56 protein-coding genes, 2 tRNA genes and 1 pseudogene (2 of these 59 running past the window's edge) are annotated in these 55,998 nt (G+C 60.3%); 37 read left to right on the forward strand and 22 right to left on the reverse strand.

Annotation, left to right across the window (positions count from 1 at the left end):
- Together TK06_RS19075 and TK06_RS19080 are read right to left on the reverse strand one after the other, a co-directional pair.
- On the reverse strand, nt 1-3,617 hold the 5' portion of the coding sequence (locus tag TK06_RS19075) for a DUF2339 domain-containing protein (protein ID WP_063323350.1). The gene continues 7 nt to the left of window position 1, outside the view; the window shows 3,617 of its 3,624 coding nt (coding positions 1-3,617); its start codon is at nt 3,615-3,617; the stop codon falls past the left edge of the window.
- A gap of 290 nt (nt 3,618-3,907) precedes the next feature.
- Nucleotides 3,908-6,358 carry a glycogen/starch/alpha-glucan phosphorylase gene (locus tag TK06_RS19080; RefSeq protein WP_063323351.1) on the reverse strand — a complete coding sequence of 817 codons (2,451 nt, stop codon included), beginning with the start codon at nt 6,356-6,358 and terminating at the stop codon, nt 3,908-3,910.
- A gap of 106 nt (nt 6,359-6,464) precedes the next feature.
- Here TK06_RS19080 and TK06_RS32590 point away from each other — a divergent pair, with 106 nt between their 5' ends.
- Nucleotides 6,465-6,605, forward strand: coding sequence for a hypothetical protein (locus TK06_RS32590; RefSeq protein ID WP_155767778.1), 141 nt, complete (start codon nt 6,465-6,467; stop codon nt 6,603-6,605).
- Nucleotides 6,606-6,611: 6 nt separating this feature from the next.
- Nucleotides 6,612-7,049 (forward strand): YkgJ family cysteine cluster protein, encoded by a 438-nt coding sequence (locus tag TK06_RS19085; RefSeq protein ID WP_003196865.1) that lies wholly within the window; start codon nt 6,612-6,614, stop codon nt 7,047-7,049.
- A 151-nt stretch (nt 7,050-7,200) separates the two neighbouring features.
- Here TK06_RS19085 and typA read toward each other — a convergent pair whose 3' ends face one another.
- Together typA and thiI are read right to left on the reverse strand one after the other, a co-directional pair.
- Nucleotides 7,201-9,021 carry a translational GTPase TypA gene (gene typA / locus TK06_RS19090; protein WP_047226918.1) on the reverse strand — a complete coding sequence of 607 codons (1,821 nt, stop codon included), beginning with the start codon at nt 9,019-9,021 and terminating at the stop codon, nt 7,201-7,203.
- Between the two features lie 138 nt (nt 9,022-9,159).
- On the reverse strand, nt 9,160-10,614 hold the full coding sequence (thiI, locus tag TK06_RS19095) for a tRNA uracil 4-sulfurtransferase ThiI (protein ID WP_063323352.1): 1,455 nt from the start codon (nt 10,612-10,614) through the stop codon (nt 9,160-9,162).
- Nucleotides 10,615-10,942: 328 nt separating this feature from the next.
- On the opposite strand from thiI, the gene glnA reads away from it, so the two are divergent.
- From glnA to ntrC, 6 genes are all read left to right on the forward strand, one after another.
- Entirely contained in the window at nt 10,943-12,349 is a 1,407-nt protein-coding gene (gene glnA, locus TK06_RS19100) for a type I glutamate--ammonia ligase (RefSeq protein ID WP_003196860.1), read from the forward strand.
- A gap of 121 nt (nt 12,350-12,470) precedes the next feature.
- Complete coding sequence (locus TK06_RS19105) at nt 12,471-13,034, forward strand: chorismate mutase (RefSeq protein ID WP_063323353.1); 564 nt, start codon at nt 12,471-12,473, stop codon at nt 13,032-13,034.
- A gap of 103 nt (nt 13,035-13,137) precedes the next feature.
- On the forward strand, nt 13,138-13,656 hold the full coding sequence (locus TK06_RS19110; protein ID WP_063323354.1) for a DUF4124 domain-containing protein: 519 nt from the start codon (nt 13,138-13,140) through the stop codon (nt 13,654-13,656).
- The gene (locus TK06_RS19115) at nt 13,653-14,276 is read left to right on the forward strand and encodes a DUF4124 domain-containing protein (RefSeq protein WP_063323355.1); all 624 of its coding nucleotides are present in this window, start codon (nt 13,653-13,655) and stop codon (nt 14,274-14,276) included. Before TK06_RS19110 ends, TK06_RS19115 begins: the two co-directional genes overlap by 4 nt.
- Nucleotides 14,277-14,530: 254 nt before the next feature.
- The gene (gene glnL, locus TK06_RS19120; RefSeq protein WP_053117539.1) at nt 14,531-15,616 is read left to right on the forward strand and encodes a nitrogen regulation protein NR(II); all 1,086 of its coding nucleotides are present in this window, start codon (nt 14,531-14,533) and stop codon (nt 15,614-15,616) included.
- Nucleotides 15,613-17,049 (forward strand): nitrogen regulation protein NR(I), encoded by a 1,437-nt coding sequence (gene ntrC / locus TK06_RS19125; protein ID WP_013692071.1) that lies wholly within the window; start codon nt 15,613-15,615, stop codon nt 17,047-17,049. The genes glnL and ntrC overlap by 4 nt, the downstream gene beginning before the upstream one ends.
- A 491-nt stretch (nt 17,050-17,540) precedes the next feature.
- Here ntrC and TK06_RS19130 read toward each other — a convergent pair whose 3' ends face one another.
- On the reverse strand, nt 17,541-17,981 hold the full coding sequence (locus tag TK06_RS19130; RefSeq protein ID WP_086936680.1) for a hypothetical protein: 441 nt from the start codon (nt 17,979-17,981) through the stop codon (nt 17,541-17,543).
- Between TK06_RS19130 and trmL the strand changes: the two genes are divergently transcribed.
- Nucleotides 17,980-18,435 carry a tRNA (uridine(34)/cytosine(34)/5-carboxymethylaminomethyluridine(34)-2'-O)-methyltransferase TrmL gene (gene trmL / locus TK06_RS19135; RefSeq protein ID WP_063323357.1) on the forward strand — a complete coding sequence of 152 codons (456 nt, stop codon included), beginning with the start codon at nt 17,980-17,982 and terminating at the stop codon, nt 18,433-18,435. The genes TK06_RS19130 and trmL overlap by 2 nt on opposite strands.
- Nucleotides 18,436-18,553: 118 nt before the next feature.
- Here trmL and secB read toward each other — a convergent pair whose 3' ends face one another.
- From secB to TK06_RS19150, 3 genes are read right to left on the reverse strand one after another with little or no spacing between them, the layout of a single operon-like run.
- A complete protein-coding gene (gene secB / locus TK06_RS19140; RefSeq protein WP_063323358.1) occupies nt 18,554-19,036 on the reverse strand; it encodes a protein-export chaperone SecB in 483 nt (160 codons plus the stop codon).
- Nucleotides 19,037-19,075: 39 nt separating this feature from the next.
- Nucleotides 19,076-19,330: a glutaredoxin 3 gene (grxC, locus tag TK06_RS19145; protein WP_063323359.1), complete on the reverse strand. Its 255-nt coding sequence runs from the start codon at nt 19,328-19,330 to the stop codon at nt 19,076-19,078.
- Nucleotide 19,331: 1 nt separating this feature from the next.
- Nucleotides 19,332-19,745, reverse strand: a complete 414-nt coding sequence (locus TK06_RS19150) for a rhodanese-like domain-containing protein (protein WP_063323360.1) — start codon at nt 19,743-19,745, stop codon at nt 19,332-19,334.
- Nucleotides 19,746-19,897: 152 nt separating this feature from the next.
- On the opposite strand from TK06_RS19150, the gene gpmI reads away from it, so the two are divergent.
- The 4 genes from gpmI to TK06_RS19170 all read left to right on the forward strand — a co-directional run bounded on the left by gpmI (nt 19,898) and on the right by TK06_RS19170 (nt 25,168).
- Nucleotides 19,898-21,427, forward strand: coding sequence for a 2,3-bisphosphoglycerate-independent phosphoglycerate mutase (gene gpmI, locus TK06_RS19155; RefSeq protein WP_063323361.1), 1,530 nt, complete (start codon nt 19,898-19,900; stop codon nt 21,425-21,427).
- Between the two features lie 318 nt (nt 21,428-21,745).
- Nucleotides 21,746-23,038, forward strand: coding sequence for a murein hydrolase activator EnvC family protein (locus TK06_RS19160; RefSeq protein ID WP_063323362.1), 1,293 nt, complete (start codon nt 21,746-21,748; stop codon nt 23,036-23,038).
- Between the two features lie 32 nt (nt 23,039-23,070).
- Entirely contained in the window at nt 23,071-24,387 is a 1,317-nt protein-coding gene (locus TK06_RS19165) for a S41 family peptidase (RefSeq protein ID WP_063323363.1), read from the forward strand.
- Nucleotide 24,388: 1 nt separating this feature from the next.
- A complete protein-coding gene (locus TK06_RS19170) occupies nt 24,389-25,168 on the forward strand; it encodes a divergent polysaccharide deacetylase family protein (protein WP_063323364.1) in 780 nt (259 codons plus the stop codon).
- 78 nt (nt 25,169-25,246) lie between these two features.
- Here the strand turns inward: TK06_RS19170 and TK06_RS19175 are convergent, their stop codons facing one another.
- From TK06_RS19175 to TK06_RS19205, 7 genes are all read right to left on the reverse strand, one after another.
- Complete coding sequence (locus tag TK06_RS19175; RefSeq protein WP_063323365.1) at nt 25,247-25,993, reverse strand: substrate-binding periplasmic protein; 747 nt, start codon at nt 25,991-25,993, stop codon at nt 25,247-25,249.
- A gap of 63 nt (nt 25,994-26,056) precedes the next feature.
- Entirely contained in the window at nt 26,057-26,827 is a 771-nt protein-coding gene (gene hisF / locus TK06_RS19180; protein ID WP_003196830.1) for an imidazole glycerol phosphate synthase subunit HisF, read from the reverse strand.
- 9 nt (nt 26,828-26,836) lie between these two features.
- Nucleotides 26,837-27,574 (reverse strand): 1-(5-phosphoribosyl)-5-[(5-phosphoribosylamino)methylideneamino]imidazole-4-carboxamide isomerase, encoded by a 738-nt coding sequence (gene hisA, locus TK06_RS19185; RefSeq protein ID WP_063323366.1) that lies wholly within the window; start codon nt 27,572-27,574, stop codon nt 26,837-26,839.
- 42 nt (nt 27,575-27,616) lie between these two features.
- On the reverse strand, nt 27,617-27,871 hold the full coding sequence (locus TK06_RS19190; protein ID WP_003186749.1) for a DUF2164 domain-containing protein: 255 nt from the start codon (nt 27,869-27,871) through the stop codon (nt 27,617-27,619).
- The gene (gene hisH, locus TK06_RS19195) at nt 27,871-28,509 is read right to left on the reverse strand and encodes an imidazole glycerol phosphate synthase subunit HisH (RefSeq protein WP_018606318.1); all 639 of its coding nucleotides are present in this window, start codon (nt 28,507-28,509) and stop codon (nt 27,871-27,873) included. The genes TK06_RS19190 and hisH overlap by 1 nt, the downstream gene beginning before the upstream one ends.
- Nucleotides 28,509-29,102, reverse strand: coding sequence for an imidazoleglycerol-phosphate dehydratase HisB (gene hisB / locus TK06_RS19200; protein WP_003186751.1), 594 nt, complete (start codon nt 29,100-29,102; stop codon nt 28,509-28,511). The genes hisH and hisB overlap by 1 nt, the downstream gene beginning before the upstream one ends.
- Nucleotides 29,103-29,383: 281 nt before the next feature.
- Nucleotides 29,384-31,045 (reverse strand): OFA family MFS transporter, encoded by a 1,662-nt coding sequence (locus TK06_RS19205; RefSeq protein ID WP_063323367.1) that lies wholly within the window; start codon nt 31,043-31,045, stop codon nt 29,384-29,386.
- Nucleotides 31,046-31,306: 261 nt separating this feature from the next.
- On the opposite strand from TK06_RS19205, the gene panM reads away from it, so the two are divergent.
- The 11 genes from panM to TK06_RS19260 all read left to right on the forward strand — a co-directional run bounded on the left by panM (nt 31,307) and on the right by TK06_RS19260 (nt 41,329).
- Nucleotides 31,307-31,705, forward strand: coding sequence for an aspartate 1-decarboxylase autocleavage activator PanM (panM, locus tag TK06_RS19210; protein ID WP_063323368.1), 399 nt, complete (start codon nt 31,307-31,309; stop codon nt 31,703-31,705).
- A gap of 270 nt (nt 31,706-31,975) precedes the next feature.
- Nucleotides 31,976-34,207 (forward strand): AsmA family protein, encoded by a 2,232-nt coding sequence (locus tag TK06_RS19215; protein WP_063323369.1) that lies wholly within the window; start codon nt 31,976-31,978, stop codon nt 34,205-34,207.
- Nucleotides 34,204-35,271 carry an A/G-specific adenine glycosylase gene (gene mutY, locus TK06_RS19220; protein ID WP_063323370.1) on the forward strand — a complete coding sequence of 356 codons (1,068 nt, stop codon included), beginning with the start codon at nt 34,204-34,206 and terminating at the stop codon, nt 35,269-35,271. Before TK06_RS19215 ends, mutY begins: the two co-directional genes overlap by 4 nt.
- Nucleotides 35,268-35,540 carry an oxidative damage protection protein gene (locus tag TK06_RS19225; RefSeq protein ID WP_003196814.1) on the forward strand — a complete coding sequence of 91 codons (273 nt, stop codon included), beginning with the start codon at nt 35,268-35,270 and terminating at the stop codon, nt 35,538-35,540. The genes mutY and TK06_RS19225 overlap by 4 nt, the downstream gene beginning before the upstream one ends.
- Nucleotides 35,541-35,642: 102 nt before the next feature.
- A tRNA-Phe gene (locus TK06_RS19230) sits at nt 35,643-35,718 on the forward strand.
- A gap of 116 nt (nt 35,719-35,834) precedes the next feature.
- Nucleotides 35,835-36,164 carry a DHCW motif cupin fold protein gene (locus tag TK06_RS19235; protein ID WP_063323371.1) on the forward strand — a complete coding sequence of 110 codons (330 nt, stop codon included), beginning with the start codon at nt 35,835-35,837 and terminating at the stop codon, nt 36,162-36,164.
- Between the two features lie 61 nt (nt 36,165-36,225).
- Entirely contained in the window at nt 36,226-36,633 is a 408-nt protein-coding gene (locus tag TK06_RS19240) for a hypothetical protein (protein ID WP_063323372.1), read from the forward strand.
- Nucleotides 36,634-36,856: 223 nt separating this feature from the next.
- Complete coding sequence (locus tag TK06_RS19245; protein WP_063323373.1) at nt 36,857-37,906, forward strand: PDDEXK nuclease domain-containing protein; 1,050 nt, start codon at nt 36,857-36,859, stop codon at nt 37,904-37,906.
- Between the two features lie 99 nt (nt 37,907-38,005).
- Nucleotides 38,006-38,611, forward strand: a complete 606-nt coding sequence (locus TK06_RS19250) for a biliverdin-producing heme oxygenase (RefSeq protein WP_063323374.1) — start codon at nt 38,006-38,008, stop codon at nt 38,609-38,611.
- The gene (locus tag TK06_RS19255; RefSeq protein WP_063323375.1) at nt 38,608-40,842 is read left to right on the forward strand and encodes an ATP-binding protein; all 2,235 of its coding nucleotides are present in this window, start codon (nt 38,608-38,610) and stop codon (nt 40,840-40,842) included. The genes TK06_RS19250 and TK06_RS19255 overlap by 4 nt, the downstream gene beginning before the upstream one ends.
- 40 nt (nt 40,843-40,882) lie before the next feature.
- The gene (locus TK06_RS19260; RefSeq protein WP_063323376.1) at nt 40,883-41,329 is read left to right on the forward strand and encodes a hypothetical protein; all 447 of its coding nucleotides are present in this window, start codon (nt 40,883-40,885) and stop codon (nt 41,327-41,329) included.
- Nucleotides 41,330-41,337: 8 nt separating this feature from the next.
- Here TK06_RS19260 and TK06_RS19265 read toward each other — a convergent pair whose 3' ends face one another.
- Complete coding sequence (locus tag TK06_RS19265) at nt 41,338-41,787, reverse strand: carboxypeptidase-like regulatory domain-containing protein (protein WP_063323377.1); 450 nt, start codon at nt 41,785-41,787, stop codon at nt 41,338-41,340.
- Nucleotides 41,788-42,183: 396 nt separating this feature from the next.
- Here TK06_RS19265 and TK06_RS19270 point away from each other — a divergent pair, with 396 nt between their 5' ends.
- The 8 genes from TK06_RS19270 (at nt 42,184) to TK06_RS19305 (ending at nt 48,964) form a co-directional block, all read left to right on the forward strand.
- Nucleotides 42,184-42,957, forward strand: coding sequence for an ABC transporter ATP-binding protein (locus TK06_RS19270; RefSeq protein ID WP_014336086.1), 774 nt, complete (start codon nt 42,184-42,186; stop codon nt 42,955-42,957).
- A gap of 13 nt (nt 42,958-42,970) precedes the next feature.
- Nucleotides 42,971-43,726, forward strand: coding sequence for an ABC transporter substrate-binding protein (locus tag TK06_RS19275; RefSeq protein WP_063323378.1), 756 nt, complete (start codon nt 42,971-42,973; stop codon nt 43,724-43,726).
- A gap of 78 nt (nt 43,727-43,804) precedes the next feature.
- Nucleotides 43,805-44,500 carry an ABC transporter permease gene (locus TK06_RS19280; protein ID WP_063323379.1) on the forward strand — a complete coding sequence of 232 codons (696 nt, stop codon included), beginning with the start codon at nt 43,805-43,807 and terminating at the stop codon, nt 44,498-44,500.
- Entirely contained in the window at nt 44,497-45,186 is a 690-nt protein-coding gene (locus TK06_RS19285) for an ABC transporter permease (RefSeq protein WP_063323380.1), read from the forward strand. Before TK06_RS19280 ends, TK06_RS19285 begins: the two co-directional genes overlap by 4 nt.
- On the forward strand, nt 45,167-46,420 hold the full coding sequence (locus tag TK06_RS19290; protein ID WP_063323381.1) for a methyltransferase: 1,254 nt from the start codon (nt 45,167-45,169) through the stop codon (nt 46,418-46,420). The genes TK06_RS19285 and TK06_RS19290 overlap by 20 nt, the downstream gene beginning before the upstream one ends.
- A gap of 310 nt (nt 46,421-46,730) precedes the next feature.
- On the forward strand, nt 46,731-47,555 hold the full coding sequence (locus tag TK06_RS19295; protein WP_063323382.1) for an FkbM family methyltransferase: 825 nt from the start codon (nt 46,731-46,733) through the stop codon (nt 47,553-47,555).
- Between the two features lie 75 nt (nt 47,556-47,630).
- Nucleotides 47,631-47,706: transfer RNA gene (locus TK06_RS19300), tRNA-Thr, on the forward strand.
- A gap of 268 nt (nt 47,707-47,974) precedes the next feature.
- A complete protein-coding gene (locus TK06_RS19305; protein WP_063323383.1) occupies nt 47,975-48,964 on the forward strand; it encodes an Abi family protein in 990 nt (329 codons plus the stop codon).
- 38 nt (nt 48,965-49,002) lie between these two features.
- Here the strand turns inward: TK06_RS19305 and TK06_RS19310 are convergent, their stop codons facing one another.
- A complete protein-coding gene (locus TK06_RS19310; RefSeq protein ID WP_238992557.1) occupies nt 49,003-49,431 on the reverse strand; it encodes a hypothetical protein in 429 nt (142 codons plus the stop codon).
- 61 nt (nt 49,432-49,492) lie between these two features.
- On the opposite strand from TK06_RS19310, the gene TK06_RS19315 reads away from it, so the two are divergent.
- Both TK06_RS19315 and TK06_RS19320 read left to right on the forward strand, forming a co-directional pair.
- Nucleotides 49,493-49,843 (forward strand): hypothetical protein, encoded by a 351-nt coding sequence (locus TK06_RS19315; RefSeq protein WP_063323384.1) that lies wholly within the window; start codon nt 49,493-49,495, stop codon nt 49,841-49,843.
- Nucleotides 49,840-50,898, forward strand: coding sequence for a hypothetical protein (locus TK06_RS19320; RefSeq protein ID WP_063323385.1), 1,059 nt, complete (start codon nt 49,840-49,842; stop codon nt 50,896-50,898). The genes TK06_RS19315 and TK06_RS19320 overlap by 4 nt, the downstream gene beginning before the upstream one ends.
- Nucleotides 50,899-51,010: 112 nt before the next feature.
- On the opposite strand, the gene TK06_RS33085 is transcribed toward TK06_RS19320, so the two are convergent.
- Nucleotides 51,011-51,217, reverse strand: coding sequence for a CopG family transcriptional regulator (locus TK06_RS33085; RefSeq protein WP_409077399.1), 207 nt, complete (start codon nt 51,215-51,217; stop codon nt 51,011-51,013).
- On the opposite strand from TK06_RS33085, the pseudogene TK06_RS31040 reads away from it, so the two are divergent.
- Both TK06_RS31040 and TK06_RS19330 read left to right on the forward strand, forming a co-directional pair.
- Nucleotides 51,161-51,310, forward strand: a pseudogene (locus TK06_RS31040) (DUF3077 domain-containing protein); the annotation flags it as partial. The gene TK06_RS33085 and the pseudogene TK06_RS31040 overlap by 57 nt on opposite strands.
- 264 nt (nt 51,311-51,574) lie before the next feature.
- Nucleotides 51,575-53,182, forward strand: a complete 1,608-nt coding sequence (locus tag TK06_RS19330; RefSeq protein WP_063323387.1) for a methyl-accepting chemotaxis protein — start codon at nt 51,575-51,577, stop codon at nt 53,180-53,182.
- A 54-nt stretch (nt 53,183-53,236) separates the two neighbouring features.
- On the opposite strand, the gene TK06_RS19335 is transcribed toward TK06_RS19330, so the two are convergent.
- Both TK06_RS19335 and TK06_RS19340 read right to left on the reverse strand, forming a co-directional pair.
- Nucleotides 53,237-53,914 (reverse strand): RES family NAD+ phosphorylase, encoded by a 678-nt coding sequence (locus TK06_RS19335; protein ID WP_063323388.1) that lies wholly within the window; start codon nt 53,912-53,914, stop codon nt 53,237-53,239.
- Nucleotides 53,914-54,324, reverse strand: coding sequence for an MbcA/ParS/Xre antitoxin family protein (locus tag TK06_RS19340; RefSeq protein WP_003196771.1), 411 nt, complete (start codon nt 54,322-54,324; stop codon nt 53,914-53,916). Before TK06_RS19340 ends, TK06_RS19335 begins: the two co-directional genes overlap by 1 nt.
- 345 nt (nt 54,325-54,669) lie before the next feature.
- Between TK06_RS19340 and TK06_RS19345 the strand changes: the two genes are divergently transcribed.
- Nucleotides 54,670-55,596, forward strand: coding sequence for a LysR family transcriptional regulator (locus TK06_RS19345; protein WP_063323389.1), 927 nt, complete (start codon nt 54,670-54,672; stop codon nt 55,594-55,596).
- Here the strand turns inward: TK06_RS19345 and TK06_RS19350 are convergent.
- Both TK06_RS19350 and TK06_RS19355 read right to left on the reverse strand, forming a co-directional pair.
- A complete protein-coding gene (locus TK06_RS19350; protein WP_063323390.1) occupies nt 55,513-55,830 on the reverse strand; it encodes an AzlD domain-containing protein in 318 nt (105 codons plus the stop codon). The two genes, TK06_RS19345 and TK06_RS19350, sit on opposite strands and share 84 nt — an antisense overlap.
- Nucleotides 55,809-55,998, reverse strand: partial view of an AzlC family ABC transporter permease gene (locus TK06_RS19355; RefSeq protein ID WP_003196767.1) — the 3' portion only. 524 nt of this gene lie beyond the right edge of the window; 190 of the gene's 714 nt are visible here — the last part of the coding sequence; its start codon lies beyond the right edge, outside the window; its stop codon occupies nt 55,809-55,811. The genes TK06_RS19350 and TK06_RS19355 overlap by 22 nt, the downstream gene beginning before the upstream one ends.

The raw sequence follows: 55,998 nt of genomic DNA on the forward strand, positions 1-55,998 counted from the left end.
GACACTCCCTCACTGACAGGCATAGGCGGCTCATCCTGGGCGACCGTCTCCGGGCGCTTGGGTGGCAGCGGCGCAAAATAGCCCACTACCAGCAGCAACACGCCTACACCGATAAACGAAACAATCCGCGCCAGACCGCCACGGTTACTCAATTCGACAAAGAACAGCTTGGCCACGACCACGGCGATCAACGCAGCACCGATCAGCCACACTTCACGGCGATGGCGCAGATGCCCACCGATCATCAGCCCCAGGGCGATCAGGGTCCAGACAATGGACAACCCGGCCTGCACGAACATCGACTCGAGCAGCGCGTCCAGCGCGTATGGCACCCCCATCCACTGGTGGGCCGTGCGCATCACCAGGGCGGTGAAGAACGCGAACAGCGACACACCGGCGATCAACTGGGCGATGTGCCCGACGCGATTCCAGCCATTCGTCGATTGTTCCACGGCGTTGCGAGCCCACACATAGATACCGAACAAGGCGAACAGCAGGCCCAGCTCCAAGGGGTTGAGCAACGGCACATAAGGCAGTGGCTCTGAGTTGCCATCGCTGAAGGTGTTGGTCAGCCAGAACCAACCGAGCATCAACAGCGCCATGGGTGCCGCCGCGTAGACCCGATATTCCCGTGGTTGTGCCGAAACCGGCCATGGCAGGGTACGCGGCGTGGCCATCAGCACCAGGTAAAGGCCTGGCAGGATCGCCCAGCCCAGCCAGCGCCAAGCGTTGTACTGCTCGGACAGCAATAGCAGACCGTAACGCAACTCCAGCATCAACACCGCCATCAGCAACCAGCAACCGAGCACATGGGCCGTACTGCGCGCCGGGGCCGGCAGCATCGGTGCCAGGCGCTTGAGCGAGAGGAAGTGCACGGCAAATACCGCCAGCCAGGCCAGCCAGCCGAAATTCGCGGCCGGATGATAGTGGCTGTGCCACGTCGCCACCAGCACGCAGCCCGCCGCCGGAATCAGCAAGGTGCACAGCAGCCCCAGCGCCGGCCATTTCAACCGCAGCGACAAAAGGCTCCACACCACCACGCTGATGGCCGCGACCAACAACAGCAAGCTGCCTTGCAGGTTCTCCGGGGCAAAACGCAGCACTTCGCTGACCCACGCCAGCGCCCACCAACCCGCGCCCCAGATCAGCAACAGCTCGGACAGGCGCTGCAAGCTCAAGGCGTCCAGCTCCTGCGCCGCGTGCGCCCGTTGCAGGCGCCATGCGCCCACCAGCGCTGCCAGCCCCAGGACCAGCGGCGTCCAGAACCCGCTATGGGCCAGCGGTCGCAGTCCCTCGGCGTTGAGCGGCCCCAACAGTGCTGGCCCCGCCATCAGGAACGACGCACCGCCGAGCAGTTGCAGCAGCAGACCGAAGACAAAGCTCACGCGCTGCTTCAGGTACAGGCTCAGCCAGATGATCAACAGCCCGCTGGCCGCCCACACACCACTCGCGGTTTGCCAGGGCAGGACGAACAGCACCGCGAGGTTGATCAGCACCAGCCCCGCCAGCAGCACCACCGACAAGCCGCGCAGCAACCGGACATCGTTGCGCACCATATCGTCGCGCGCCGCCAGCAACATGCCGCCGATCAACGCCAGACCGATCAGAGAAGCACTGAGCAAACCGCTCCAGCCCGCGCTGAACACCGCCGCCGAATCGCCCTCGGCACCTTGCAAGCGCAACAGGAACAGGGCTCCGCCGAGCAATTGCACCGCGAACGCCGTGAACAGGAAACTGCGCGATTGCAGGCGCAGGCCGACAAACAACGTCGCCAATCCGGCCAAGGCCCAGGCGATGGCCGTGCCGTGAGTGAAGAAGAACAACGGTGCCAGCAGATAGAGGAAACTCAAGCCCAGCACTGCCAGCACCGGCAGGCCTTGGCGCTCCCAAGCCGCCGTGTGTTCAGGGGCTGCCTTGCGCAGTTGGTAGAACGTGAACAACAAAGCGCCGCCGAGCATCAACGCCCCCAACGGTGAGCCGTCGAGCAGGCTGCTTTCGCCAGATCGCAATTCGCTGAGGAAGGCCAGCGCCGAACCCAATTGCAGCAACAAAGCAAAGGCTCGTGCGAAAGGTCGTTGCTGACGCAGGCCCAGCCAGAAGATCCCCGCACCCTCCACGGCCCACGCAGCGGCGGTCCAGCGGGCGTCGAGCCCCAAGGGAATCGCCAGGCTGGAAAAAATCACCCCCAGGGCCAGGCAGGTTTCCGCCAGCAACAAGGCGCGGCCGCCCATCAATAGCCGCGCCAGGCCCATGTAGATCATGCCCAGGGCCAGGGCGCTGAAGGCAGCGGCGAACTCCAGGTGCTGCACCAACGGGAACTGCAAGCCGAAGCCCACCAGCGGCGGGGCGAACAGCATGGTGCCGTCGACGTAATCGCCCTTGCGCGCCGACCAGCGCAACAACGCGTCGCGGCTGCCCTCTTCGGGGGCGTCGTTCATTTCCAGCAGCTTGCGCCGGGTGAACAGCAAGCCAATCACCAGGTAGATAAGGAAGAACAGAATCAGGAACGGCTCGGTACTCCAGAGCAGTTCCGGTGTGTAGGAACGCATGCCCCAGGCGAAACCGATACCGAAGGTGCCGACAAAGCCGATCAGGTTGAGCAGGCGCCAGGCCTTGAACCAGGCAATCGCGAGGATGCCGGCATTGAGCAGGATGAAATAGCTGAACAGGGCAACGTGGTTGCCACTGCCGGTGGAAGTCAGGATCGGCGCGGCAAACCCGCCCAGCGCCGCAGCCGCGGCCAGGCCCAGGGCGTTCTGGGTAATCGCCAGGATTGCCGAGAACACCGTCACCGCGACCAGCAAGCCCAGGGCCGCCTTGGAGTCGAGCAACGGATGCAGGCGCATGGCCGCGAACACCGTCAGGTACAGCACCGCGATGCCAGTCCCCTGGAGCATAAGCGCATAGTTACTGTTGCGTTGGCGCAACCACCAGCCCAGGCCCAACAGGCCCAACGCACTGGCCGCGACGCCGGCGTAACGCAACTCGATCGGCACCACCATGCCTTCGGTGGCATAGCGCAGCAAAAACGCCAGGCCGAGGAACAACAGCACCACGCCGACCCGCAGTACCGTGTTGCCGCCGAACAGCCAGTTGCGCGCGCCGATGATGGCGCGGTCGAACAGATTCGGACCACGCGGGGCCGCCGGCTCCGCAATCACTGGTTCCAGAGGCAAAGGGGCAAAATCACGCTCGGCACGTCGACTGGACGTCTCTGGTGCGGGCTTCCAAATGTCATCGGGCAACGGCTGGCTGGCCTGGGTGACCATAGCGGGTGCGGGTTCGAGGTCTGACGGTAGTTCCCAGACGAGCTCCGGTTCGGTGCGCGTCGCGGGCTTCGCGGCCTGGGGCGCGACAACCTCGGGCACAGGGGCCGGATCACTCGGTTCGGCCACCTTGCCGCGTTCGAGTACCGCCAGGCGTGCCTCCAACGTGAGCAAGCTCTGCTGGGCCTCTTGCAACAAGATCTGTTGCTTGGCCGCCTGGACACCCAGGCGCCCCAATCGAAACGCCTGGGCGATGCCAAGCCCCACCAAGGCGCCTATCAGCGCATCGGCGAACGACTCGTCCACCACCCAGCCGATTGCCAGGCCCAACAGCGTCAAGATCCATTGCATGGTCGATATCCCTAAGCGGCCCGTTGCGGGCGTAACCGGGGTGATGCGGTGCCTGGATCAGTCTAGTGGAAACCCCCAAACCCTGTGGGAGCGAGCTTGCTCGCGATAGCGACATGACAGACACCTCAAGGTTGACTGATACACCGCTATCGCGAGCAAGCTCGCTCCCACATTGGATTGTTGGCACTTCCAGTGCTGAGCCCGGCTACATAGCCCGGCGAAACTGGCGCCTAGTATATCGACGAAGCCCAACCGCCGTTGGGCTTCGCTCACATTTCTGACAGCAAATGCTACTCCAGGGCTTTCCAGATGTCGGTGGCGTACTCACGAATGGTCCGGTCCGATGAAAACCAGCCCATGCGCGCGGTGTTGAGCACCGCCGAACGCCACCATTGCTTGGAGTCGTGCCAACGCTCTTCGACCTTGGCCTGGGCGTTCCAGTACGAGTCGAAGTCGGCGCAGACCAGGAAGCGGTCGTAATCGATCAATGAGTCCACGAGCCCGGCGTAGCGCATCGGATCATCCGGCGAAAACACTCCGCCGCGAATCGCCTGCAGCACGTCGTTGAGCCGATGGGACGCGGCGATGTCCGGCGCGGCGCTGAACTCACCGTTTTGCTTGCGGGCCTCCACCTGCTCGGCGGTCAGGCCGAAGATGAACATGTGCTCACCGCCGACGCGCTCATGCATCTCCACGTTGGCGCCGTCCATGGTACCGATGGTCAGTGCGCCGTTGAGGCCGAACTTCATGTTGCTGGTGCCCGACGCTTCGAAACCGGCCGTGGAGATCTGCTCCGACAGGTCCGCCGCCGGAATGATGCTTTCGGCCAGGCTGACGTTGTAGTTGGGCAGGAACACCACTTTGAGCAAGCCGCGCACGGTCGGGTCGTTGTTGACCACCCGGGCGATGTCGTTGGTCAGCTTGATGATCAGCTTGGCCTGGTGGTAACTGGCAGCGGCCTTGCCGGCGAAGATCTTCACCCGCGGCACCCAGTCCACCTCCGGCTCGGCGCGAATCGCCTGGTACAGCGCCACAGTGTGCATCAAGTTGAGCAACTGGCGCTTGTACTCGTGGATCCGCTTGACCTGCACGTCGAACATCGCCGCCGGGTTCACAGCGATGCCCAGGCGCTCGTGGATCAGATAAGCCAGGGCCTTCTTGCTGTGCAGGCGCTGCTCGGCGAACAGCTTGCGAAACGCTGGCTTGTCGGCAAACGGCTCCAGTTCGATCAGGCGTTCCTCGGGATTGTCGAGCACGCTCGGGCCGAGGGCATCGACCATCATCGAGGTCAATTCGGCGTTGGCCTGGAACAGCCAGCGGCGGAAGGTGATGCCGTTGGTCTTGTTGTTGATCCGCTCCGGATAGAGTTTGTGCAGCTCGGAAAACACCGTGCTGCGCATCAACTGGGTATGCAACCCGGACACGCCGTTGACGCTGTGGGAACCGAGGAACGCCAGGTTGCCCATGCGCACCCGGCGGCCATTGTCCTCTTCGATCAGCGAAACCGAACGCAGCACATCGAAATCGTGCACGCCCTTGGCCCGCAGTGAATCGATGTGCTGGGCGTTGATCAGGTAGATGATCTGCATGTGCCGGGGCAACATGCGCTCCATCAGCCCCACCGGCCAGGTTTCCAGGGCTTCGGGCAGCAACGTGTGGTTGGTGTAGGACAGCGTGTCCTGGGTGATCTGCCAGGCCGCATCCCACGCCACGTCGTAGACGTCCACCAGTTGCCGCATCAGTTCGGCCACGGCAATGGATGGGTGAGTGTCGTTGAGCTGGATCGCCGCGTGATCGCCCAGGGTCAGCACCGAGGTGTGCATGTTGCGATGGCGACGCAGCAGGTCCTGCAGCGAGGCGGCCACAAAGAAGTATTCCTGGCGCAGACGCAGTTCCTGGCCAGCCTCGGTGCTGTCGGCCGGGTACAGCACGCGGGAAATACTTTCGGCCCGGGCCACTTCGGCTACCGCGCCCAAGTGGTCGCCGGCGTTGAAGCGTTCCAGGTGCAAGTCTTCCACAGCGCGGGCGCGCCACAGGCGCAGGGTATTGACGCTGGCACCGCGCCAGCCCACCACCGGCGTGTCGTAGGCAATGGCCCGCACGGTTTCGGCCGGGGACCAGACTTGCCGGGTCTTGCCGGCCTCATCGGTCACGGTTTCGACGCTGCCGCCAAAACCGATCGGGTAGACCACCTCCGGGCGCTCGAACTCCCAAGGGTTGCCGAAATCCAGCCAATGCTCGGTCTGCTCCTGCTGCCAGCCGTCAACGATGGCCTGACGGAACAGGCCGTGCTCATAACGGATGCCGTAGCCATGGCCGGCAATACCCAGGGTCGACATGCTTTCCATGAAGCACGCCGCCAGGCGGCCAAGGCCACCGTTGCCCAATGCTGCATCCGGCTCGAGCAGACGAATGCGCTCCAGGTCCACACCCAGCTCGGTCAGCGCCTCGCGCGCCGTGTCCAGCAGGCCGAGGTTGCTCAGGCTGTCGTAGAGCAAGCGACCGATGAGGAATTCCAGGGAGAGGTAATAGACGCGCTTCTGGCCCTTGCGGTAGATCTGTCGCGTGTGGTCCATCCAGTGATCGACCATGTGGTCGCGGGCGGCGAGGGCGATGGCTTCGAACCAATCGTGATCAAACGCATGATCCGGGTCCTTGCCGACGGCATAAGTGAGTTTGGTCAACACGGCGTCGCGAAATGCGGCAACTTCAGCTTCGCGAACAAGTGGTTCTTGAGTCATTGATAAGACCTCGAACGAGCATGGAATTGTCTGAGCCTAGACGGTCTGACAGACGGTACAGGCTCTTGGTTCGGTGGATTTCCCCGAGTGTCGGAGAATCGCCGCCATGGAATTGCCGGATGGTCGAATGAATGCAGGGGCCGTGCCGATCCGGGCGGGTTTGGCCGGGATGAAAAAAAACTGGCGGATGGTCGTTCAAAATTTCACCAGTCCCGGTATGATCGCGCGCCCTGATGCATGCTGGTAAACCGTGATGATGAAGCCCAACCTGATCGCCGCCGCGGAGATCGACCGACTCGATACCTGGGCCAAATACTCCGCCCCGATGTGCGGTTCCTGCGTGTCGAGCTGCTGCACGCTACCGGTGGAGGTCAAGATCAAGGACCTGATCCGCATCGGCATCGTCGATGAGTTCGAACTGGGCGACCCGCCGAAGAACATCGCCAAGCGCCTGCAAAAGGAAGGGATCGTCGAGCGCTACAACCAGAAGTCGGAAATCTTCACGCTCCAGCGCATGAGCAACAACGATTGCCTTTATCTGGACCGCAAGAGCCGGCTGTGCACCATTTATGAGAAGCGCCCGGACACTTGCCGCAACCATCCGCGGGTCGGGCCACGGCCGGGGTACTGTGCCTACAAGCCCAAGGAAGTGGAGCGCGAGCGCAATCCGCGGACGTTGGATAAGTTCTGATCTATTGGTAATTCAGCGGTGCCTGAGCCGGCCCTATCGCGAGCTTGCTCGCGATAGGGCCCTGACAGCCGCCACATAACTTCCAGGCATAAAAAAACGCCCCCGATCTAACGACCGGGGGCGTTTTTTTAGCTGCTAACTAAGTCGAAACTCAGTTGCCGCTTTTCTTGGCAGCGCGGGTACGCTCGCTTTCGCCCAGGATCTTCTTGCGAAGACGGATGGACTTCGGCGTCACTTCGCACAGTTCGTCTTCCTGCACGAACTCCAGCGCTTGCTCCAGGGTGAACTTGACCGGCGGAACCAGGGCGATGGTTTCGTCCTTGCCCGAAGCACGCATGTTGTCGAGCTTCTTGCCTTTGGTTGGGTTCACGCCCAGGTCGTTGTCGCGGCTGTTCAGGCCGACGATTTGACCTTCGTAGATATCCTGGCCGTGCTCGACAAACAGCTTGCCGCGCGCTTGCAGGGTTTCCAGCGAGTAGGTCAGTGCCTTGCCGGTCGCAACCGATACCAGCACGCCGTTCTGACGGCCGGACATGTCACCGGACTTCATCACGTCGTAACGATCGAAGATCGAAGTCAGGATGCCGCCACCGGAGGTCAGGGTCAGGAACTCGTTACGGAAACCGATCAGGCCACGAGCCGGGATGTTGTACTCAAGGCGCACACGGCCCTTGCCATCCGGAACCATGTTGGTCAGGTCGCCTTTACGCAGGCCCATTTGCTCCATGATCGCGCCCTGGGATTCTTCCGGCAGGTCGATGGTCACGTTTTCGTACGGTTCGTGCTTGACGCCATCAACCATGCGGATGATCACTTCAGGACGGCCCACGCCCATTTCGAAGCCTTCGCGACGCATGGTTTCGATCAGTACCGAGAGGTGCAGCTCACCACGGCCGGAGACCTTGAACTTGTCAGCCGAGTCGCCTTCTTCAACGCGCAGTGCAACGTTGTAGAGCAGCTCTTTGTCCAGGCGTTCCTTGATGTTACGGCTGGTCACGAACTTGCCTTCTTTACCGCAGAATGGCGAGTCGTTGACCTGGAAGGTCATGGAGACGGTAGGCTCGTCGACGGTCAACGGCTTCATCGCTTCGACGTTCAGTGGGTCGCACAGGGTGTCGGAGATGAACAGTTGCTCGAAGCCGCTGATGCAGACGATGTCACCGGCCGCAGCTTCTTCAACGTCGATGCGGTGCAGGCCGTGGTGACCCATCAGCTTCAGGATACGACCGTTGCGCTTCTTGCCGTCGGCGTCGATGGCAACCACCGGGGTGTTCGGCTTGATGCGACCACGGGCGATACGGCCAACACCGATCACACCCAGGAAGCTGTTGTAGTCCAGTGCCGAGATCTGCATCTGGAACGGACCGTCACGGTCGACTTTCGGCGCTGGTACGTCGTCGACGATCGACTGGTACAGCGGGGTCATGTCTTCAGCCATGTTGGTGTGGTCCAGACCGGCAATACCGTTCAGGGCCGAGGCGTAGACGACTTTGAAGTCCAGCTGTTCTTCGGTGGCACCCAGGTTGTCGAACAGGTCGAAGATCTGGTCCAGAACCCAGTCCGGACGCGCGCCTGGACGGTCAACCTTGTTGATCACCACGATCGGACGCAGGCCAGCTTCGAAAGCCTTCTTGGTCACGAAACGGGTTTGCGGCATAGGGCCGTCCTGGGCGTCAACCAGCAGCAGCACGGAGTCGACCATCGACATCACGCGCTCTACTTCACCACCGAAGTCGGCGTGGCCCGGGGTGTCCACGATGTTGATGTGGTAGCCATTCCAGTTGATGGCGGTGTTTTTCGCCAGGATGGTAATACCGCGCTCTTTTTCCTGGTCGTTGGAGTCCATCACGCGCTCGTCGTTGAGCTCGTTGCGCTCCAGGGTGCCGGATTGACGCAAGAGTTTGTCTACCAGGGTGGTCTTACCATGGTCAACGTGAGCAATGATGGCGATGTTGCGTAGATTTTCGATCACTTGTGTATCTCGATCAGAGGATTCGGTGTGCTGACAGGTCGTGGCAGCGATTTACGTTGAGTCCGACAAGGCCGTTACAGCCTGTCGGCGGCGTCGGGGGGCCGGTGACGCAGGCCACAGGCAAACAGCCCCGGGCACTTAGCTCGGTCGATAAACGCGCACATTGGCATGCCCCTCACTGAGCAAATGGTGGGCATGCAGGCGACTCATCACGCCTTTGTCGCAATACAGCAGGTACTGGCGAGTAGGGTCCAGTTCCTTGAAACGCGCGTTCACGGCATAGAACGGCATCGTTTTTACCTCGATGCCGGCGATCTCCAGCGGGTCGTCTTCAGCATCGTCCGGGTGACGGATGTCGATGATGATCTGACCGGCCAGCGCTTCGCCGACTTCTTCAATCTGAATGTCCTGGCCCAACTCATCGATGACTCGATCGATCGGCACCAGCCTGGCGTTTTCGAGCGCACGCTCGAGCACCGCCATGTCGAATTCTTTCTCTTCGTGCTCCACCCGCCCGCGCTTGGCCGCCGTCTTCGGATTGACCGAGATGACGCCGCAGTACTCCGGCATGTGCCGGGCAAACTCGGCGGTGCCGATTTCATTGGCCTGGTCGATGATGTCCTGCTTGTGGCTGGCGATCAGTGGACGCAAGACCAGTTTCTCGGTCACGCAGTCGATCACCGACAGGTTCGGCAACGTCTGGCTCGACACCTGGGAAATCGCCTCGCCGGTCACCAGCGCATCGATCTGCAGGCGATCGGCAATTCGAGAAGCGGCGCGCAACATCATACGCTTCAAAATGACGCCCATATGACTGTTATCGACTTTGCCGAGAATCTCGCCCAGGACTTCTTCGAATGGCACGCTCACAAATAACACGCGTTGGGAGCTGCCGTACTTCTTCCAGATGAAGTGCGCCACTTCCATCACGCCCAGTTCGTGGGCACGTCCGCCGAGGTTGAAGAAGCAGAAATGGCTCATCAACCCGCGACGCATGATCTGGTAGGCGGCCACCGTGGAGTCGAAACCGCCGGACATCAGCACCAGGGTCTGCTCCAGCGAACCCAGCGGATAACCGCCGATGCTGTTGTGCTGGCTGTGGATCACGAACAGCCGTTGGTCGCGAATTTCGATGCGCACTTCGATCTGCGGATCTTTCAGCGAAATACCGGCCGCGCCGCACTGTCGGCGCAACTGGCTGCCGACGTACTTCTCCACATCCATCGAACTGAACGGGTGCTTGCCGGCACGCTTGCAGCGCACCGAAAAAATCTTGCCGGCCAGGGCATCACCATAATGGAGCATGCACTTGGCAAGGATGTCGTCGAAATCCCCCAGCGGGTATTCATCGACTTGCAGGAAATGCGCGATGCCCGGCATGCAGCTCAGGCGCTCGGTCATTTCCTTCAGGACCTTGGGTTCGCTGACACGGGTTTCCAGCTCGAGGTTGTCCCACACGCCATTCACCACCACGGCCGGGTCCAGGTCTCGGAGCACGGCACGGATGTTCTTGGCCAACTGGCGGATGAAACGCATCCGTACCGGGCGGCTCTTGATGGTGATCTCGGGGAAGACTTTTACGATTAGTTTCATGAAAACAGCGCGCGAACGGCCAGCCGAAAAAGGGGGGCGCGGATTATAGCGGAAATTGCTCAAGGTTTAACCAGTTTATGTGCAGATGGTTTTACATGCACCAAAACAGGTCATTATCGATTGACGACGCCACATTGCAGTGCGTTATTGTCTGACAATCTTTGATTTACGCCCTTAAAAGCGTGGATTTGGTGCAAAAAACCCATGCTGGGGCACTGGCATGCAATTTGCTCCCTTGTGAGGCAGGTTGCCTTGGCAGAGTATTCGCGCCGGCATCACCCATATCTAAGGGCACTCCACTACCCGCCCGAAGCCACCCGGAGGACATATGTCGAAGTCGGTTCAACTCATCAAAGATCATGACGTCAAGTGGATTGATCTGCGCTTCACTGACACCAAAGGTACTCAACATCACGTGACCATGCCGGCCCGTGATGCGCTGGACGACGAATTCTTTGAAATCGGGAAAATGTTCGACGGCTCCTCCATCTCCGGCTGGAAAGGCATCGAAGCCTCCGACATGATCCTGATGCCGGACGACGAAACTGCCGTCCTGGACCCGTTCACCGAAGAGCCGACCCTGATCCTGGTCTGCGACATCATTGAACCTTCGACCATGCAAGGCTATGACCGCGACCCACGCGCCATCGCCCACCGCGCCGAGGAATACCTGAAGTCCACCGGTATCGGCGACACCGCTTTCTTCGGTCCTGAGCCTGAGTTCTTCATCTTCGACTCGGTCAAATTCAAGTCCGACATCTCCGGCTCCATGTTCAAGATCTTCTCCGAACAAGGTTCGTGGATGTCCGACCAGGACGTGGAAGGCGGCAACAAAGGCCACCGTCCAGGCATCAAGGGCGGCTACTTCCCGGTTCCACCGTTCGACCACGACCACGAAATCCGTACCTCCATGTGCAACGCACTGGAAGAGATGGGCCAGACCGTCGAAGTTCACCACCACGAAGTGGCAACTGCCGGCCAGAACGAAATCGGCGTGAAGTTCAACACGCTGGTCAAGAAGGCTGACGAAGTCCAGACCCTGAAGTACTGCGTACACAACGTTGCCGACGCCTACGGTCGCACCGCGACCTTCATGCCTAAGCCACTGTACGGCGACAACGGTTCGGGCATGCACGTTCACATGTCGATCTCCAAAGACGGCAAGAACACCTTCGCAGGCGAAGGCTATGCCGGCCTGTCGGACACCGCCCTGTACTTCATCGGCGGTATCATCAAGCACGGTAAGGCCCTGAACGGCTTCACCAACCCGTCGACCAACTCCTACAAGCGTCTGGTACCAGGCTTCGAAGCACCGGTCATGCTGGCCTACTCGGCTCGCAACCGTTCCGCCTCGATCCGTATTCCTTACGTGAACAGCCCTAAAGCCCGCCGTATTGAAGCGCGCTTCCCGGATCCGGCTGCCAACCCATACCTGGCCTTCGCTGCTCTGATGATGGCCGGCCTGGACGGTATCCAGAACAAGATCCACCCTGGCGATGCCGCTGACAAAAACCTGTATGACCTGCCGCCTGAAGAGGCCAAGGAAATCCCACAGGTTTGCGGCAGCCTGAAAGAAGCCCTGGAAGAGCTGGACAAGGGCCGTGCTTTCCTGACCAAGGGCGGCGTATTCAGCGATGACTTCATCGACGCTTACATCGCACTGAAAAGCGAAGAAGAAATCAAGGTTCGCACCTTCGTACACCCACTGGAATACGAGCTGTACTACAGCTGCTGATCCAGTAAACGCCGCCACGCACGGCGTGAATAAAGAGAGGCCTCCTTCGGGAGGCCTTTTTTATGGGCGCAGGTTACGTGCATGATGCCTCGTCGCTCCCCCATATAAGACGAGACTGCCCATGACTTTGCGCCTCAAGCTCTGCCTTGCCCTGTCTGCCGCACTGCTGGCCTCCACCGCCGAAGCCGCCTCGGCTCGCGCCCCTGAGGCCCTTACCCCGTTGCTTAACGCCATTGGCGAACGCCTGGCCCTTGGCGATCAAGTGGCGTTGAGCAAATGGGACAGCCATAAACCGGTAGAAGACCGTCAGCGCGAGCGTGAAGTCATTGCCGCCGCCGTTGCCCAGGCACCGGCCTACAAGCTGAGTGGCGAAACCGTGGAAGCGTTTTTCGCCGCCCAGATAGAAGCCAACAAAATGGTGCAGTACATCAACCTGTCCGACTGGGCCCTGGAAGGCAAGGCCCCGGACCTCCCACGCCCGGACCTGGTAGGAGAGATCCGCCCGCAACTCGATCGCCTGCAAAAACGCCTGCTGCAACAACTGGCCGACTTCGCCCCTTACCGCACAGACCCGCAGTGCCCGCAATGGCTGGCTCGGGCCACCCATCACAACAAGCAGCACCCGGTGCACCGCCTCGCCCTGATCCGAGCGACCGGTGAGCTGTGCATCTCCCCAAAAGCCTGAGGCAAACGACACCGCTCCCACAGACGTTACGTGCAACAACTTGGGCCAATGCCCCTCCCTGACCTATGCTGCAACTCAACACTTTCAGTTTTCGGTCGATTTTATGGGGCGCGGTTTTTCAATCATCCTGTTGTTGCTGTTGGCGCTGCCCGCCGCCGCGCAGATCTACAAGTACACCGACGCCGACGGCAACACCGCCTACAGCAACCAGCCGCCCCAAGGCGTGCCGGCCCAGGCGGTGGAGTTGCCGCCGCTCAACAGCATCGAACGCCAATCCCCGGCCAGCCCGAAAACACCGCCAGCCCCCGCCAACAGCGACGAGCCGCGCAATGCCTACGAGATATTGGAACTGACGGACATCCCCACCGACGAGGCCCTGCGCGCCAACAATGGCACCTTCACCGTTGGCGTCCGGGCGCAACCACGCCTGCAGAGCCCGCATCTGTTCCGGCTGTTGCTGGACGGCCAACCTTACGGCCAGGCGTCCAACGTGCCGCGCCTGCAATTGGTGAACATCGATCGGGGCGAGCACAGCCTGGCGGTTCAAGTCATCGACGGGGACAATCTCGTGCAACAGAGTGAAACCGTGACGTTCACCGTGCAGCGGGTGCACCAGCCGTGATCCGCTGGCTGATCGCCCTTGGCCTTTCGCTGGCCGCGCTGCCGGGCATGGCACAGGTCTATACCTACATCGACGCCCAGGGCAATCGCGTCTTCACCGATCAACCGCGCCCCGGCAATGCGAAGAAGGTACAGCTGCCCCCCGCCAACCGCCTGCCAACGCCGCCCGCCAGCACAAACCCTCCGCCCGCGGCAGAAGTCCCGTCCAAGCCACTGTTCCATTACGAAATGCTCCGGCTGCTGATCCCGGAGCCGGACGCGACGATACGCAGCACCGCAGGCGAACTGATCGTCAGCGTCACCAGCGAACCCGGCCTGAAAAAAGGCCACCGCTATCGCTTGTTGCTCGACGGCCAGCCAACAGGCGCGCCGGGACCAAGCCCGGTGTTTGCCTTGAGCAACATCGATCGAGGCACCCATCAACTGGCGGTAGAAATCCTCGATGAGCAAGACCGCATCGTCGAACGCACCGCCAACCAGCCCTTCCATATGCAACGCATGTCCCTGGCGCAAAAGCGCCGCATCAAACCCTGCGCCACGGCCGATTACGGTCAACGCCCCGAGTGCCCCCTCGCCGAAAAGCCTGAAGAAGAAAAAAGCAGCATCTTGCCGTTCTTCTGATGCCGTTCAGGTTGGCGCACTATATTGGTGCAAACATTTGCACGCTACTCAGTTTCCAAACCCATTTTGGTTCGAAAGTACCCGAAAAAGCTGGCAGAACGCCACGCAACTGGGCGAAAAACACCCTTTTGAGGCTCTAAACGCTTCTTTTCGGAGCCTTGGTTTGGTTTTTGCATTTTCCTTTGTAACAGCGCATTAATCGCGCGCGCAATTTGGGACCGGTCCCGAGTTGCTACGCTCCAAAAGAGGTCCTGATGACCATTAGCGACGCACTACACCGCTTGCTGCTCGACAACCTCACCACCGCGACCATCCTGCTCGACGCCGAACTGCGCCTCGAGTACATGAACCCGGCGGCCGAGATGCTCCTGGCCGTCAGTGGCCAGCGCAGCCACGGGCAGTTCATCAGCGAGTTGTTCACCGAGTCCGCCGAAGCGCTCAACTCCTTGCGCCAGGCGGTGGAACAGGCCCATCCGTTCACCAAGCGCGAAGCGATGCTCACCGCGCTGACCGGCCAGACCCTGACCGTGGACTACGCTGTGACGCCGATCCTGAACAACGGCGCCACCCTGCTCTTGCTGGAAGTCCACCCGCGTGATCGCTTGCTGCGTATCACCAAGGAAGAGGCCCAGCTGTCCAAGCAGGAAACCAGCAAGATGCTGGTGCGCGGCCTGGCCCATGAGATCAAGAACCCCCTCGGCGGGATTCGTGGCGCGGCGCAGTTGCTCGCCCGCGAACTGCCGGAAGAAAGCCTCAAGGACTACACCAACGTCATCATCGAAGAAGCCGACCGCCTGCGGAACCTGGTGGACCGCATGCTCGGCTCGAACAAGCTGCCATCGCTGGCGATGTGCAACGTCCATGAGGTGCTGGAGCGGGTCAGCAGCCTGGTGGAAGCCGAAAGCCAGGGCTGCATCACCTTGGTGCGCGACTATGACCCGAGCATTCCCGACGTCTTGATCGACCGCGAGCAAATGATCCAGGCAGTGCTGAACATCGTGCGCAATGCGATGCAGGCCATCAGCAGCCAGAACGAGCTGCGCCTGGGCCGCATCAGCCTGCGCACCCGGGCCATGCGCCAGTTCACCATCGGCCATGTGCGCCATCGCCTGGTGACCAAGATCGAGATCATCGACAACGGCCCGGGCATCCCTGCCGAGCTGCAGGAAACCATCTTTTTTCCCATGGTCAGCGGCCGTCCGGACGGTACCGGGCTGGGCCTGGCCATTACCCAGAACATCATCAGTCAGCATCAGGGCTTGATCGAGTGTGAAAGCCACCCCGGCCACACCACCTTCTCGATCTTCCTGCCACTGGAACAAGGAGCCACATCGACATGAGCCGTAGTGAAACCGTGTGGATCGTCGATGACGACCGTTCTATCCGTTGGGTCCTGGAAAAAGCCTTGCAACAGGAAGGCATGACCACCCAGAGCTTCGACAGCGCCGATGGGGTGATGAGCCGCCTGGCGCGTCAGCAACCGGACGTCATCATCTCCGACATCCGCATGCCTGGCGCCAGCGGCCTGGACCTGCTGGCGCGGATCCGCGAACAGCATCCGCGGCTGCCGGTGATCATCATGACCGCCCATTCCGACCTGGACAGCGCCGTGGCGTCCTACCAGGGCGGGGCTTTCGAATACCTGCCCAAGCCATTCGACGTCGATGAAGCCGTGTCGCTGGTCAAACGCGCCAATCAACATGCCCAGGAACAACAGGGCATGGAAGAGGTGCCGGCCCTGGCCCGCACGCCGGAAATCATCGGTGAAGCGCCGGCGATGCAGGAAGTGTTTCGCGCCATCGGGCGCCTGAGCCACTCCAACATCACCGTGCTGATCAACGGCGAGTCGGGCACCGGTAAAGAACTGGTGGCCCACGCCTTGCACCGTCACAGTCCACGAGCGGCATCGCCGTTCATCGCGCTGAACATGGCGGCGATTCCCAAGGACCTGATGGAGTCCGAGCTGTTCGGACACGAAAAAGGTGCGTTCACCGGCGCGGCCAACCTGCGGCGCGGGCGCTTCGAGCAAGCTGACGGCGGCACGTTGTTCCTCGATGAAATCGGCGACATGCCGGCGGACACCCAGACCCGCTTGCTGCGCGTACTGGCCGATGGCGAGTTCTATCGGGTGGGCGGGCATACGCCGGTCAAGGTGGACGTGCGCATCATCGCCGCGACCCACCAGAACCTGGAAACCCTGGTTCACGCCGGCAAGTTCCGTGAGGACTTGTTCCACCGCCTGAACGTGATCCGCATTCATATCCCGCGCCTGGCGGATCGTCGCGAAGACATCCCGACCCTGGCCAGGCACTTCCTCAGCCGCGCGGCCCAGGAATTGGCGGTCGAGCCAAAGCTGCTCAAGAGCGAAACCGAGGAATACCTCAAGAACCTGCCGTGGCCGGGCAACGTGCGTCAGTTGGAGAACACCTGCCGCTGGATTACGGTGATGGCTTCGGGTCGCGAAGTGCACATCAGCGACCTGCCGCCAGAGCTGTTGAGCCTGCCGCAGGACTCGGCTCCGGTGACCAACTGGGAGCAAGCCCTGCGCCAGTGGGCCGACCAGGCCCTGTCCCGTGGCCAGTCGAGCCTGCTGGACAGCGCGGTGCCGAGTTTCGAGCGGATCATGATCGAGACCGCCCTCAAGCACACCGCTGGCCGCCGCCGCGACGCCGCGGTGCTGCTGGGTTGGGGCCGCAATACCTTGACCCGCAAGATCAAGGAATTGGGGATGAAGGTCGATGGCGGGGATGATGATGACGGGGATGAGGGCTGAAAGGCCTTAGTTCTTCGCTGATCAGTAGGGCCAATCGCGAGCAAGCTCGCTCCCACAGGGGAAACAATTCCTGTGGGAGCGAGCTTGCTCGCGATGCTTTTAAAGGCTTCATGCACCGCATCAATGCACTGCGAACCGCAATGGCACATGCACCACCGGCCAAAACCAATCGGCCCAGCTCGAAAAAAACCGCACAAACAAGACAAAAGCCCCGGAATACGGGGCTTCTCGACTCAGCAGCAGTTTTTTTGTGACAAGCCATTTAAAACTGGCACGCCCCCTGCAATAGCTCAATCACTACCCAGTTTCGGGGACCTTGGTACAGGCAGGCCGGGGATTCCCCATTTTATACCGGGCTCATCGAGCCCACTGTTTTGGGGGCCTTGATACAGGCAGGTCAAGGTTTCCCTTCTTTACACCAGGGCTGGACCTTCGCGGTAAGCCCTCCCGTTTTGGGGACCTTGGTACAGGCAGGCCGGGGATTCCCTCTTTTATTGCTCCTGGAGACGGACCTCCAGCCGCCAGCGGTCATCGACCTCGCTGCCGGTCCACGCCCCGCGCAATGGACGCGCCGCCACCAACGTCAGCAACAACCCCTTGTCACTCAACCGCACCCGCCAGTTCACGTCCTTGCCGTTGAGCTTTAACTGGCCGTTCTGCGATCGCCCTTCTGCTTCGAACAACAGCGCCACCGAGCCGTCGATGACTTCCCCGTGCAGCTTGGGTTCGGTGTTGAACCAGGCCACCACCCCACCGTCTATCACCTCGACCTGCTGCAGCACGCTCGGTTCAGGCGTGGTCAGGCGTCCGATCATCAATCCGACCATCATGCCGAAGATCGCCAACGAGCCCATCACCCGAGGCATTAGCTTCGAACGTCGGTCGGTTTGAAGCGTAGAATGCCGCTCATCTTCATCTGCGGAGCCGTGCATGTTTCACGTCATCCTTTTTCAACCGGAAATTCCGCCGAATACCGGCAATGTCATCAGGCTGTGCGCCAACAGCGGCTGCCACCTGCATTTGATCGAACCGCTGGGCTTCGAGATGGACGACAAGCGCCTGCGCCGTGCCGGCCTCGACTACCACGAGTATGCCACCTTGCAGCGCCATGCAGACCTCGCCAGTTGTCTGGAAAGCCTCGGGCATCCGCGCCTGTTCGCCTTTACCACCAAGGGTTCGCGGCCGTTCCATGACGCCCGCTTCGTCGCTGGCGATGCGTTCCTGTTCGGCCCGGAAAGCCGTGGCCTGCCGGCCGAGGTGCTGGACGCCTTGCCCGCCGACCAGCGCTTGCGCCTGCCAATGCGCGAAGGCTGTCGCAGCCTGAACCTGTCCAATACCGTGGCAGTGGCGGTTTATGAGGCGTGGCGGCAGAACGACTTTCTATAACACCTGATAACAAATGTGGGAGCGGGCTTGCTCGCGAATAGGGAGTGTCAGTTGACATCAATGTCGCCTGACACACCGCTTTCGCGGGCAAGCCCGCTCCCACAGGGTTTGCGTCGAATTACTGAACGGTCGCGCCGCCTTCTTGCTGCATGCGCTGCAGTTCTTGCGCATACAGGGCATCGAAGTTCACCGGAGCCAGCATCAGGGCCGGGAACGAACCGCGGGTCACCAAGCTGTCCAGGGTTTCGCGGGCGTAGGGGAACAGGATGTTCGGGCAGAACGCACCCAGGGTATGGCTCATCGAAGCCGCATCCAGGTTCTTGATCAGGAAGATCCCGGCCTGCTGCACTTCGGCGATGAACGCCACTTCTTCACCGTTCTTCACAGTCACCGACAGGGTCAGCACCACTTCATGGAAGTCGTCTTCCAGGGCCTTCTGGCGGGTGTTCAGGTCCAGGCCGACGCTCGGCTCCCACTGCTGGCGAAAGATCGCCGGGCTTTTCGGGGCCTCGAAGGACAGGTCACGGACATAAATGCGCTGCAAGGAGAATTGCGGTGCGGCTTCTTCTTCGCTGGCAGCTGTGTTCTGTTGGTCAGTCATCGCAGATCCTTCTTACTTTCAGGTTCTTGAGTGGGAAATTCAGGCCTTGAGCATCGCGTCGAGCTTACCGGCGCGCTCCAGGGCGAACAGATCATCGCAGCCGCCCACGTGGGTGCTGCCGATCCAGATCTGCGGCACGGACGTGCGTCCGGCCTTTTGGGTCATTTCGGCGCGCAGTTGCGGCTTGCCGTCGACCTTGATCTCTTCGAAAGCCACGCCTTTGTTCTGGAGCAGGTACTTGGCTCGAGAGCAATAGGGGCAGTAATCGCTGGAATAGACAACGACGTGGGCCATCTCACTTCACCAGGGGCAGGTTGTCGGCTTTCCAGCTCGTAACGCCACCGGAGAGCTTGGCGGTGGTGAAACCGGATTTCATCAACTCGCGGGCAAGGGTACCGGCGTGCTGGCCTTGGGCATCCACCAGGATCAGCGTCTTGGCCTTGTGCTTTTCCAGCTCGCCGATGCGCGCGATCAGTTTGTCCTGGGGAATGTTCAATGCCCCGACAATGTGACCGGCGGCGTAATCCTTGCTCGGGCGGATGTCCACCACCACACCGGCATCCTTGTTGACCAGCGCCGTCAGCTCGCCGGTGCTCAGGCTACGACCGCCACCCTGCATCGTATGGGCGACCAGCAACGCCAGCAGTACGACGAAGATACCGACGAGAATGTAGTGGTTAGTGGCAAATTCAATCAGGTGAGCAACCATCGAAGGAGGTTCCAGGGCGTTAAAATGTCGGCCAGTATACACAGCACGCAAGGCCGGCCAAACCCCGCCCGGCGGTGACGCCGTCGGAACTTACCTTTAAACTGCCCGTCCCTTTTCCATCGTCTTCTTTTAACCCGCCACGAGTGGATTCCATGACTACCACGCCTAAACCTTTGGTCCTGATGATTCTCGACGGCTTCGGTCACAGTGACAGCCACGAATCCAATGCCGTGTATTCGGCCAACAAGCCCGTGCTGGACCGCCTGTGGGCCACCGTGCCGAACGGCCTGATTTCCGGCAGCGGCATGGACGTCGGCCTGCCGGACGGGCAGATGGGCAACTCCGAAGTCGGCCACATGAACCTCGGCGCTGGCCGCGTGGTGTATCAGGACTTCACCCGTGTGACCAAATCGATCCGCGACGGTGAGTTCTTCGAAAACCCGACCATCTGCGCCGCCGTGGATAAAGCCGTGGCCGCCGGCAAGGCCGTGCACTTCATGGGCCTGCTGTCCGACGGTGGCGTGCACAGCCATCAGGACCACCTGATTGCCATGGCCGAACTGGCCTTCAAGCGCGGCGCCGAGCAGATCTACCTGCACGCGTTCCTCGATGGCCGCGACACCCCGCCGAAAAGCGCCACGTCGTCGATCGAACTGCTGGACGCAGCGTTCCAGGCACTCGGTAAGGGGCGCATCGCCAGCCTCATTGGCCGCTATTACGCCATGGACCGTGACAACCGTTGGGACCGCGTGTCCCAGGCCTACAACCTGATCGTCGACGGCAGCGCCGAATTCAACGCCGCCACCGCCCAGCAAGGCCTGCAAGCCGCCTACGAGCGCGGCGAAAGCGACGAGTTCGTCAAGGCCACCACCATTGGCGAGCCGGTCAAGGTCGAGGACGGCGATGCCGTGGTGTTCATGAACTTCCGTGCCGACCGCGCTCGCGAACTGACCCGCGTGTTTGTCGAAGACGATTTCAAGGAATTCGAACGCGCCCGCCAGCCGAAACTGGCCGGTTTCGTCATGCTGACCCAATACGCCGCCAGCATCCCCGCGCCATCGGCCTTCGCCGCCGGCAGCCTGGAAAACGTGCTGGGCGACTACCTGGCGAAAAACGGCAAGACCCAACTGCGCATCGCCGAGACCGAAAAGTACGCCCACGTGACGTTCTTTTTCTCCGGCGGCCGCGAAGAACCCTTCCCGGGCGAAGAACGCATCCTGATCCCCTCGCCGAAAGTCGCCACCTACGACCTGCAACCGGAGATGAGCGCGCCGGAAGTGACCGACCGCATCGTCGAGGCCATTGAAAACCAGCGTTACGACGTGATCGTGGTCAACTACGCCAACGGCGACATGGTCGGCCACAGCGGCGTGTTCGAGGCGGCGGTCAAGGCCGTGGAATGCCTGGACACCTGCGTTGGCCGCATCGTCGAAGCCCTGGAAAAGGTCGGCGGCGAAGCATTGATCACGGCTGACCACGGCAACGTCGAGCAGATGTCCGACGAATCCACCGGCCAGGCCCACACCGCCCATACCACCGAGCCGGTGCCGTTCATTTATGTCGGCAAGCGTGACTTCAAGGTCCGTGAGGGCGGCGTACTGGCTGATGTGGCGCCAACCATGCTGATGTTGCTGGGCATGGAAAAGCCGGCGGAGATGACCGGGACTTCGATCCTGGTCTGACCAACACGTAGTCACCGAGCATGGGCTTGTCGTGGCGAGGGAGCTTGCTCCCGCTCGGCTGCGAAGCAGTCGTGAACTGGCGGGTGCGGTGTGTCTGATGTTCCGCATCTGGCAGGTTTTAGGACCGCTTCGCGGCCCAGCGGGAGCAAGCTCCCTCGCCACGGGCTTGTCATTGCCTCAAGTGAACAGCAAGCCCGCTCCCACATGGGGTTTGCAGTGTTTTTCCGGCCAGTTATCACACAGCCCCAAATGGGCGTTTTTTTTGCAGCGTGGGGCGGGCATACTAGGCCGTCCCTTTCCCTGGTGTCGCCCGCCTCTATGCTTCGCGTCCTGATAGCCCTCGCTCTGACTTGCCTGCTCCAACCGGCCTTTGCCGACGAGCGCGCGCAAACCCAACAACAGTTGGAAGCCACGCGCCAGGACATTGCCGAGCTGAAAAAACTGCTGGGCAAGTTGCAGGAAGAGAAATCCAGCGTGCAGAAAGACCTGCGCGGCACCGAAACCGAGATGGGCAATCTGGAGAAACAGGTCGACGCGCTGCAAAAAGAGCTGAAGAAAAGCGAATCCGAGCTGCAACGACTCGATGGAGAGAAAAAAAAACTCCAGAGCGCGCGCACTGAACAGCAAAAGCTGATCGCCATCCAGGCCCGGGCCGCCTACCAGAACGGTCGCCAGGAATACCTCAAGCTGCTGCTCAATCAGCAGAATCCCGAGAAGTTCGCCCGCACCCTCACCTATTACGATTACCTGAGCCAGGCCCGCCTGGAACAACTCAAGAGCTTCAACGAAACCCTGCGCCAACTGGCCAATGTCGAAAAAGACATCGAATTGCAGCAAGCCCAGTTGTTGGTGCAGAAAAGCAGCCTCGACACCCAGCGCGAAGAACTCGAGAAAGTTCGCAAGGAACGCCAGGTGGCCCTGGCCAAGCTCAATGACGACGTGAAGGCCCGCGACAGCAAGCTCAAGGCCCGCGAGCAGGACCAGGCCGAACTGGCCAATGTGTTGAAAACCATCGAAGAGACCCTGGCCCGCCAGGCCCGAGAGGCGGAAGAAGCGCGCCAGAAAGCGCTGATCGCCCAGCAGGAAGCCGAAAAAAAGCGTTTGCGTGAAGCCCAGGCCGAAGCAGACTCCGGCGATGCACCGCGCAAACCGGCAAAATCCAGCCCCGGCGCCCTGGTTTCCAGTGACGGCGAAACCTTCGGCGGTGCTTTTGCGTCGGCGCGGGGCAAACTTCCATGGCCGGTCAATGGTCGATTACTAGCGCGCTTCGGTGAAACCCGTGGCGACGACACCCGCACCAAGTGGGACGGCGTGATGATCAGCGCCTCCGCTGGCAGCCAGGTGCATGCGGTTCATGGCGGGCGCGTGGTATTCGCCGACTGGCTACGCGGCGCCGGCCTGCTGGTGATCCTGGATCACGGCAACGGTTATTTGAGCCTGTACGGCCACAACCAGACGCTGCTCAAGTCGGCGGGGGATGTGGTCAAGGCCGGTGAGTCCATCTCCACGGTCGGCAACAGTGGCGGGCAGGATACGCCAGCACTGTATTTCGCTATTCGTCAGCAGGGTCGCCCCAGTGACCCGGCCCAATGGTGTCGTGCGCAAGGATAAGCGCGCCCATCCTATTAAGGAGTTCGTTCGACATGCTGCATTTGTCCCGCCTTACCTCGCTGGCCCTGACGATCGCCCTGGTGATCGGTGCACCCCTGGCTTTCGCCGCCGAACCGGCCCCGTCGGCACCCGCCGCCACAGCCGCGACCACCAAGGCCCCGCTGCCGCTGGACGAACTGCGCACCTTTGCCGAGGTCATGGACCGGATCAAGGCCGCCTACGTGGAACCTGTGGATGACAAGATGCTGCTGGAGAACGCCATCAAAGGCATGCTCAGCAACCTTGACCCGCACTCGGCCTACCTGGGGCCGGACGACTTTGCCGAACTGCAGGAAAGCACCAGCGGCGAATTCGGCGGCCTGGGCATCGAGGTCGGCAGCGAAGACGGTTTCGTCAAGGTGGTCTCGCCAATCGACGACACGCCCGCTTCCAAGGCCGGCATCCAGGCCGGCGACTTCATCGTCAAGATCAATGGCCAGCCAACGCGCGGCCAGAGCATGACCGAAGCCGTGGACAAGATGCGCGGCAAGATCGGCCAGAAGATCACCCTGACCCTGGTGCGCGACGGCGGTACGCCATTCGACGTGACCCTGACCCGTGCGGTCATCCAGGTCAAAAGCGTGAAGAGCCAGCTGCTGGAGTCGGGCTACGGTTACATCCGCATCACCCAGTTCCAGGTCAAGACCGGCGAAGAAGTCGCCAAGGCCCTGGCCAAGATGCGCAAGGACAACGGCAAGAAGCTCAACGGCCTGGTCCTGGATCTGCGCAACAACCCCGGCGGCGTGCTGCAATCGGCGGTGGAAGTGGTGGACCACTTCATCACCAAGGGCCTTATCGTCTACACCAAGGGCCGCATCGCCAATTCCGAGCTGCGCTTCTCGGCCACCGGCAACGACCTGAGCGAAGCCGTGCCACTGGTGGTGCTGATCAATGGCGGCAGCGCCTCGGCCTCGGAAATCGTCGCCGGCGCCCTGCAGGATCAGAAGCGTGGCGTGGTCATGGGCACCACCAGTTTCGGCAAAGGCTCGGTACAGACCGTGTTGCCGCTGAACAACGACCGCGCCCTGAAGATCACCACCGCGCTGTACTTCACGCCCAACGGTCGCTCGATCCAGGCCCAGGGCATCGTCCCGGACATCGAGGTGCGCAAGGCCAAGATCACCAACGAGCAGGACAGCGAATACTTCAAGGAAGCCGACCTGCAAGGTCACCTGGGCAATGGCAACGGCGGCGCCGACAAACCGACCGGTTCCGGTGGCAAGGCCAAGCCAATGCCACAGGATGACGACTATCAGTTGGCCCAGGCCTTGAGCCTGCTCAAAGGGTTGAACATCACGTCCGGCCGCTGAGATGGGCCTGCGTTTCACCTTCGTCCTGCTGTGCCTGCTAGCGGGAGCCGTTAACGCGGCGCCCGCCACGCCCTCTTCGCCGCACAAGGCGTACCTGAGCCTGATCATCGACGACCTGGGGCAAAACCTGCCCCGGGATCGCCGGGTACTGGCCCTCCCCGGCCCGGTCACCACCGCGATCATGCCTGACACGCCCCACGCCGCCGAATTCGCCCGCGAAGCCCATCGCGCCGGCAAACTGGTCATGCTGCACATGCCCATGGACCCGGCCACCGGGCCGTTCGCCTGGCATCCGGAGTTGCCCATCGAAGAGCTGGGCAAGCGCCTCGACGCCGCGTTCGCTGCCGTGCCTTATACCAGCGGGATCAACAATCACATGGGCAGCCGCATGACTGCCCAGCCCCAGGCCATGGCGTGGCTGATGGCGAACTTGCAGCAGCGACACAAGTTTTTCGTCGACAGCCGCACCAGCGCCCAGACAGTCGCCGCCGCCGAGGCCCAGAAGATCGGCCTCGCCAGTGTCTCGCGGGACGTGTTCCTGGACGACGAGCGCACCGAAGCGGCCATCGCCCACCAGCTCCAGACCGCCATCGATCTGGCCCGCCGGCAAGGCTCGGCCGTGATGATCGGCCACCCCTACCCACAGACCCTGGCAGTGCTCGAACGCGAACTACCCAAGCTCAAGGGCCAGGGCATCGAGTGGATCGACATCAAGTCGATGATCAGCCTGCGCAGCAATCGGGCGATGGTCGGGCATGGGAAGGATGGGGTTTATCGGTAGCGGCTGGGCTCGATCTCAAACCGCGTCGCCTTCATCGCGAGCAGGCTCGCGATGGCGGCAATGCGGCGGGTACAGCCCTTAGAGATACCGCGCCATGATCGCGTCCACTTCACCTTCCTTGCGCAATTCATCCAGGGCCTTTTGAAGCCGGGCAACCACATCGTCAGGCACGTCCTTGTTCAAGGCCAGGTACAGCTCGGCACTGTTGAAGCGCAGCACGGTCTTGAGATCGGTCACCCCTTCCTGACGCGCCAGATAACGCCCGGCAGGATCGCCAGTGGCCCACAGATCGATCTGGCCGTTGACCAATTTCCTGGCGTTGTCCTGATCGCGCAACACGACCACCGGTTTCAGTCCCTGCTTGGCCAGCGTCTCGGCAATCGCGTCGCCCTTGTAGGCACCGATCTTGTACTGACGCGCCTGCTCCAACGAGTCGAGAGCGATCTTGCTGTCGGCCTTGGCGAGCATGATCCAGTCGTCCGGACCGATGGGGCCGACCCATTTGAAAAGCTTTTCACGCTCCGGCAACCGCGCCATGACAAACACCCCGTAACCCGGATTTTCCAGGGCAAGTTTGTAGATGCGCTCCCAAGGGAAACGTAGCGTCAGACTGTAGGAGATATCGGCACGTTTGAATATTTCACGGACGACGTCCACGGCAATGCCATGGATGTTCTCGTCCTGGGCGAAGTTCTTGCCGTTCTTGGCCATGTTGTACGGTGGGAAGTTTTCCGTCAGCAACACCAGCGATGTATCAGCGGCGCGGACGGTGCCTGCGAGCAACAGCGTGGCACCGGCAAAGGCAAGAACGAGGCGTTTGAGCATGTCGGGCTACCGCAATCCATGGTGTGCCCAAGAGTGCCTTGGGCCCGCCATAGTGTCCAGCGATCAGCGAATGCAGATACCACGATGCGCCATGTAGGCCTTGGCTTCCGGCACGGTGTACTCGCCAAAGTGGAAAATGCTCGCCGCCAGCACCGCGCTGGCATGGCCTTCCAGGATGCCGTCGGCCAGGTGCTGCAGGTTGCCGACACCGCCGGAGGCGATGACCGGAATGCCCAGGGCATCGCTGATGGCGCGGGTGACGCCCAGGTCGAAGCCGTTTTTCATGCCGTCCTGGTCCATGCTGGTCAGCAGGATTTCACCGGCGCCCAGGCCTTCCATCTTCTTCGCCCACTCCACGGCATCGAGGCCCGTGGGCTTGCGGCCGCCGTGGGTGAAGATTTCCCAGCGCGGGGTTTCGCCCGGGCCGGAGACCTTCTTCGCGTCGATGGCAACGACGATGCATTGCGAGCCGAAGTGCTGGGCCGCTTCGCCGACGAATTCCGGGTTGAATACCGCCGCGGTGTTGATCGACACCTTGTCGGCACCGGCATTGAGCAGGTTGCGGATGTCCTGCACGGTGCGCACGCCACCGCCCACGGTCAGCGGGATGAACACCTGGCTGGCCATGCGCTCGACGGTATGGAGCGTGGTATCGCGGCCATCGACGCTGGCCGTGATGTCGAGGAAGGTGATCTCGTCCGCACCCTGTTCGTCGTAGCGACGGGCGATTTCCACCGGGTCGCCGGCGTCACGGATATTCTCGAACTTCACACCCTTGACCACCCGGCCGTTGTCCACGTCCAGGCAAGGGATGATGCGTTTGGCCAGCGCCATGGTGAGTCCTCAGCCTTTGTAGGAGTCGCAGAAGGCCTGGGCCTCGGCGACGTCCAGGGTGCCTTCGTAGATCGCGCGACCGGTGATCGCACCGATGATGCCCGGCGCCTTGGCGTCGAGCAGTGCCTTGATGTCACCCAGGTTGTGGATGCCACCGGAGGCGATCACCGGAATCCTGGTGGCGGCAGCCAGCGCGGCGGTGAACGGGACATTGCAGCCCTGCATCATGCCGTCTTTGGCGATGTCGGTGTAGACAATGGCAGACACGCCATCGGCCTCGAAACGCTTGGCCAGGTCGATCACCTGCACGGTGCTGACTTCAGCCCAGCCGTCGGTGGCGACGAAACCGTCTTTTGCGTCGAGGCCAACGATAACCTTGCCCGGGAAGGCGCGGCAGGCTTCGGCGACGAACTCAGGCTCCTTCACCGCCTTGGTGCCGATGATCACGTAGCTCACGCCGGCCTTGACGTAGTGCTCGATGGTTTCCAGCGAGCGAATGCCACCGCCGATCTGGATCGGCAGGTTCGGATAACGCTTGGCGATGGCCGTGACTACTTCACCGTTGACCGGCTGCCCTTCGAAGGCGCCATTAAGGTCGACCAGATGCAGGCGACGGCAGCCGCCCTCCACCCACTTGGCGGCCATGCTCACCGGGTCATCGGAAAACACCGTGGAGTCTTCCATGCGGCCCTGACGCAGACGTACGCAAGCGCCGTCCTTGAGATCGATAGCGGGGATAATCAGCATCTGGCAAACCTTCAAATACGAATATTCAGCTTGGCTCGAAAATCAATTTTTCTCGAGCGCCCACAAGTCGCTTTCAATGCTTTCGAACCTTTCTTTAAGGTGCGTCTGCACATCGAAAATCGCCCTGTTGTAATAGTGCGGAGCAATTTCGCGGGTAAACAGGTCAAGAATTTCCGCCGCTTCGAACGAGCCCAGGTCCAGCTCGAAACGTTCCTCCATGAACCGCTGGATCTTGCGGTTCGCCTCACTCTCCTGCTCGGGCGTGAGGGTGAGGATCGGCGGTTTCTTGCGGGCCATTACCAGCGCCCGTCCCACGCTGCGAAGTTCTGCAACAGTTGCAGGCCATGGGTATGGCTCTTCTCGGGGTGGAACTGCACGGCGAAGCGCGAGCCATCGGCCAGGGCCGCGGCGAAATCGACGCCATAGTGACCGCTGCCCACCACCTGCCGCGCATTGCCGGCGGCGATGTAGTAGCTGTGCACGAAGTAGAAGCGCGCCAGGTCCGGGATGTTGTGCCACAGCGGGTGATCCACCGTCTGTTTCACTTCGTTCCAACCCATGTGCGGGACTTTCAGGTGCTCGCCGTCTTCATGCAGGCCCTTGCCGAAAAACTTCACCTGACCTGGAAACATGGAGATGCAATCGACGCCGTCGTTCTCTTCGCTGCGCTCGAGCAAGGCTTGCATGCCCACGCAGATACCAAGGAACGGACGGTCCTGGCTGACTTCGTGCACCAGCTTGTCGAAACCCAGGCGACGAATCTCGGCCATGCAATCGCGAATCGCACCGACGCCTGGAAACACCACCCGGTCAGCTTCGCGAATCACGTCGGCATCGCTGGTGATCAGCACCTTGCCGGCCCCCACGTGCTCGAGGGCCTTGGCCACCGAGTGCAGGTTGCCCATGCCGTAGTCGATAACCGCGACCGTCTGCATTACAGGACGCCCTTGGTAGAAGGCATCTGGCCGGCCATGCGGTCATCGAGCTCCACAGCCATGCGCAGGGCGCGGCCGAAAGCCTTGAACACGGTTTCGATCTGGTGGTGAGTGTTGTGCCCGCGCAGGTTGTCGATGTGCAAGGTCACGTTGGCGTGGTTGACGAAGCCCTGGAAGAATTCCTGGAACAGGTCGACGTCGAAGCCGCCGACGGTGGCACGGGTGTACGGCACATGCATCTGCAGGCCCGGACGGCCGGAGAAGTCGATGACCACACGCGACAGCGCCTCATCGAGCGGCACGTAGGCATGGCCGTAGCGACGGATGCCCTTCTTGTCGCCGATGGCTTTGGTAAAGGCCTGGCCCAAGGTGATACCGACGTCTTCCACCGTGTGGTGGTCGTCGATATGCAGGTCGCCCTTGCTGACGATGTCCAGGTCGATCAGCCCGTGACGGGCGATCTGGTCCAGCATGTGCTCAAGAAAAGGCACGCCGATATCAAACCGGGCCTTTCCGGTGCCATCCAGGTTGATCGAGGCTTTGATCTGGGTTTCCAGAGTGTCGCGCTCGACAGACGCCTTACGTTCGGCCATCACCAGCTCCGCAAAATCATTGGGCGAAAAAGGCAGCCATTATAGGGGCGCGAGCGGCAAACAGAAACACGGGAGGTGATATCCCTGACGGGTTGTCTCCCGGGCTGTCGGCGATAGACATGTCCATACAAGTCTTTGCCATCACCCAAAACGACTGTGGGAGCGAGCTTGCTCGCGATGGCGGTGGGTCAGCAGACAATGATGTCGACTGACACGCCCCCATCGCGAGCAGGCTCGCTCCCATAAGGGTTGCCCTGAGCCGATGACACAGGGCAACGGTCTTAGCGGAACAACACCGCTGTCTTCTGCAGGGTCACCCACACACCCCACGCCAACGGAATGCCCACCACCAGCCAGGCGGCGATCGCCAGGGGCTTGGTGCCCGGCGCGGCTTTCCACTCCAGCGAAGTGCTGCTGTCGGCGCCTTTGTCATGGCCCAGCGCCTGTTCGGCGGCCAGTTCGGCGTCGGTCATGAAGTACTTGTCGGCGACCGGGCGGACCAGCAGGTTGCACAGGAAGCCCAGCACCAGCAGGCCGGAGAGGATATACAAGGTGATGTCATAGGCCGCGGCACGTTCAACGCCGATGCTCAGCTGATATTCACGCAGGTAGTTCACCAGGACCGGACCCAGCACGCCTGCCGCCGCCCAGGCGGTCAACAACCGACCGTGGATCGCGCCGACCATTTGCGTACCGAACAGGTCCGCCAGGTACGCCGGCACAGTGGCGAAACCGCCGCCGTACATCGACAGGATGATGCAGAACGCCGCCACGAACAGCGCGACGCTACCCAGGTGACCCAGGTTCGGGATCAGCGCGTACAGGGCAAAGCCCAGGGCGAAGAACACGAAATAGGTGTTTTTGCGACCCAGGTAATCCGAGAAGGATGCCCAGAAGAACCGACCGCCGATGTTGAACAAGCTCAACAGACCGGTGAAACCAGCCGCGATGGCCGCGATCTGGCCCAGTTGCGTAGCGTCCAGTTGGCCAAACGGCAGGTCGTTGCCGAGCAACTTGCCACCGAACACTTCCTGCAGCAGTGGCGAAGCCATGCCGAGGATGCCGATACCGGCGGATACATTCAGGCACAGCACCAGCCATACCAGACGGAACTGCGGGGTTTTCCAGGCCACGTTCACGTGAACGTGGCGATGGGTGATCATCGCGTTCGCGGCTTTCTTCGGTGCCGGGGTCCAGCCTTCAGGCTTCCAACCGGTTGGCGGGACGCGGTACGACAAGGCGCCACCGATCATGAACACAAAGTAGATCGCGGCCATGACCAGGAAGCTCTGCCATACGCCCACGCCGGTTGGCGAAGCGAAATGGCTCATCAGCGCCGCGGCCAGCGGAGCACCGACCATCGCACCGCCGCCAAAGCCCATGATCGCCATGCCAGTGGCCATGCCGCGTTTGTCCGGGAACCACTTGATCAGGGTCGACACCGGGGAGATATAGCCCAGACCCAGGCCGATACCGCCGATCACGCCGGAACCGATCCACATCAGCCAGATCTGGTGGGTATAGATACCCAACGCGGAAATCAGCAGGCCACCGCACCAGCACAAGGCCGATACAACCCCGGCCTTGCGTGGCCCGGCGTGTTCCAGCCAGCCGCCCCAGATGGCTGCCGAGCAACCCAGGAAGATGAAGAACAGGGTGTAGATCCAACCGAGCATCGAGATCGGCCAGTCACATTGGGACGAAAAGACTTGCGAGATGAAGCTCATATCCGGTGCACAGGCCACAGGCTTGGTGATACCCAAGGCTTTGGACAGTGGCAGCCAGAACACCGAGAAGCCGTAGGCCATGCCGATGCAGAGGTGAATAGCCAGTGCGGCCGGTGGAACCAACCACCGGTTGAAACCGGGCTTGGCGATGATGCGCTCTTTGGAGAGGAACGCTGGCTGGTCGGCGATGCCGCCAGCCGTGATGCTCGTGCTCATTGTGTATCCCCCAGTTATTGGAATGGTCCGTCAGCCACGCGTCACCCTCAGCCTTCATTGCACGCAGGCATGGCTGTATTTTCTGGTGAAGCTCCATAGTGTGCGACATCAAGTCGCAGAAGGACGGACGAACGGGCAAAGGTTACCATTTGCTCGCGGCAGAAAAACCAAAGTGATATCACCTTTTTCGTGCCATCTGTCTTATCGCACGCCCACTCGTTTTCTGTAGGGGGCTAACGATTTATTTTTTCAGGAATTTCCATGCCCATCGTTGTCGAGCTCATCACCGACGCCAGCTGTCAGGACCAACAGGACCTGCAGAAAATCTACCGGGATGCCCCGGCCTGGCTGTTCGAACCGTTTAGCGATGCCACGCAACTGATTGCGCAATGCCTCGAGGAAGGCTCGCTGATCGCGGCACGCTTCAATGACCGACTGCTCGGTGCAGCACGCCTGCAACGGCACCAGAACGCCTGGTGCTTGTCCCACCTGTGCGTACGAAACGTTACCCGTCGCCGTGGCGTGGCTGAACGGCTGGTGAGCGAAGCTCGGCGAATGGCCGCACCAAGCGGTGCCGAGCTGCACTTGTTGGCCCCGGCCGGGCATCTGCAAGCCCAGGCGCTGGCGGCCAAATTGAAATTGCCGCTGGACGAATGCTAGTTAAAGCCGAACACAAATCCCTGTGGCGAGGGAGTTTGCTCCCGCTGGGGGGCGCAGTCCCCCCAAAACCCAACGCCTCGGTGTGTTCAGGCACACCGATTCGCCCGGTTTGGGGCTGCTTCGCAGCCCAGCGGGAGCAAGCTCCCTCGCCACAGGATCACACCTGCCGGCCTGACTGCGAGGGAGTGAGACACGATCACCCAACGCGCCACTAATTCGGGGCGTTATACTCCCGGCTAAATTTTGAACTCAACCTACAAGGATTCGCCCATGAAAGCGTTCGGCAAAATCCTGGGTCTGGTACTTCTCGGGCTGTTGCTGATCATTGTGGCCCTGGGCTTTGCCCTGACCCACCTGTTCGATCCCAACGACTACAAAGAAGAGATCCGCCAGATAGCCCGCGACAAGGCCCACATCGAGCTGACCCTCAATGGCGACATTGGCTGGAGCCTGTTTCCGTGGCTGGGCCTTGAGTTGCACGATGCCAGCGTCGCGACCTTGGCCAGTCCGACCCAGCCTTTCGCTGACCTGCAGATGCTCGGCCTTTCGGTCCGGGTAATACCGCTGCTGCGCCGGGAAGTACAAATGAGCGATGTGCGGGTCGAAGGCCTGAACCTGCGGCTCAATCGTGACAAGAACGGGCACGGCAACTGGGAAGACATCGGCAAGGTGCCGGCCTCTGCGTCGACGGCGAACGCGCCGGCCCCCGTGCCATCCCAACAACCGACCCCGCCCGTCAGTACCCCGGCAGAAAAACCTGCCCAGCCGACCCGACTGGATATCGATAGCCTGACCGTGAACAACGCCCGGGTCGAATACACCGACGAGCAGACCGGCAAGCTGTTCACGGCCGAGAGCATCCAACTGAGCACCGGCCCGGTTCACGATTCCACCAACATTCCAGTCACCCTGACCGCATTTCTGTCCAGCAACCAGCCGGCCGTACGCGTACGCACCGAAGTGACGGGGGAACTGCGCTTCGAACGTGCCTTGAAGCGCTACAAGTTCGAAGACCTGAAACTGTCCGGCGAAGCCACCGGCGATCCCTTGCAGGGCAAGACCCTGAACTTCGCCATCCAAGGCCAACTGTTCCTGGACAAAGCCGCAAACGTCGCCGAGTGGACCGGCATCAAGCTGTCGCTCAATCAACTGCGCGCCCTGGGTGAACTGAAGGTCAACGACCTCGACAAGACCCCGCAATTGAATGGCGGCGTGTCCATCGCCCAGTTCGACTTGGCGAAGTTCGTCGAAAGCATCGGCCAGAAACTCCCAGCCATGGCCGAAGGCAGCCTGAGCAAGGTCGAGCTGTCCAGCCGCATTGCCGGTACGCCAACCAGTGTCGAGCTCAACGACATCAACCTGAAAGTGGACGACAGCAACTTCAGCGGTCGCATCGCCGTGGAGGACTTCGCCAAGCAGTCCCTGCGCGCGCAGCTCAAGGCCGACACGTTCAACGTCGACCGCTACCTGGAGCCAAAGTCCGCCGAAGCCGACAGTTCCAAGGCGGCCCGTGAGGCTGAAGTCAGCAACACCGAAGCCAGCGCCATGGCCGGTGCCGGCAGTACACCGCTGCCAAGCGCCCCGACCCAGGGCGCCTGGAGTAACGATCGACTGTTTCCAGTGGAACGCCTGAGCAAGCTGGACCTCGATGCTGACCTGGCCTTCGGGCAACTGACCCTCGATAAACTGCCAATCCAGAACGCTGCGCTCAAGGCCACCGGCCGAGGCGGCCTGCTGACCCTGGAGAACCTGCGAGGCGACCTGTACAGCGGCAACTTCGAAACCAAGGGCACCCTGGACGTGCGCCAGCCTACGCCGCAACTGAGCCTGCAAACGCGCATCAATCGGGTCCCTGCCGAGAAGATCATCGAAAGCCAAGGCAAGAATCCGCCGGTCAAAGGCCTCGTCACCGTCAACAGCGCGATCACCGCCAGCGGCAATAGCCAGAAAGCCCTGATCGACAGCCTCAACGGCACCGCCGGGTTCGTCATCAACGACGGCGTGCTGCTCAATGCCAACCTCGAACAGCAATTGTGCAAAGGCATCGCCACCCTCAATCGCAAGAGCCTCAGCGGCGACCCCCGGGGCAAGGACACGCCGTTCCAGCAACTCAACGGCAATCTCACCTTCAACAATGGCGTTGCCAACAACCCGGACCTGAAAGTCCGCATCCCCGGCATGACCGTCAACGGCAACGGCGACATCGACCTGCGTGTACTGGGCATGGATTATCGCGTCGGCGTCATCGTCGAAGGCGACAAGAGCGATATGCCCGACCCGGCCTGCCAGGTCAACGAACGCTACGTCGACGTCGAATGGCCATTGCGCTGCCGCGGCCCGCTGGAACTGGGCGCCAAGGCCTGTCGCCTGGACAACGACGGGCTGGGCAAGGTCGCGGCGAAACTGGCCGGCGACCGTCTCGGCGACAAGATCGATGAGAAGCTGGGCGACAAGGTCAGCCCCGAACTCAAAGATGCGCTCAAGGGGCTGTTCAAGCGATGAGAGCCGAGCAGTTTTCCACCGCCGTACTGGACTGGTTCGACCGCCACGGGCGCCACGATTTGCCCTGGCAGCAGGCCATCTCGCCCTATCGGGTATGGGTCTCGGAAATCATGCTGCAGCAGACCCAGGTCAGTACGGTGCTCAACTACTTCGACCGGTTCATGGCCTCGCTGCCTACCGTTCAAGCCCTGGCCGCCGCGCCGGAGGACGAAGTGCTGCACCTGTGGACCGGGCTGGGCTATTACACCCGTGCACGCAACTTGCAGAAAACAGCGAAAATCGTCGTCGAGCAGTACGGCGGCGAATTTCCCCATGACGTGGAAAAACTCACCGAGTTGCCGGGGATCGGCCTGTCCACCGCCGGCGCCATCGCCAGCATCAGCATGGGCCTGCGAGCGCCGATCCTTGATGGCAACGTCAAGCGGGTGCTGGCGCGCTTCACCGCCCAGGAAGGCTACCCGGGCGAACCCAAGGTGGCGAAACAGCTGTGGGCCACCGCCGAGCGCTTCACGCCGCAAGACCGGGTCAACGCCTACACCCAAGCGATGATGGACCTGGGCGCGACACTCTGTACCCGCAGCAAGCCCAGTTGCCTGCTCTGCCCGCTGAAGCAAGGCTGCGAGGCCCACATGCTGGGCCTGGAAACCCGCTACCCGATTCCCAAGCCTCGCAAGGAAGTACCCAAGAAGCGCACCTTGATGCCGATGCTGGCGAACAACGAAGGCGCAATCCTGCTTTACCGTCGCCCTTCCACGGGGCTGTGGGGCGGTCTGTGGAGCCTGCCGGAACTCGACGACCTCGACGACCTGCAGCATCTGGCCCTGCAACACTCGCTGGAGTTGGGCAGCCAACAGGAAATGCCAAGCCTGGTGCACACCTTTAGCCACTTCCAGTTGGCGATCGAACCCTGGCTGGTCCGGGTCCGGGAAACCGGCCATCACGTGGCCGAGGCCGACTGGCTCTGGTATAACCTCGCCACCCCGCCGCGCCTGGGCCTTGCCGCCCCGGTCAAAACCTTGCTCGAACGCGCGGCCGCCGTAATGAACGCAGGAGAGTTGCAATGACCCGCACCATCATGTGCCGCAAGTACAAAGAAGAACTGGAAGGCCTGGAACGTGCACCGTTCCCGGGTGCCAAGGGCCAGGATATCTACGACCATGTTTCGGCCAAGGCCTGGGCCGACTGGCAGAAACACCAGACCCTGCTGATCAATGAAAAACGCCTGAACATGATGAACGCTGAAGATCGCAAATACCTTCAGGGCGAGATGGACAAGTACTTTTCCGGCGAAGATTACGCCAAGGCCGAAGGCTACGTACCGCCGTCCGAATAAGCTGTCCCGCGTGGGGGCGGATCGTAAGCGACGGTAATAATTAAATATTTTTTGAAAACGTGCTTGACGCCCCCCTGAAAAACCCGTTTAATGCGCCCCGTTGCCCAGATAGCTCAGTCGGTAGAGCAGGGGATTGAAAATCCCCGTGTCGGCGGTTCGATTCCGTCTCTGGGCACCAAATACCGAAAACCCCGATCAAGCAATTGATCGGGGTTTTTTATTGGCTGGGATTTTCTTTCTCCGCCTGATCGACTCGGCTACATTCGTCCACTCCCCTCCAGCAAGCGAGTCGACATGGACATCACCGGCATCCCCTTTGGCACCACCGATTGGTCAACCATCGAACCTACCGAGCACAAAGGCGTCACCGGAACCGCTTATTGGCGCACCCAACAGTTCGGGAGCATTCGCGTGCGAATGGTGGAATATACGCCGGGGTACCTGGCCGACCATTGGTGCACCAAAGGCCACATCCTGTTTTGCCTCAAGGGCGAACTCAATACTGAACTTGAAGATGGCCGGCAATTCTTGCTCAGGCCCGGCATGAGCTACCAAGTAGCAGACCAGGCCGAGCCTCATCGATCCTCCACTTCATCGGGGGCTACGCTCTTCATAGTGGATTGAGATTCGAAGCGTCGGCGTTGAAGCTGTAGGATAGATGGCCTTATCCATCAGGAATCCGGCCATGTCATCGGCGAACAAACAGCACAAGCGCAGCCAGCGCGCCAAGGCGAAAGCCAAGCAGAACCGCACCCGGCGTGCTGCTGCGCCGAACGATTTCCTCGACCCGAACGACGAGCGCATCGATCTGGAAACCGTGGACCTGACGGAGTTGTTCCAACTCATGAGTGCCGCCGAAAAGGTCAGCCAGAAAGCGATGTGCGAAGCGTTCCTGGCCCATCCACTGCTGGCGCTGGTTTTGGAACAGGAAGGCGAGGAAGAAGCGACCGACTTCATCATTACCGCATTGATCGAATACCGCCGTCTGACCACGGGCGTGGATGAACAGACCGCGCTGGACTGGGTGGAAAGCAAGCCATTCCAGGCCGATTATGTGGCCGCGTCCCAGGCGCTGGCCCAAGGCTCGATCTGACCGTCATCCCGCCAAGCGCTTTTGTGATGAAAGCGTCTGCGATGGACGACAACCCTCAGAGAAAGCTCCTACAAGCCAGGGTCAATCGACATAGGGCGGCGTCAAATCCGTCCTGCATGAATCACCTTTTAATCCTCCAGGCCAATCAGCCCGGTCCTGCATCATCAAAACTTCCTCTGGAGCATGCTTTGGGTCCACCCCCTCTCAATGGCTGGACACATCGATGACTTCAATTTCACCTCAAGACGACCCGCAGCTCGCGCCACTGATCAGTGAACTCGGCCAATTGATCCAGCAGGCACGCCAGAAGGTCTTGCGCGCCGTCGACACCCTGCAGGTGCAAACGTGCTGGCAAATCGGGCGACATATCATTGAGTTCGAGCAAGGAGGCGCCGAGCGAGCGGCTTATGGGAAACGTCTGCTACCGTCGCTGGCGAAAGTGCTGACGGCGCGGTTTGGCAAGGGGTTTGATGAACGCAACCTGCGACACACGCGAGACTTTTATCAGAAGTTCCCGATTTGGAACGCAGTGCGTACCGAATTGAGCTGGACCCATTACCGCACGCTTTTGCGCGTAGAAAACGACAACGCCCGACATTGGTACATGAACGAAGTGGCCATCCAAAACTGGTCCACCCGCGCCCTGGAACGCCAGATCGGCACCTTCTATTACGAACGCCTGCTGGCCAGCCGCGACAGGCCGGCGGTGGAGCAGGAGGCCCTCGTCAATCTCAAGGAACTGAACCTCGGCCCCAGGGATATCGTCAGGGATCCGGTGGTCCTGGAGTTCCTCGGGCTGCCCAATGCCGGCACGCTCCTGGAAACAGAACTGGAACAGGCCCTGATTGACCAATTACAGGGATTCCTGCTTGAGTTGGGCAAGGGCTTCGCCTTCATCGCCCGCCAGCAACGCATCAGTACCGAAAGCAAAGACTTCTACCTCGACCTGGTCTTCTACAACTATCTGCTCAAGTGTTTTGTAATCGTCGACCTGAAACGTGGCGAGCTGAGCTATCAGGACATCGGGCAAATGGACATGTATGTGCGCCTCTACGACGACCTCAAGCGCGGCCCCGATGACAAACCCACCGTCGGCATCATTCTGTGCGCCCAAAAAGACGAATCGGTGGTGCGTTACTCCGTATTGCAGGGCAATGAGCAATTGTTCGCCAGTCAATACAAACTGGTGCTCCCCTCGGAAGAAGAGCTGTGTAATGAGCTGAATCGCGAACGGGCACGACTTGGGGAGCAGCAAACAGGCGCAGCGACTTGAGGAAATGAGGGCCGATACCCGATGACTGCATTCCCCAAAACCCATGTAAGATTTATGCGTTTTTTTCAGCAACGCTCCAGTCAAAGAACTCTATCCTGCATGTCATCGGCCGCACCCTACCCTTCACTGATCCAGGCATTGCGGACCGAAACCGCTGAACTGCACGTCGCCCTGGAAAAACGCCTGCCGTTTTTCTCGCCACAGTTGGACCTGGATCTGTACCGACGCCTGATGGCGGCCTACTACGGTTTCTATCAACCGTTGGAACAACGTCTTCATGTACTTGCACTGACGCCGATCGGGCTGGACCAATCCCTGAGGATCAAACTTCCGGTGCTGCGGGCGGATCTCACGGCACTGGGTCTGGAAGAAGCCACTATCGAAGCGCTGCCTACCTGCCAGGCGTTGCCGCTGATCGACTCCCGTGCCGCCGCACTCGGCATATCCTATGTGCTGGAAGGTGCAACGCTCGGGGGGCAGATCCTGCGGCGCAGGGTGGCCGAGAAGCTGGAGCTTGACGCCTCTAGCGGAGCAGCCTTCCTCAACGTGTATGGCGAACTTACCGGCCGACGCTGGAAGGATTTCCTCCAATACCTGGACGACAGGAACCTTGGCGAGGCCCAGGTGTTCGAAGTCACACGCGCCGCCAAGGCGACGTTCTCTCATTTTGAACACTGGCTGGACAGCCAAAAGGTACTGTTATGAACACGGAAAACCAGGAAGCCTTCGAAGAATTGCTGGCCAATTGCGCAGACGAACCGATTCGCTTTCCCGGGACCATCCAGCCTCATGGCGTGCTGCTGATGCTGTCCGAGCCCGATTTCGTGATCCGTCAGGTCAGCGCCAACGTGTTGCAATTGATGGCGCAGGATCCCCACAGGCTGTTGGGCCAGACGCTGGACGCCCTGTTGGGGCTGGAACAGGCCGAGGCGATCCTCATCGCCTGTCGCGCCGCCCCGGAAAGCGACAACGTGCCCGTGGCCATTGTCGTGAACCAGCAACGCTTCGACGCCCTGGTGCATCGCCATCAGGGCACCCTGATCGTCGAATTGGAACAGCACCTGAGCGACTATCGCCCCGAAGGGGTCAGCGGCGAGGCCAACATGGGCCGCATGTTGCAACGCCTGCAAAGTGCGAAAACCCTCCAGGCCCTGTACGAAATCAGCGTGCGGGAAATCCAGGCCATGACCGGTTACGACCGGGTGCTGATCTATCGCTTCGAGGAAGAAGGCCACGGCCAAGTGATTGCCGAGGCCAGCGCGCCGTCGATGGAACTCTACAAGGGGCTGTTTTTCCCGGCGTCGGATATTCCCGAACAGGCTCGCGAACTGTATCGCATCAACTGGCTGCGGATCATCCCCAACGCCGACTACACGCCAGTGCCGCTGGTTCCGCAATTGCGTCCCGACACCCAGGCGCCCCTGGACCTGAGTTTTGCCACGCTGCGCAGCGTCTCGCCGATCCATCGCCAGTACATGAAAAACATGGGCGTGCTGTCGTCCATGAGCATCTCGTTGATGGAGGGCGAACGCTTGTGGGGGCTGATCAGTTGCGGCAATCGCCAGCCGCTGCTGGTGCCCCACGAAATGCGCATGGCCTGCCAGACCATCGGCCAGGTGCTGTCCTTGCAGATCAGCGCCATGCAGGCCCTGGAACTGACTCGGCAACGGGACGCCAAGCTGGAGGACCTCAAGGTCCTCGCCAACGTCATGGCCGAGTCCAGCGACAATGTCTTCGATGGCCTGTCCCAAGAGCCGCAACGGCTCATGGAGCTGACCGGCGCCAGTGGCGTCGCGATTTTCGAAGACAACAAACTGCACCGTCATGGCCAGTGCCCGGAACCGGAGCAGATCCGCGAGCTGCATAAATGGATCCTGGAAACCGGCAAACCGGTGTTCTCCCACCACAACCTGAGCAGCGTCTTCGCGCCTGCCCAGGCTTATCAGGACGTGGCGAGCGGAGTGCTGGCGATCCACCTGCCCAAGCCGGTGGAAAACGGTGTGCTGTGGTTCCGCCCCGAGGTGAAGCAAACCCTGCAATGGAGCGGCGACCCGCAAAAACCCCTGGACCTGGAAAACAGCGAGACCGGCCTGCGCTTGCGGCCCCGGACGTCTTTCGAGATCTGGAAAGTCGAAATGGCCGGCATCAGCGCCAAATGGACCCATGGCGACCTGTTCGCCGCCAACGACCTGCGACGCTCGGCCCTGGAAAACGACCTGGCCCGTCAGGTGCGCAAGGAGCGCCAGGCCGTGCGAGCCCGCGATGAGCTGGTGGCCGTGGTGTCCCATGACTTGCGCAGCCCGATGACGGTCATTTCCATGCTGTGCGGCATGATGCAAAAGGCCTTCAGTTCCGACGGCTCCCACAGCTCCAAGCGTATCGCCTCAGCCATCGACACCATGCAACAGGCTACCAGCCGCATGAATGCCCTGCTGGAGGACCTGCTCGATACCTCGCGCATCGACGCCGGGCGCTACACCATCAATCCCCAGCCGATGGACGTCAGCCAGATCTTCGAAGACGCCTGCTCGCTGTTGACGCCGCTGGCCGCTGCCAAGGCCATCGACATTTCCTTCCACGCCGAACCCAACCTGAGGATCAATGCCGACCCCGAGCGGCTGTTCCAGGTGCTGTCGAACCTGATCGGCAACGCCATCAAGTTCACGCCGCAGCAGGGCTCCGTGGGCATCAGTGCGATGTCCGTCGGCGATGAGATCGTCTTCAGCGTCCGCGACACTGGTGAAGGGATCGCGCCAGAGCAGTTGCCTCATGTTTTCGAGCGCTATTGGACGACCAAGGAAGGCAATCCGAACGGCACCGGGCTTGGGTTGTACATTTCCAAGGGGATTGTCCAGGCCCATGGCGGTAAACTGCACGCCGAAAGCCAGCCAGGCCAGGGCAGCGAATTCCGCTTTAGCGTGCCGAAAATCGACTGAGCCGGGCACTGCCCCCTAACGAATTGGAAACCGAAGCCCAATGGCCTCACTGAACAAGCAGCAAAAACGCGCCAAGCGCGCCAAAGACAAAGCCAAGCAGATCCGCATGAGCGGGCGCAAATCGATCCCAATGTATGGCGACCCGGCCCACGCCACCGCCCAGCCACCGGTCTACGTGCTGGAACTGTTCGCCAAGCTGCGCGAAGCCGAGGCCATCAGCCGCAGTGAAATGCTCGATACGTTGCTCGCGTCCCTGAGCGTGATGATCATCGAACGCCCAGGCCTGCTCGACCTGAAAAACGCCGAAAACGAAAGCATGGCCGCCACCAACCTGGCGGCCGACATGCTGGTGGACTACCGCATGTGGGTCGATGACATGGACCGCGAGACGGCACAGCGCTGGCTCAGCACCCCGGAGCTCATCCAGGACTTCAGCGAGGCGCTGGACCGTTATCGCCAGTCGATGGAAGAACCGGCCAGCGAATAACCGGCCGGTTATTCGTCACCGTTCCAATGGAACACCAGGTTGCGCGCGGCGCCGCTGCCGACGTCGGCGGTGTCGCGCCGCGCCTCACCGTTGCGTGTCGCCACCACGGTGTACTTGCCCGGCGGCAACTGCACGTAAACCAGCGGTCCCGCCTCGTCCAGCGTCAGCAGCGCTTGCCCCGCCGCGTTCTGGACGACGACATGCACATCCGGGATGTACTTGTTTTCAGGGCCGACCGCGAACGTCATGTGCAGGTTGTATCCGTGGGCCTGTCCGATGGCCCGGGCTTCATCCTCGCCAATGCCACCGGACAAGTAGGTGATCCCGTTCTGTTGCTGCGGCTGGACCTGCACGCCGGCACTGTCTACCGGGGCCAGGCTCGTGGCGTTGAGCATGATGGGGAACAACAGCGCGCCGAGCAGAAGCAAGGGCAGCAAAAAGTAATGGTTATGCTTCATGGCGAGGACTCCAAGTACTGGAAACAGCTCATGAGTTCTCCTTTGATTTTGATTACGCGACAAGGTTTAGATCTATTGGCTATGAACCGAAACCGAGTAACCACTCAAAGCACAGCGACACGCTCATCCGGTTAACCCTTCCAACCCCCGCCCAAAGCTGGCACCATCGCGCCTTTTTTCACGCGACTCCCCGGGCTTTTCACCGGTAGACAGGGTTCAAACGGCCGTTCGGTTGTTGATGGCGCGACAGACTGCTGTGCCGATGCGACAACCTGCCACACATCCCCGGTTTACCAGCCGAAGCGCTGTTGGCTGCCATTCGGACGCATGCTAGCTTGGCCGCCTCGCCAAGGAAGGCAGCCAACAGCAAGGGAGCACATACCATGAGGACCGCACATGGCCCAGGCCACGCCCGCGCTTGAAATCCGCAACCTGCACAAACGCTACGGACAGTTGGAGGTGCTCAAAGGCGTCTCGCTGACCGCCCGCGACGGCGATGTGATCTCGATCCTCGGATCCTCCGGGTCCGGCAAATCCACATTCCTGCGCTGCATCAACCTGCTGGAAAACCCCAACCAGGGCCAGATCCTGGTGGCCGGCGAAGAGCTCAAGCTCAAGGCCGCTAAAAACGGTGAGCTGGTGGCCGCCGACGGCAAACAGATCAACCGCCTGCGCAGCGAGATCGGTTTTGTCTTCCAGAACTTCAACCTTTGGCCGCATATGAGCGTGCTCGATAACATCATCGAAGCGCCGCGCCGGGTGCTTGGCCAAAGCAAGGCCGAAGCCGTCGAAGTGGCCGAAGCCCTGCTGGCAAAGGTCGGTATCGCCGACAAGCGTCACGCCTACCCGGCCGAACTGTCTGGTGGCCAGCAACAACGCGCGGCCATCGCCCGCACACTGGCGATGCAGCCCAAGGTGATTCTGTTCGACGAACCCACCTCCGCCCTTGACCCGGAAATGGTCCAGGAAGTACTTAGTGTGATCCGCGCCCTGGCCGAAGAAGGACGCACCATGCTGCTGGTCACCCATGAAATGGGCTTCGCCCGTCAGGTTTCCAGCGAAGTCGTGTTCCTTCATCAAGGCTTGGTCGAGGAGCAAGGATCGCCACAGCAGGTCTTCGAGAACCCGCTTTCGGCGCGCTGCAAACAATTCATGTCCAGCAACCGCTAACGGAGCAGTACACATGCAGACCTATAGGAAATTTCTTCTGGCCGCAGCCGTCAGCCTGGTCTTCTCGACCAGCGCCATGGCGGTCGAGAAACTGAAGATGGGCATCGAAGCGGCCTACCCGCCGTTCAACAACAAGGACGCCAGCGGCCAGGTCGTGGGGTTCGATAAAGACATCGGCGATGCCCTGTGCGCCAAGATGAAAGTCGAGTGTGAAGTGGTCACTTCCAACTGGGACGGCATCATTCCCGCCCTGATGGCCAAGAAGTTCGACTTCCTGATTTCTTCGCTGTCGGTCAACGACGAGCGCAAGCAAGCCGTGGACTTCACCGATCCGTACTACTCCAACAAACTGCAATTCATCGCACCGAAAAACGTCGACTTCAAAGTCGATAAAGAGTCTCTCAAGGGCAAGGTCATCGGGGCACAGCGCTCTACCCTCGCCGGCACCTGGCTGGAAGACGAACTGGGCAGCGATATCACCGCCAAGCTCTACGACACCCAGGAAAACGCCTACCTGGACCTGACCTCCGGCCGCGTCGACGCGATCCTGGCCGACAAATACGTGAACTACGACTGGCTGAAAACCGAAGCTGGCCGTGCTTACGAATTCAAGGGGGACCCGGTGGTGGAAGGTGACAAGATCGCCATTGCGGTGCGCAAGGGTAACGACGAACTGCGTAACAAGCTGAACGCCGCACTCAAGGAAATCCTTGCCGACGGTACCTATAAAAAGATCAACGACAAGTACTTCCCGTTCAGTATCTATTGATACTGACGTGCCTGGCCGGCGCAGCCGTCTGGCAGCGCCGGCCCTTAGCAAAGCCTGCCGCGATATGAATTCTTACCCATGATGATCGATCTCTACGGATTCGGCCCGGCGCTTGCCGCCGGCGCGCTGATGACCGTCAAATTGGCGCTCACGGCCCTCTGCCTGGGGCTGGTGCTCGGCCTGCTCGGCGCCTTGGCCAAGACCTCGCCGTACAAGCCGCTGCAATGGCTGGGCGGCACCTATTCGACGTTGGTTCGCGGCATCCCGGAATTGCTCTGGGTGCTGCTGATCTATTTCGGCACCGTCAACCTGCTGCGTGCCCTGGGTGAGTATTTCGGCAACCCCGACCTCACCCTCGATGCCTTCGCCGCTGGCGTCATTGCCTTGGGCCTGTGCTTTGGCGCCTACGCCACGGAAGTGTTTCGCGGCGCGATCCTGGCGATCCCCAAAGGCCACCGTGAAGCCGGCGTCGCCCTGGGCCTGTCGAAGTGGCGGATCTTCACCCGGTTGATCATGCCGCAGATGTGGCGCATTGCCCTGCCCGGCCTGGGCAACCTGTTCATGATCCTGATGAAGGACACCGCGCTGGTCTCGGTGATCGGCCTGGAAGAAATCATGCGCCATGCGGAAATCGGCGTGACCGTGTCCAAGCAACCGTTCACCTTCTATATGGTCGCGGCATTCATGTACCTGGGCCTGACGGTGCTTGCCATGATCGGCATGCACCTGCTGGAACGACGCGCTGCCCGTGGATTTACCAGGAGTACCCAATGAACTGGGACGTCATCATCAAGTGGCTGCCCAAGCTGGCCCAAGGCGCGACACTGACCCTGGAGCTGGTGGCCATCGCCGTGCTCGCCGGGCTGCTGCTGGCGATTCCACTGGGCATCGCGCGCTCTTCGCGCCTGTGGCAAGTGCGGGCATTGCCCTATGCCTACATCTTCTTTTTCCGTGGCACGCCGCTGTTGGTCCAGCTGTTTTTGGTCTACTACGGCCTGGCGCAATTCGAAGCCGTGCGCAGCAGTGCAATGTGGCCGTACCTGCGGGACCCGTTCTGGTGCGCCACGGCCACCATGACCCTGCATACCGCTGCCTACATCGCCGAGATCCTGCGCGGTGCGATCCAGGCCATCCCCCGTGGCGAGATCGAAGCCGCACGGGCCCTGGGCATGTCGCGGCCCAAGGCGTTGTTCTACATCATGCTTCCCCGTGCCGCGCGCATCGGCCTGCCGGCCTACAGCAACGAAGTGATCCTGATGCTCAAGGCCAGTGCCCTGGCGAGTACCGTGACCTTGCTGGAACTCACCGGCATGGCCCGCACCATCATTGCCCGGACCTACTTGCCGGTGGAGATTTTCTTTGCAGCCGGCATGTTCTACCTGCTGATGTCCTACCTACTGGTGCAAGGCTTCAAACAGCTGGAGCGCTGGTTGCGCGTCGATGCCTGCCAAGGGCGCTGACTGCGGCGTGCTGACGGGCGAGGCTCTGCTCGCCCGCTTCACGGCGCTGGATACTTTTCTCACGGCGCACCAGGCACTGTGGAAACCGCGTCCGTTCACCCATCTGCAACTGCCTTGGGAAACGTCCCACCCGGAATTGTCCCGATGGCTACGCCAGCGCTCGCTGGAAGCTGCGGAAAACGACCATCATCAGCCGTGGTTGATGGAAGATGCGCCTGCGCCATTCCCGGAATTGGCCGCTATCTCCCGAGCATTGAGCGCAGTCGCAGAATTGCCGGCCAGCACGCTCGAAGCGCCAAGCCATCGCCTCAACGTCGACGTGCCCGGGCGCAAATGGCAGCAGATCGAAGCCTTCGCCAGCCGCCTGCACTTCACCACCCAACCGACCCATTGGCTCGATTGGTGCGCCGGCAAAGGCCACCTCGGTCGACGCCTGCTGCAGGGTGAGCAACAACTGACTTGCCTGGAGTATGACCCCGCACTGGTCGCCAGCGGCCAACAACTGAGCCTGCGCCATCACCTGCACGCCACGCACCTGCAACAAGACGTACTGGCGGCTGACGCAATCCAGGCGCTCCATTCCGGACACACGCCTGTGGCCCTGCACGCCTGCGGCGACTTGCATGTGCGCTTGATACACCTGGCCAGCGCCGCTGGCTGTGCACAACTGGCGATCGCGCCCTGCTGTTACAACCGCATCAGCAGCGAGCGTTATCAAGCACTGTCCGACGCGGCCAAGGGTTCAGCCCTACAGCTGTCGCTAGACGATCTCAGCCTGCCGCTGACCGAAACCGTCACCGCTGGCGCGCGCGTCAGAAGACAACGGGACCAATCCATGGCCCGGCGCCTGGGCTTCGACCTGCTGCAACGGCACATCAGAGGGTGCGACGACTACCTGTCCACCCCCTCACTGCCCAGCGCCTGGCTGGAAAAATCCTTCGCCCAATACTGCACCGATCTGGCAACCCTGAAAGACTTATCCACAGTCGGCACGCCTGATTGGCTCGCCTTGGAAGCAGCAGGCCATCAGCGCCTGGCCGAGGTGCGCAACCTGGAGTTACTGCGAGGTCTTTTCCGACGGCCGCTGGAGCTTTGGCTGGTACTGGACCGGGCGCTTTTCCTCACTCAAAAAGGCTACGACGTTCGCCTCGGCACCTTCTGCGAAACCCCGCTGACGCCGCGCAACCTGCTGTTGCTGGCAGAGCGTTGCCGAGACGAAACAGCCTGTGGATAACTCTGTTGATGAAATAAACTCGGATCCAAGAAATTCGTGATTTCCTGAGCGAATCAGCATTGGTCATTTTTTGTTCATATGGATAAAAAACCATGAAAACAGGCATTTGCGACGAAACGCGAAGGCGGTCACAAAATCGCAAGATGCCCTGCGTCTCATCCTGCCCGTTGTGCATAAGCGTCTAAGCAAAACGACATAACCGCCGAATTCAGTGCTGCTCCGCGCCAACAATTGCGTCCACCGCGCCCGTGCTATACAACAGCCAAACGTATCGTGATTGACACAACGCCGACACACTCAAGGACTGGCCGTGACGTTCATTTCCTACGCACAAAACTTCGAAGACATACGGCTGTGGCGCGCCCTCAAGTCGGTGGAAAACGGCTTTTACCTCGACGTCGGCGCCAACCATCCGACAGATGATTCAGTCACCCGAGCGTTTTACGACCGCGGCTGGCGCGGCATCAACATCGAACCCGTACCGGCCTACTACGACGCCCTCTGCCAACAACGCCCCCACGACATCAACCTGCAATGCGTGGCCGGCGACAACGCCGAAAGCCTGACCTTCTACACCATCGCCAACACCGGCCTGTCCACGGTAGAAGCCAGCGTCGCCCAACAACACCGCGACGCCGGCATGGACGTGGGCACCCAGACCGTCCAGTCCCGCACCCTGGCCTCCATCTGCGAGCAATACGCCCAGGATCGCCCCATCCACTTCCTGAAAATCGACGTCGAAGGCCACGAAGAAACCGTGCTGCGCGGCATGGACTTCGGCCGCTGGCGCCCCTGGATCATCCTCATCGAAACCCCATGGGCCCGCGACCAGACCTGGGAAACCCTGGTGACCGACGCCAGCTACCAGCCCATCCTGTTCGACGGCATCAACACCTACTACCTCGCCGAAGAACACCTGGCCCTCAAACCCGCCTTCGACATCCCCCCGTGCAACCTCGACGGCTTCCAACTCTGCAAAGGCCACAAATTCAGCCACCCCATCGACGACACCGACCAACAACTCAGCGCCGCCCTGCAACGCGCCGAACAGGCCGAAGCCCAACTCCACGCCATGCAAAACAGCCGCACCTGGCGCGCCCTGAACAAACTGCGCAACCTGCTGCACCGCGCTTGAGTATGGGCAGTGCAAAAATAGTCAGAATTCAGGGGTTTACAGAACGCACCCAATCGCTATAATCGTCGCCCACACGCCGGTATAGCTCAGTTGGTAGAGCAACTGACTTGTAATCAGTAGGTCCCGGGTTCGACTCCTGGTGCCGGCACCATACAAAACGAAGCCCTCGTAGAAATGCGGGGGCTTTGTTGTTTCTGGAGGTTGAACCTTCCTAGGAGCTAGATAAGACCGATATCGCCTTAATCAGCATCCACAGACCAAACCTTTCCTGCGCTCCTACCCGTTACAATTTCACGTCAGGACAATGTTGACGGTCTCTTACACCGACCTATAATACGCCCCAACACACCCGCCAAGCCTAGGTTGACCCAGTCAGCAAGCTCAAATCGTGCGGGTTTTTTTTGCCTGGAGAAAACTACATGAGGCCCTTCGACAAGCCGGCTCTCAGCGTAGAACAGCAATTGGAACTGCTAAAGCAACGAGGTTTGCACATCGCCAACGATGATCGAGCCATGCGTTTTCTCGAAGTGGTCACGCTGTTTCGCCTGAGTCCCTACATGCGCCCCTTTCAGGAGCCAGACCCTGAACATCCCTTCAAGCCCGGCAGCACACTGAAGGCAATCGTCGATATTTACCGCTTCGATGGTACGTTGCGGCGCATCACCATGGATGCCATCGAACGTGTCGAAGTCGCCATACGGGCGACTATCAGCAATCATATGTGCCCCAAGTACGGGCCTGACTGGATAGCTGACGCGTCCGTCTTCTCCTCGTCATACTCACACACCGATTTGTTGCGTCCATTGCGGGAGCAAATGAATAAGGAGCGCAGTAAACTCAAACGTGATATCGACCGCATCAGAAAGGGCCGACAAGCCGATGGGCTCCAGCAACAGCGGATCGAAAACCGCATGCGTGACAATTATTTCCGATATTACGGTGCAACCTATGCCCACCCGGAGTTGCCGCCCGCTTGGGCGGTCCTGGAAGAACTCAGCCTTGGGACGGTATCTGCCCTCTTCAATGCCATAGGCAGAAGCGCCGACAAGAAAGCTATCGCCACCAGATTCAGCCTGCCCTTCGAAGTACTGGCCTCCTGGCTACACACGCTGACCTTCATTCGCAACTGCTGTGCCCACCACTCACGGCTATGGAACCGAGAGCTCTCGATTCGACCATCCTTACCTAAAGAATGGGCCATTCCCACTGCCCCCGCCGACCAGCCTCAGCCCAAACAGCGTCTATACGTCGTATTGACGATGCTGGCCTACCTAACCGACCTGATCAGCCCTGACAGCCAGTGGAAGCTTCGCCTGGCCGAAATCATGGATCAGCAGGAACTGGATTATTTGAGGCTCATGGGATTTCCAAATGATTGGAAAGATCAACAGCAATGGCGCCTAGCGTAGAGAAACTCGAAACAGACTGCGGTTAATTCCCTGCTTCATCATTCCAGCCAAAAATCGTGGTCTGTCCCCTCGAATCCAAAAGCCATGACGCCTGTGAATACAAACATTCGGCCATCCCATAGCAAATCAGGGGCTGGTGAATTGAAGGGAAGGTCCGTTGGCGCAACGGCAAAAGCTCCGCCAACCTTTGATCTCTCAATGCCCAGGCCAGAAAAGCTACGCAGAATATTAAGCAGCTCAAGAGACTCGTCCGGGTCCAGAGCATCGTCCTGAAGCATGGACGCCAGACGCGAATACAACAGATTGATCACCGGGTCATTTAGATGGGCGAGGTTGTTTTCCAACCATTGTTTTTTAAAAAAATCTCTTCGCTGGTCTTCACGACACCGTCCCGAGCACGAACGACTAACCAACACCCGCATACCAAGCGCCACCGCAGGGCATCCGCCCTGATAGATGCGAGCCACTAATTTGACAGCATGCAAACGAGCAGCTATAGATCAAAAGCCCGCTCAAAAAGGACTTGATATGCGCTTACTTCTCACTCTGTTGGGCTTGAGCTTGGGCTTATCTGGTTGTTCGTTTGTCTCGATCACTGGTGCCACAACAACCGAACGCTTTATCAACGTCGGTCCCGTGTTACTCAAAACCGATCAGCCCGCACGCGCGATAGTCACTTCTACGCTCGGCGTGGGCGCAACAAACTTTCAAGGCACCACCAACATCGGCTATGTCGACCAAGAAGTAGTTGTTATCCCCAATGCTGCCGGGTGTGAACTCATCCTCATAGTTAGAAATCACCAAGAGCTCGAACGAGCGAAACAGATCCTGGGGGATGCCCTCAAGCATGCCTGCACCAACGACAAGGAAGCACTATGAAGGCACTAAGGTTAACCTCACTGATCGTATCGGCAGCGCTGGTGACAGCCTGCACAAACGAATCGCCCTTGCTTTTTGTCTCAAAATCCTCGGTGGGTCTTGATGTTTCAACACCCACTACGGGTAGTACCGAACTCAGCGTCAACTTTGGTTGGAAGTCCATCGACGCGGCGTACGTACCAGTTGTTGAGATCATTGATAAAGAAGGTAAGGTGCTGCATCAAATATTATCAGGCGACTCCGAAACAGCCAGACAACAAATCCCAGCCCCCACCCCTCTTGCCGAAAATTTCAAAGAGGAAGTAGATTTACTTGTTGAAAAATCCGAAACCCTCGCGAAGACCGGCAAAGCGAATGAGCCCGCAGCTGTTGCCGAACTAAAGCAACAGGGGAAAAAGGTTACTGATTTCTCCGAGCAATTTTTCAGTACAGAAAGCATTAAACCTGAACAACAATCTTCAGCGACACCAACCCTTTCCAGAGCATTCAAAGAACAAGTAAGCCTACTGGTAAACAATGCTACTAATTTCAACAACATAACAAACCAGGCAAAAGCTGCTGCTGATTTAGAAAAACAAAAAGAAATTGTTGCCGCCATGTCCGAAAAAATAGCCAGCACCGAGAACACCACCATCGAGCAACAAACTCCAATTGCATCAACCCTTGCTACCCAGCTTGTCAAAGCATCAGAGACTCTTAATCAAACGACGGAGTTATACGAAAAGGCAACTGATGCAGACAAACCTCAGTTAAAGAAACAAATGCAGGCGCAGCAAGAAGTCATGGCAACAATTTCCGAAGCATTAATCAAATCCATTGACCGTAAAGACGCGCTATCCGTGTTCTCCGTAATCGATACGAAGTCAATATTTCGGGAGTCAATCGGCGTGGGCAAAGTCTTCGCCACGGGCATGGCGGCGCAGAATGTGTCGCGTGACTTCAATGCCTCACGCGGCTGCGTCACCGCAATATCCAGCGCAGTAGCCAAGCTTGCAGCTTCCCCAGACGCCGCCGAGCAAGCAAAAGCCAAAGCACTCATCGAAGCTTGCAAGTAACTCCCCCTACGAATACCAAGGGAATTCGGGGACAGACCACGATTACTGGAGGATGGACTGGACTGTCCCTACGTTGGCTTCTTCAGAGGAGTTTTTGAGGGCTCTTAACTGTTTAGCCCGCGTCCCTGCTCCAGCGCCGGGCACGCATCGCTGCCACCTGATCATTGGAGGCGAACTTACCTTGATCGGCGACATCTACAGCCCGTTCGATCTGTGTGTTCAAGACCTTCTCGTACTCGACGTAGCCGCGCAGAGCGCCCATCACAAAGCCAAGGTCCTGGCCGAGGACGCGGCGATGATCCGCGGTACGGATCGGTATGCCTGGTCTTCGTGTTATTTGCAGGATATGAGCAAGGCCGTCATCGATGACGTGGTGAAGGTGCTGGAGGCGCCGGGGAGTAATCCGGCTTAAGAGCTGCAAACCCAATGCTGCTCACGAGCGGGGCAGCCTTGGATTTTATCTGCCGGAGCAGATTAAAGAAGGGCTGCTTCACGCCCATCGGGGATAAATCCCCTCGCCACAGGTTCACTCTGTCCCAGGCCCAAACAGTTGGCGCTGTATTCATCTAATCATTTCCCCCGCCGATAGCCTCAGATAAGAGCCTGGGCTCCCCCAAGGCTCTGCTGGCGCTCGACTACACTTCCCAGAATTCCCCCGCTCCAGGAGCAGTAAGCGATGAAGATCCGCACCAAAGTCATAGGCTCGGGGTTGGTCAGTCTTTCTTTTGCGCTATTGCTCGGCGGTATCGGGCTGTGGGGTTATCACTCCATGACCGAGGCCCTGGTGCAGAACGAGACCAGTATTTCGGCCATGCGCAAGCACATGGAGGCGGACATGATGCACGACGCCATTCGTGCCGATGTGTTGGCCGCATTGCTGGTGGCACCGGGGGACACTCAGGCGGCCAAGGAGGTGACGGAGGCATTCGATGAGCATACGCAGCGGATGCGCAAGGTTATCGCCGAAAACGCCGAGGCCAAGTTACCGGGGGATGTCGCCAAGGCAATTGGCGAGCTTAAACCACAGGTCGAAACCTATATCGACAAAGCCAAGCAAATAATCGGCAAGGCACTGAACGGTGCCCAGGATGGCCAGGCGTTGCGGGCGGAGTTCGACGGGGCGTTTTCGGCGTTGGAGGAGCGCAACGAGGCAGTGAGTGAGCTGATCGAGAACCAGGCGCAATCCTCGCGTGAGCATCAGGACCACAGCATTCACACCTCGGAGCGCTGGCTGATCGCGACACTACTGGCCACTTGCGTGGCGCTGGCGCTGTTGTCGTGGAGCCTGCTCAAGGCTGTGCTGACGCCACTGAACAAGATCATCCTCAATGCCCAGGCGATGTCCCAAGGGGATTTGCAGCGCTCGATGGGGGCTCAGAGCAAGGATGAGTTGGGTCAGTTGCAAGGTGTGATCGAGCAGATGCAGACCAATCTGCGACAGATGATCGCCACGATCCGCGGCCAGAGCGATGAGTTGCACGGCACGTCCCGGCATCTGGGCGATACGGCGCGACAGATTGTGTCCAGCGCCGATCAGCAGGCCCAGAGCGCAACCAGCATGGCGGCGAGCATGGAGCAGATGATGGCGAATATCAGCCAGATCCATCAGCACGCCGACAGCGCCCGAACGATTTCCGCGCAGTCCGAGCATTTGGCGAGCAGCGGTGGCCAGGTGATTCTCGGGGTGGTGGAAGGCATGAACCGGATCGCCGAGGTGGTCAACCAGTCCTCCAGCAAGATCACGGCGCTGGACGCATCGTCCGAGGACATTCATTCCATCATCCAAGTGATCAAGAGCATCGCCGAACAGACCAACTTGCTGGCGCTCAACGCCGCCATCGAAGCCGCCCGCGCCGGTGAGGCGGGGCGTGGTTTTGCGGTGGTGGCCGATGAGGTGCGCAACCTGGCGGCGCGCACCACCCAGTCCACCCAGGAAATCACCGCGATGATCGAGCGCATCCAGTCCAGCGCCCGGGACGCGGTGGCGAACATGCAGGCGTGTGTCAGCCGTGTGGACGAAGGCGTCAACCTGGCCCAGCAGGCCGGGGTGTCCATCAGCGAAATCCGCACCGGTGCCCGGCATGCGGCCGAAGTGGTGGAGGAAATTTCCCAGACCATTGCCGAGCAATCCAAGGCCAGTGATGAGATGGCACAGCGGGTGGAGTCGATTGCCGAGCAGTCCCGTGAGAACACACGCTCGATTCACAACCTGACGCAAACGGCGGATCAATTGAACAATGCGGCGGGGTCGATGCAGGCTTCGGTGCAGCAGTTCAAGGTTTGATCGGATACCCGTGGCGAGGGAGCTTGCTCCCGCTGGGCTGCCTAGCAGCCCTTTTCAAACCTCGCTCACCTCGAACACAAACGAAATCTCCCGCTTCTGGGCGCTCCAGACGTACCGAATATGCTTGCCCTGCACCGGAATCGAAACTGCCGGAGGGCGAAACGCGGCCACGCATTCGTGGCCGGGCAGCCGGACGCTGTTGTACAGCAGCCCCCACGACAAGGTTTCACGCAGTTGTCGGGCGAACACTTGGGACGGACCATAGGCTGTAGGGTCGGGGTTGTGGAGGTGGGGGTAGTCGTGGCGGATATCGTGCAGAGGTTTGACCACCTTGTTGATGTAGGTGCGCATGGTCAGCTCCAGGTCTGGCTCGTTGGTCGCGCCAAGGAATCGCGCCTGGTGGTAGCAGGTCTCGGCAATGGCCGCTTCCTGGCTGCTGGCGGCGTAGTAGACGCCGAAGGTGCCGTCGCTGAAGCGGCTGCTTTTGCCGATGTGGGTAAACGCCGCCATCACCGGCGAGGAGCCGGGCCCGGAAATGCGGTCCTCTGGGCGGACCCGGGACAGCACGCCGGCTTGCTCCATCAGCCGATCGTTGGTCAACGCTTCCAGGGCGTAGGCCGTGGGCAGGTCTTCAGGGTCGAGTACGTCTTCAAACAGCGAAATCGGCGGGAAGCTGCTGTTGACGATCCGATAGGCCCGATTCCATTGCGGGTCCGCCAGTGGTGGCATCATCAACCGCGTACTCCGTCGAGGTATCGCCGCACATCGGCGATGTCTACCACGCGGCCGGTCAGCATGTAGGACAGTGCCGACTGGCCGTTGAACGGTGCCGCGGTGTTCGGGCTGCTGACCCATTGATAAGCACGGTCCCGGCTGTTGCTGAAGATAATGCTCAGTGCCTTGTGGATACCCATGAGGTAGGAAATGCGCTCGAGCGTATCGCGAGGCAGCTTCACGTTTTCCGGCAATTGTTTGTATTTGTAGAAGGTCGTGTTTCCCACCTTGCCCAGCAATGTGCGCTGCTGCTCGACGCTGCAGCCCCAGAGCGCCATGAGGTTGAAGAAAAACTTCAACGCGACTCGACCCGCATCCGGGGAATCCAATTGTTGCTGCGCATTGAGAGTGATGGAGGAAGTCGCCATGGTTTGGGCTCCTTTATCGCGGGGTGGTGCTTAGAGGATAGTACAGATGTGGATTATTTTTAAGTTTTTATTCGCAAACGGATTCCATCGATGTTCTATTCGAACAATTCGGCATGGCTTTGCAGGTCAACAAACGTAACCAGCTTCCCACTAACAGGTCTTGGCCAGCATCTGTTAGGCAAAATCCCCAAATTCCGCATAAGCTCCAACCATCGCCTGCCGGCGCTTTTCGGCCCAAAATCGCGACAACCGTGGCAAGGTGCATGATGATAGCCGGCATGCACTGCCTGGCCCGGACCAGGTGCACAACAATAGCGAGCCCACTTAAGCAGAGGGCATTACCTCATGGATAGCAGAACCCTACGCAACCTCATGCGTATCGTGCAGACCGGCTCGTTGTCGGCAGCGGCCGAGCATTCGTGCCTCACGGTGCAGGCGTTGGCGGCGCAGTTGAACAAGGTCGAGGAACAGTTCGGTTTCCGGTTGTTCCGGCGCTCGAACAAGGGCCTGACGTTGACGAGCCAAGGCTCGGAACTGACCCCCTTCATGGATCAGGTGCTGATTGCCACCCGGCAGTTGGAGGAGAAAGTCGCGGCGCTCAAGAGCCCGCGACAGCGCATCCTCAGAATGGCGCTCAATACCACCCTGCCGGCGGAGTTCAACCGGCGAATGATCGATCGGTTGATCGCTGTGTTCCCCCAGTATCAGCTGGAATTCAGCTACGCCGAGTCGATGGAGAACCTGAGCAAACTCAGGAATGAAGATTTTGACCTGGCGGTCCTGATCGGCCAGCAACAGGGCGGTTTTACCAGCATCACCATGCCGGATGTGCAGGTGCGGGTGGTCGGCGCCCATTGTGGCGATGCAGACGATTCCCTTGGCCTGCTCGGTGACAAGTTTCAGGTGCGTCCGGCAGAAGAATGCCCGTACTCCCGCAGCTTCCTGCGCTTTCTCGACGCCGGCCTGGGTGAATACGGGTCGAGCCAGCGCATGGTGTATTCCTGCAGTGAAACGCTGACGCTGTCATTGATCACTCAGCTCGATGGCTTGGGGCTGGTGTCCCGGGAAGCCGCGCTGCGCAACGGCCTGGCGATTTTCCCGGATTTCGAGGATTTCCTTGAAGTCCGCCTGGCGGTGAACAATCCGGAGTTGTCCGGCCAGGCACTGCACGATGTGGTGGACCTGACGCTACAGGAACGAACCGAGCGCGATGTACGCCGCCGTGCCCACCGCCACACTGAGAAACAGGTTGCGGCTGAAATACGCACATAACAGCGTCGGAATCGCGGCATAAAACTCAGGGCGGTCGAGCTGTATCTGCTGATCCTTGATCAACAAGGGAGTCAGACTGATGGCAGCGACGATCGCCACTGGCAGGTATTCCAGGGCGCGGGCAATAAAGGGCGGCCAGTGTTCGGTATTGATCTGCAACGGCAGGGCGCGCGGCAGGAAGGTCACGGCCATCATCAGGACCACGACCAGGATCAGGAACGTTTGGTCAGGCATACGCCTACCCCGCAGCCAACGAACGTGGCAATGAAGACATTGAATGGCGAGCTGCCCAGCAGGCTCAGCCCGCCCATGCAGACGACAGCCGCCAGGGCTGCGATCAGTTTGTTGCGGGTGTTGCACAACGAAACCAGCACATAGAGCATCATCGCGGTCAGCGCATAG

Source organism: Pseudomonas fluorescens (assembly GCF_001623525.1).
In the GTDB taxonomy this organism is placed as follows: domain Bacteria; phylum Pseudomonadota; class Gammaproteobacteria; order Pseudomonadales; family Pseudomonadaceae; genus Aquipseudomonas; species Aquipseudomonas fluorescens_Q.

Excerpts from the sequence above, each read along its gene's own strand:
- TK06_RS19080 (WP_063323351.1), bottom strand. The coding sequence starts at position 6,358 with ATGACTCAAGAACCACTTGTTCGCGAAGCTGAAGTTGCCGCATTTCGC.
- TK06_RS32590 (WP_155767778.1), top strand. The coding sequence starts at position 6,465 with ATGGAATTGCCGGATGGTCGAATGAATGCAGGGGCCGTGCCGATCCGG.
- TK06_RS19085 (WP_003196865.1), top strand. The coding sequence starts at position 6,612 with ATGATGAAGCCCAACCTGATCGCCGCCGCGGAGATCGACCGACTCGAT.
- thiI (WP_063323352.1), bottom strand. The coding sequence starts at position 10,614 with ATGAAACTAATCGTAAAAGTCTTCCCCGAGATCACCATCAAGAGCCGC.
- glnA (WP_003196860.1), top strand. The coding sequence starts at position 10,943 with ATGTCGAAGTCGGTTCAACTCATCAAAGATCATGACGTCAAGTGGATT.
- TK06_RS19105 (WP_063323353.1), top strand. The coding sequence starts at position 12,471 with ATGACTTTGCGCCTCAAGCTCTGCCTTGCCCTGTCTGCCGCACTGCTG.
- TK06_RS19110 (WP_063323354.1), top strand. The coding sequence starts at position 13,138 with ATGGGGCGCGGTTTTTCAATCATCCTGTTGTTGCTGTTGGCGCTGCCC.
- glnL (WP_053117539.1), top strand. The coding sequence starts at position 14,531 with ATGACCATTAGCGACGCACTACACCGCTTGCTGCTCGACAACCTCACC.
- ntrC (WP_013692071.1), top strand. The coding sequence starts at position 15,613 with ATGAGCCGTAGTGAAACCGTGTGGATCGTCGATGACGACCGTTCTATC.
- trmL (WP_063323357.1), top strand. The coding sequence starts at position 17,980 with ATGTTTCACGTCATCCTTTTTCAACCGGAAATTCCGCCGAATACCGGC.
- TK06_RS19130 (WP_086936680.1), bottom strand. The coding sequence starts at position 17,981 with ATGCACGGCTCCGCAGATGAAGATGAGCGGCATTCTACGCTTCAAACC.
- secB (WP_063323358.1), bottom strand. The coding sequence starts at position 19,036 with ATGACTGACCAACAGAACACAGCTGCCAGCGAAGAAGAAGCCGCACCG.
- grxC (WP_063323359.1), bottom strand. The coding sequence starts at position 19,330 with ATGGCCCACGTCGTTGTCTATTCCAGCGATTACTGCCCCTATTGCTCT.
- TK06_RS19150 (WP_063323360.1), bottom strand. The coding sequence starts at position 19,745 with ATGGTTGCTCACCTGATTGAATTTGCCACTAACCACTACATTCTCGTC.
- gpmI (WP_063323361.1), top strand. The coding sequence starts at position 19,898 with ATGACTACCACGCCTAAACCTTTGGTCCTGATGATTCTCGACGGCTTC.
- TK06_RS19160 (WP_063323362.1), top strand. The coding sequence starts at position 21,746 with ATGCTTCGCGTCCTGATAGCCCTCGCTCTGACTTGCCTGCTCCAACCG.
- TK06_RS19165 (WP_063323363.1), top strand. The coding sequence starts at position 23,071 with ATGCTGCATTTGTCCCGCCTTACCTCGCTGGCCCTGACGATCGCCCTG.
- TK06_RS19170 (WP_063323364.1), top strand. The coding sequence starts at position 24,389 with ATGGGCCTGCGTTTCACCTTCGTCCTGCTGTGCCTGCTAGCGGGAGCC.
- TK06_RS19175 (WP_063323365.1), bottom strand. The coding sequence starts at position 25,993 with ATGCTCAAACGCCTCGTTCTTGCCTTTGCCGGTGCCACGCTGTTGCTC.
- hisF (WP_003196830.1), bottom strand. The coding sequence starts at position 26,827 with ATGGCGCTGGCCAAACGCATCATCCCTTGCCTGGACGTGGACAACGGC.
- hisA (WP_063323366.1), bottom strand. The coding sequence starts at position 27,574 with ATGCTGATTATCCCCGCTATCGATCTCAAGGACGGCGCTTGCGTACGT.
- TK06_RS19190 (WP_003186749.1), bottom strand. The coding sequence starts at position 27,871 with ATGGCCCGCAAGAAACCGCCGATCCTCACCCTCACGCCCGAGCAGGAG.
- hisH (WP_018606318.1), bottom strand. The coding sequence starts at position 28,509 with ATGCAGACGGTCGCGGTTATCGACTACGGCATGGGCAACCTGCACTCG.
- hisB (WP_003186751.1), bottom strand. The coding sequence starts at position 29,102 with ATGGCCGAACGTAAGGCGTCTGTCGAGCGCGACACTCTGGAAACCCAG.
- TK06_RS19205 (WP_063323367.1), bottom strand. The coding sequence starts at position 31,045 with ATGAGCACGAGCATCACGGCTGGCGGCATCGCCGACCAGCCAGCGTTC.
- panM (WP_063323368.1), top strand. The coding sequence starts at position 31,307 with ATGCCCATCGTTGTCGAGCTCATCACCGACGCCAGCTGTCAGGACCAA.
- TK06_RS19215 (WP_063323369.1), top strand. The coding sequence starts at position 31,976 with ATGAAAGCGTTCGGCAAAATCCTGGGTCTGGTACTTCTCGGGCTGTTG.
- mutY (WP_063323370.1), top strand. The coding sequence starts at position 34,204 with ATGAGAGCCGAGCAGTTTTCCACCGCCGTACTGGACTGGTTCGACCGC.
- TK06_RS19225 (WP_003196814.1), top strand. The coding sequence starts at position 35,268 with ATGACCCGCACCATCATGTGCCGCAAGTACAAAGAAGAACTGGAAGGC.
- TK06_RS19235 (WP_063323371.1), top strand. The coding sequence starts at position 35,835 with ATGGACATCACCGGCATCCCCTTTGGCACCACCGATTGGTCAACCATC.
- TK06_RS19240 (WP_063323372.1), top strand. The coding sequence starts at position 36,226 with ATGTCATCGGCGAACAAACAGCACAAGCGCAGCCAGCGCGCCAAGGCG.
- TK06_RS19245 (WP_063323373.1), top strand. The coding sequence starts at position 36,857 with ATGACTTCAATTTCACCTCAAGACGACCCGCAGCTCGCGCCACTGATC.
- TK06_RS19250 (WP_063323374.1), top strand. The coding sequence starts at position 38,006 with ATGTCATCGGCCGCACCCTACCCTTCACTGATCCAGGCATTGCGGACC.
- TK06_RS19255 (WP_063323375.1), top strand. The coding sequence starts at position 38,608 with ATGAACACGGAAAACCAGGAAGCCTTCGAAGAATTGCTGGCCAATTGC.
- TK06_RS19260 (WP_063323376.1), top strand. The coding sequence starts at position 40,883 with ATGGCCTCACTGAACAAGCAGCAAAAACGCGCCAAGCGCGCCAAAGAC.
- TK06_RS19265 (WP_063323377.1), bottom strand. The coding sequence starts at position 41,787 with ATGAAGCATAACCATTACTTTTTGCTGCCCTTGCTTCTGCTCGGCGCG.
- TK06_RS19270 (WP_014336086.1), top strand. The coding sequence starts at position 42,184 with ATGGCCCAGGCCACGCCCGCGCTTGAAATCCGCAACCTGCACAAACGC.
- TK06_RS19275 (WP_063323378.1), top strand. The coding sequence starts at position 42,971 with ATGCAGACCTATAGGAAATTTCTTCTGGCCGCAGCCGTCAGCCTGGTC.
- TK06_RS19280 (WP_063323379.1), top strand. The coding sequence starts at position 43,805 with ATGATGATCGATCTCTACGGATTCGGCCCGGCGCTTGCCGCCGGCGCG.
- TK06_RS19285 (WP_063323380.1), top strand. The coding sequence starts at position 44,497 with ATGAACTGGGACGTCATCATCAAGTGGCTGCCCAAGCTGGCCCAAGGC.
- TK06_RS19290 (WP_063323381.1), top strand. The coding sequence starts at position 45,167 with ATGCCTGCCAAGGGCGCTGACTGCGGCGTGCTGACGGGCGAGGCTCTG.
- TK06_RS19305 (WP_063323383.1), top strand. The coding sequence starts at position 47,975 with ATGAGGCCCTTCGACAAGCCGGCTCTCAGCGTAGAACAGCAATTGGAA.
- TK06_RS19315 (WP_063323384.1), top strand. The coding sequence starts at position 49,493 with ATGCGCTTACTTCTCACTCTGTTGGGCTTGAGCTTGGGCTTATCTGGT.
- TK06_RS19320 (WP_063323385.1), top strand. The coding sequence starts at position 49,840 with ATGAAGGCACTAAGGTTAACCTCACTGATCGTATCGGCAGCGCTGGTG.
- TK06_RS19330 (WP_063323387.1), top strand. The coding sequence starts at position 51,575 with ATGAAGATCCGCACCAAAGTCATAGGCTCGGGGTTGGTCAGTCTTTCT.
- TK06_RS19335 (WP_063323388.1), bottom strand. The coding sequence starts at position 53,914 with ATGATGCCACCACTGGCGGACCCGCAATGGAATCGGGCCTATCGGATC.
- TK06_RS19340 (WP_003196771.1), bottom strand. The coding sequence starts at position 54,324 with ATGGCGACTTCCTCCATCACTCTCAATGCGCAGCAACAATTGGATTCC.
- TK06_RS19345 (WP_063323389.1), top strand. The coding sequence starts at position 54,670 with ATGGATAGCAGAACCCTACGCAACCTCATGCGTATCGTGCAGACCGGC.
- TK06_RS19350 (WP_063323390.1), bottom strand. The coding sequence starts at position 55,830 with ATGCCTGACCAAACGTTCCTGATCCTGGTCGTGGTCCTGATGATGGCC.